Source organism: Streptomyces sp. NPDC058525 (assembly GCF_042719495.1).
GTDB lineage: Bacteria > Actinomycetota > Actinomycetes > Streptomycetales > Streptomycetaceae > Streptomyces.
Genome location: NZ_JBHXNP010000086.1, coordinates 1 through 40,798 on the forward strand (window position 1 = coordinate 1; position 40,798 = coordinate 40,798).

Here is a 40,798-nt window from a genome sequence, read left to right on the forward strand (position 1 = left end):
CGCCTGGGGGTACCCCCGGACGGAGTCTGGGGGAGTTTGAGGCGCTGGGGGTACCCCCAGCGGTGGCTGGGGGAGGGTCCGGGGGCGGAGCCCCCGAAGGGGTCCGGGGCGGAGCCCCGGTTTCGGGAAGGGGCGGGGTGGGGGAGAGCTCCGCAGGGGCCCCGACGGCACGCTCCAGGCGCCGGACCTCGGCCCGCCACCGCGAGGCGTACGCGTCCGACCCCCGCCGGGCGGCACGCCACACGGCCGCCAGGTCGTCGCCATACTCCCGCGGCGGCTCCTCGCTCAGCAGGGCCACCACCTCCGCCGCCCGCCGTGCCCCGACGGCCGCGGCACCGTCCAGCAGCGCCCGCGCCAGCCGAGGATGCAGCCCCAGCCGGGCCATCCGCAGGCCCCGCGGCGTCGGCCGCCCCGCCGCGTCCACGGCGCCGACGGCCACCAGCACCTCCCGCGCCGCGGCCATCGCCCCGGCCGGCGGCGGGTCCAGCAGTGCCAGGCCGGACGCGTCCGGATCGCCCCAGCAGGCCGCCTGCAACGCGAACTGCGCCAGGTCCGCGATGCGGATCTCCGGCGCCGGGAAGGCGGGCAGGCGGCTGTCCTCCGCCTCCGTCCAGCAGCGGTACACCGCACCCGGCGCCTCACGCCCGGCCCGGCCCGCCCGCTGGCGTCCGGCCGCGCGCGAGGCCCGTACGGTCGCCAGCGCGCCCAGCCCGCGCGCATGGTCCACCCGGGGTTCGCGGGCCAGTCCGGAGTCCACCACCACGCGCACCCCGGGCACGGTCAGGCTGGACTCCGCGACCGCCGTCGCCAGGATCACCCGGCGGTGGTCCGACGCCGTCAGCGCCGCGTCCTGGACCGCGGCCGCCGCCCGCCCGTGGACCTGGAGGACCTCCGCGTCCACACCGCCCAGCTGCCCGGCGACCCGGGCGATCTCCCCGACGCCGGGCAGGAAGCACAGGACGTCGCCGGAACGTTCCGCCAGCGCCCGCCGCACCACCGAGGCCACGTGCGCCAGCTGCGCCGGATCCACCCGCATGCCGTGCGGGGGCTTCACCGGCCGGGCCGGCGGCGCCCACACGGTCTCCACCGGGTGGGAGATCCCCGCGGCCTCCACCACCGGCGCGTCCCCCAGCAGCCGGGACCAGCCCGACGCGTCGGTCGTCGCCGAAGCCGCCACCAGCCGCAGCTCCGGGCGCAGGGTTTCCCGTACGTCCAGGAGGAAGGCGGCGACGGTGTCGGCGTCCAGGTGCCGCTCGTGGCACTCGTCCAGGACCACCAGGTCCACGCCGGACAGCTCCTGGTCCCGCTGGAGCCGCTGGAGCAGCACGCCGGTGGTGACCACCTCCACCACCGTCGAGGGGCCCGACACCCGTTCCCCGCGCACCGTGAAGCCCACGGAGCCGCCCACCCGCTCGCCCAGCAGCCATGCCATCCGCCGTGCCGCCGCGCGGGCGGCGATCCGGCGCGGTTCGGCGACCACGACCCGCCGCCGGGGCCCGCCGCCCACCAGCCCCGCCAGCACCAGCGGCACTAGCGTGGTCTTGCCGGTGCCGGGCGGGGCGCAGAGCACGGCCGTGCCGTGGCCGTCCAGCGCCGAGACGAGCGCGGGCACGGCCTCCCGTACGGGAAGGGCGTCGAGGGCGGAGCGGCGGATCAAGGGATCAGTCCCTCTCGCACACGAAGACCGCGGTGCCCGGGATCAGGTTGCCGCGCAGCGGGGACCAGCCGCCCCACTCCTGGCTGTTCCACTCCGGCCACTCCGGCTCGACCAGGTCGACCAGGCGGAAGCCGCCCGCCACCACGTCGCGGACCCGGTCGCCGATCGTGCGGTGGTGCTCGACGTACACGGCGCGGCCCTGCTCGTCCTGCTCCACGTACGGGGTGCGGTCGAAGTAGGACGCGGAGACGGACAGCCCCTCGGGGCCGGGCTCGTCGGGGAAGGCCCAGCGGATGGGGTGGGTGACGGAGAAGACCCAGCGGCCGCCGGGGCGCAGGACGCGGCGCACCTCGCGCATCACGTTCACCGGGTCGGCGACGAAGGGGACGGCGCCGTAGGCGGAGCAGGCCAGGTCGAAGGAGGCGTCGCGGAAGGGCAGCCGTCCCGCGTCGGCCTCCACCAGGGGTACGTCCCCGCCGATGCGCAGGGCGTGCTGGAGCTGGCGGTGGGAGAGGTCGAGGGCGACCGGGCGGGCGCCCCGGGCGGCGAGCCAGCGCGAGCACTGGGCGGCGCCGGCGCCGATCTCCAGGACGTCCTTGCCCTTGAGGGAGGAGGCGGGGCCGAGGAGGGCCGCGTCCGCCTCGTCGAGTCCCTCGGGTCCCCAGACGAAGCGGTCGTCGCCGAGGAAGGCGCCGTGTTCGCTCTGGTACTCGTCGGCGTTGCGGTCCCACCAGCCGCGGCTGGCCCGGCTGCTCTCCGCTTCCCCCGCGTCACGCCGGGTGGCCTCGGCGTCGTCGGAGACGCCGCCGGACCGCGGATCGGCGTCGTACGCGTCTTCGGGGGCGTAGTCCTCTTGGTTCATGGGGCCCGTCGTCGTAGTCTGCGAATGTCTGTGGATGTCCGTGGTTGCCCGCGGCCGTCCGTGGCTCGCCGTGGAAAGTGACGGGGAAGCGTCATCAGCGCCTCTCCGCCCACGAATTGTGCCGCTTGTGAGGCGATCCGCCGGGGGTGTCCGCCTTCGCGCATTGACCGTGTCCGGCTGCCCCCGTATGCTACAAGTTGCGCTGCGAGCCTGTGCTCCTCAGACCTAGCAGGCTGCGCTTGCATCTGTTGATGTCCCCTCGGTTTTCGGGGCCCCGCCGCTCTTCGCGGAATGGGGGTCTCCTTGGCTGTCCGGCTGTCGGCAGATGCCGATAAGGGCTCCCGGCGTAGCAGTACCTACGACTTTCTGTCCGTAACCGGAGCCCTTTCCCACATGACGAGCAGCACCGAGACCACCTCTACCACTCCGCAGGTAGCGGTCAACGACATCGGTAACGAGGAAGCCTTCCTCGCCGCGATCGACGAGACGATCAAGTACTTCAACGACGGCGACATCGTCGACGGCGTCATCGTGAAGGTCGACCGGGACGAGGTCCTGCTCGACATCGGTTACAAGACCGAAGGCGTGATCCCGAGCCGCGAGCTCTCGATCAAGCACGACGTCGACCCGAACGAGGTCGTCAAGGTCGGCGACGAGATCGAGGCCCTGGTTCTCCAGAAGGAGGACAAGGAAGGCCGTCTGATCCTGTCCAAGAAGCGCGCTCAGTACGAGCGTGCCTGGGGCACGATCGAGAAGATCAAGGAAGAAGACGGCATCGTCACCGGTACCGTCATCGAGGTCGTCAAGGGTGGTCTCATCCTCGACATCGGCCTCCGCGGCTTCCTGCCGGCCTCTCTCGTCGAGATGCGTCGTGTCCGCGACCTCCAGCCCTACGTGGGCAAGGAGCTCGAGGCGAAGATCATCGAGCTGGACAAGAACCGCAACAACGTGGTCCTGTCCCGCCGCGCCTGGCTGGAGCAGACCCAGTCCGAGGTCCGCCAGACGTTCCTCACCACCCTGCAGAAGGGTCAGGTCCGCTCCGGCGTCGTTTCCTCGATCGTCAACTTCGGTGCCTTCGTGGACCTGGGCGGCGTCGACGGTCTCGTCCACGTCTCCGAGCTGTCCTGGAAGCACATCGACCACCCGTCCGAGGTTGTCGAGGTCGGCCAGGAAGTCACCGTCGAGGTCCTCGACGTCGACATGGACCGCGAGCGCGTCTCCCTGTCGCTGAAGGCGACGCAGGAAGACCCGTGGCAGCAGTTCGCCCGGACCCACCAGATCGGTCAGGTCGTCCCGGGTAAGGTCACCAAGCTGGTTCCGTTCGGTGCGTTCGTCCGCGTGGACGAGGGCATCGAGGGTCTGGTCCACATCTCCGAGCTGGCCGAGCGCCACGTGGAGATCCCGGAGCAGGTCGTCCAGGTCAACGACGAGATCTTCGTCAAGGTCATCGACATCGACCTCGAGCGTCGCCGGATCTCGCTGTCGCTGAAGCAGGCCAACGAGTCCTTCGGTGCCGACCCGGCGTCGGTCGAGTTCGACCCGACCCTGTACGGCATGGCCGCGTCGTACGACGACCAGGGCAACTACATCTACCCCGAGGGCTTCGACCCCGAGACCAACGACTGGCTCGAGGGCTTCGACAAGCAGCGCGAGGCCTGGGAGACCCAGTACGCCGAGGCGCAGCAGCGCTTCGAGCAGCACCAGGCGCAGGTCATCAAGAGCCGCGAGGCCGACGAGGCCGCCGCTGCCGAGGGTGCTGCCGCCCCGGCCGCCGGTGGCAACGCCGGTGCGGGCATCTCGGGTGGTTCGTACTCCTCGGAGTCGGACGAGACCTCCGGCGCCCTGGCCTCGGACGAGGCCCTGGCCGCGCTCCGCGAGAAGCTGGCCGGCGGCCAGAGCTGATCGCAGCGCGCACCACGCCTCCGGGCGTGAGCCGAGCTGGTTGAGCTGAACGACAAGGCCCGTCCCCTTCGGGGGGGCGGGCCTTGTCGCGTCGGTACCCCGGCACCTTGATCCGTTGCGTTCGCGTGAACCCGGCCAACTGGGGAATGGTGCGGCCTCCTTGGACGTTCTTCCAGGGAACGCAGCGAGGGAGGAGTGGTGACGGTGCTTGATCCACAGGGCTTGTACGAATGGGACGCCAAGGGCCTGGCGGTGGCCGACCTGGCGCTCGCCCAGGACTCGGCCGGGCTGGTCATGCTGTACCACTTCGAGGGGTACATCGACGCGGGTGAGGCCGGGGAGCAGATCGTCGAGCGGCTCCTGGACACCCTGCCCCACCAGGTGGTGGCGCGCTTCGACGCGGACCGGCTGGTGGACTACCGGGCCCGCCGCCCGCTGCTGACCTTCCAGCGCGACCACTGGACGGAGTTCGAGGAGCCCCGGCTGGAGGTCCGGCTGGTCCAGGACGCCACCGGAGCCCCCTTCCTGCTGCTGTCCGGCCCCGAGCCGGACGTGGAGTGGGAGCGCTTCACCGTGGCCGTCCGGCAGATCGTCGAGCGCCTCGGCGTCCGGCTCTCGGTCAACTTCCACGGCATCCCCATGGGCGTCCCGCACACCCGGCCCGTCGGCATCACCCCCCACGGCAACCGGACCGACCTCATGCCGGGCCACCGCAGCCCCTTCGACGAGGCGCAGGTGCCGGGCAGCGCGGAGTCGCTCGTCGAGTTCCGCCTCGCCCAGGCCGGGCACGACGTGCTGGGCGTCGCCGCGCACGTACCGCACTACGTCGCCCGCTCCCCGTATCCGGACGCGGCGCTGACGGTGCTGGAGGCGATCACCGCGGCCACCGGGCTGGTCCTGCCCGCCGTCGCGCACGCCCTGCGTACGGAGGCGCACCGCACGCAGACGGAGATCGACCGGCAGATCCGCGAGGGCGACGAGGAGCTGGTCAGCCTGGTCCAGGGCCTGGAGCACCAGTACGACGCGGCCGCCGGCGCCGAGACCCGGGGGAACATGATCGCCGAGCCCGCGGAGATCCCGTCGGCGGACGAGATCGGGCGCGAGTTCGAGCGATTCCTCGCGGAGCGCGAGGGCGAGAACTGACACCGGGGGGCTGTGGGGGCGGCAGGGGCGCGGTCTAGGCTGAGCACCATGCTGAAGGTGGGGTTGACGGGCGGAATCGGCGCCGGCAAGAGCGAGGTCTCGCGGCTGCTGGCGGGGTACGGGGCGGTCATCGTGGATGCCGACCGGATCGCGCGGGAGGTCGTCGAGCCCGGTACGCCGGGGCTCGCGGCCGTCGTGGCGGCCTTCGGGGAGACGGTGCTGACCCCGGAGGGGGCCCTGGACCGGCCGAAGCTGGGCTCCGTGGTCTTCGCCGACCCGGCGAAGCTCCAGACCCTGAACGCGATCGTGCACCCGCTGGTCGGGGCCCGCTCCGCCGAGCTGGAGGCCGCCGCGGGGGCCGACGCGATCGTGGTGCACGACGTACCGCTGCTCACGGAGAACGGCCTGGCACCGCTGTACGACCTGGTGGTCGTGGTCGACGCGACACCGCAGACGCAGCTGGCGCGGCTGACCGAGCTGCGCGGGATGGCCGAGGAAGAGGCGCGGGCCAGGATGGCCGCGCAGGCCACGCGCGAGCAGCGGCTCGCCGTGGCGAACCTGGTGATCGACAACGACGGGCCGCTGGAGGCGCTGGAGCCGCAGGTGCGCAAGGTGTGGGCGGAGCTCACCGAGCGTGCGGCGCAGGCGGCCGCCGGCGTAATAGCCGGTCCGGCCCGACGGAACAGCGGGGAGCGGCCGGCGGAATAGCGGGAGCGGCGCGGGGCGTTGAACGCGCCCGTAGAGGGAAGGAACCGATCGTGTCCGACACCACACCGCAGTCCTCGTCCTCCTCGCCCTCGTCGGCGAGCCCGGAGACACACGTCATCGACTACCGGGCCGCCGAGCAGCTGCTCGCCGCACGCGACCCGCGGGGCGCGGTGAAACTGCTCGACTCGGTCATAGCCGCCCACCCCGAGAACACGGCGGCCCGGCTGCTGCGCGCCCGTGCCTTCTTCGCCGCCGCCCAACTGCGACCGGCACAGCTGGAGTTCGAGCTGGTGCTGGAGCGGGAGCCGGACAACGCCTTCGCCCACTTCGCGCTGGCCCGCACCCACCAGCGCTCCGGCCGGCCCGAGCAGGCGCGCAAGCACTTCCGGCTGGCCGCCGCCCTCGACCCGCAGCCGGAATACCTGGAGGCGGCCCGCTTCGAGCAGTAGCGGCGGCCGTCACCGTCCGCGCCGCGGGGGCTCGTACGGGGGGACGCCGGGGCCGGGCTGGTAGTGCGGGCCCTGGTGGATGCGGTGCACGACCACCGCCAGGTCCACGGCCGCCAGCAGCGCGACGACCCCGCAGGCCGCCGCCCATCCGGGACGGCCCGCCAGCGAGAACGCGGCCGTCCCGGCGGCGGCCCAGATCAGCCCCCACAGACTCAGCCAGAACCGCAGCCGCAGCGGACTGCGGGCGGTCACCGGCTCGTTCCCGGAACGCATGGTCATCGCCTCATGTCCATGGTCCCACTCCGGACGGCGCGCGGCCCGGTCACGGGCCGCGCGGTGCCGGTCACGGGTTGAGCTTGTTCACGGCCCTGGTGGTCGTCTTCTTGAAGTCGGCGACGGGCGCGTGGGACAGGTTGCCCATCTGGCCCCACTTCACGACGGTCACCGTGGAACCGTCGCGTCCGATGCCGTAGAGGTGCACGCCCGGCTCCGATTCGGGGATCGAGGTGTGCACCCCGTACAGGTGCGCCCCCTCCTCGACGGGCAGCTTGCCGTAGTCCTCCCAGGAGGCCGTGCCGCCCGGGGTCGCCCGCAGCCAGTCGGCGGCGCAGGCGGCGACCTTGCGCTCCAACGTGCCGGCCAGCTTCGCGGCGGCCGTGGCGGAGGCGGCGCGTACGGAGATCTGCACGGCGCCGGTGTCGAACTCCGTGCCGAACGTGCGGTGCCAGCTGCCCTGCGCCGGAAGCACCCCGTCCAGGCAGAACGGGGCGAACTCGGGGAGGCCCTGGGTGACCTGGCCGGCGTACCAGGGCGAGGTGGGGTGCGGCGGCAGGTCGGTGCCGTTGATGAACCCGGGCGCGGTGGCGGCCGTGGCAGTGGTCGATGCGGTCAGGGCGAGCGCGGCGGCTGCCGCGAGGGCTGCGAAGGCGGTGCTGGTGGCGGTGCGTCGGAACATGGTCGGTTCTCCCCGTTTCCTTCGGTGTAGCGGTGCGGTGGTGCGGTGCCGTGCGTGAATGCGGTGCCGTGCGTGAACAGGCTTCCCCCGGGCCGGGGTGTCGGGCGACGGATTGCGGCACATTCGGGACACTGGAATGGCCGTACGTGCTGTCACCTGGGGGAACACCCCCTGCATGGAACGGAGTCACGGGACGGGGGAACGCCGTGGGCGGGGTGGAACGGTCGGGCGAGGCGGAGACGTTCGCGCGGCTGATGCGGGAGCTGAAGGAACGCGCGGGGCTCAGTTACGGGGCGCTGGCGCGCAAGCTGCACACGAGTACGTCGACCCTGCACCGCTACTGCAACGGGGAGGCCGTACCGACGGAGTTCGCGGCGGTGGACCGCTTCGCGCGGGCCTGCGGAGCCTCGCAGGGGGAGGCGGTGGACCTGCACCGCGCCTGGCTCCTGGCGGACGCCCGCAGGCGGGAGGCGGCCCGTGCGCCGGGACGGGAGGCGGGGTCGGCCGGGGGCGGAGCAGGGGCGCAACGGGGGGCGGGGTACGGGGCGGGGTCGGGCGCGGGGTCGGGGTCGGGTTCCGGGACCGGGTCGGGGGGTAGTCCGGGCGCGGGGCCGGAGACGGGCGCGGAGCCGGGCGCGGGCTCGGGTTCGGGGCGTAGGCCGGGCGCGGGGCCGGGGTCGGGTGCGGAGCCGGGCGCGGAGCCGGGCGCGGGCGCGGGGTCAGGCTCGGGTTCGGGGCGAAGTCCGGGCGCGGGCTCGGGGGCGGGCGCGGGGTCGGGTTCCGGGACCGGTTCGGGGGGTAGTCCGGGCGCGGGGTCGGGTGCGGAGCCGGGCGCGGGCGCGGGGTCAGGCTCGGGTTCGGGGCGAAGTCCGGGCGCGGGGCCGGGGGCGGGCGCGGGGTCGGGTTCCGGGACCGGTTCGGGGGGTAGTCCGGGCGCGGGGCCGGGGCCGGGGCCGGTGCCGGGTGCGGGTGCGGGTGCGGGCTCGGTGTCGGGGGTGGAGGTGGGTTCTCGGGCGGGCTCGGCGTCGGGGACTGGTTCGGGGGCGGTGTCGGGTTCGGGGGCGGAGCCGGGTTCAGGTTCGGGTTCCGGTCCGGGATCCGGGGCAGGGCCGGAGTCGCGGGCGGGTGGTGGGCGGCGGCCCTGGTACCGGCGGCGGGCGGTCGCCGTGCTGGCCGGCGGGGTGACGGCGGTGGCCGTGGCGGTGCTGGCGGCGTCGCTGCCGGACCGCGGGGCGCCGGGCGCGGGCGCAGGCCCGGTTCCGGGTCCTGGTCCGGCGAGCGCGGGGAGCAGTGCCCTGTCCCGGTCCGCCGGCCCCTCGACGGCCGCCTCGCCGACGCCCACGCCGACGGCGGTCACCGCGGCGGTGCGGTCGCACGTGTGGGCCCACGGCTGTGACCACGCCTACCTGGCCGAGCCGGGTCCCGGCTCCGTGCCCCCGCCGCCCGTGGAGGCGGACGCTCCGGCCTGGGCCTCGGCGCAGCGGGCCGTGCACGCCGGGACGCAGATCGTGGAGGTCACCCTGCACGGTACGGGCACCGGCAGCGTGGTCCTGGAGGACCTGGAGGTACGGGTGGCGGCCAGGCGCACCCCGCCGGCCTGGAACGTCTACCAGATGTCCCAGGGCTGCGGCGGGGCGCTCACCCCGGCCGCGTTCACGGTGAACCTGGACGCGCCGCGGCCCGTGCTGCGGCCGGTGGCGGGCAACGACAGCGGGGGCGAGACCGGCCGCGTCATCCCGGCCCCGGCCTTCCCGATGCGCGTCTCGGCGGCGGAGCCGGTCGTCCTGCGCGTGGAGGCCGCCACCACGGGGTGCGACTGCGACTGGTCGCTGGACCTGCGCTGGACCGCGCCGTCCGGCACCGGCACCCTGCGCATCGACGACAACGGCCGGCCGCTGCGCACCAGCGCGGCCACGGGCCGTCCCGCGTACGGCTTCGCCACGGAGCAGGGCCGCTGGGCCCGCTGACCGGCGGTCGGGCGGTATCCCCAGGTCAGGGGGTGTTGTCAGCGGCCGCACCTAGACTCGGTGCACAGGACATCCGCAGCGACCGCAGCGACCGGGGGAGGGGGCGGGGGCTTGACAGCCATGACACCGCAGGCACTGCTGCGCCACGCCGCGGTCTTCCTGCCCGCCGCGGTCCCCCGCGAGGGGCGCGTCGTGTTCTGGGCGCCCGACGGGGACGCCCTGCCCGAGGCGGGTGCACCGACGACGCTCACCGTGGTCCGCCCGCACGGCGACGGGGTCCGCAGCCGGACCGTGCCCGCCGTGGCCCTCTCCGTCACCGCCGCCCTGCCCCTGCTCGCCCGGGCGTCCCGCAGCCCCGCCGCACACCCGGCCACCCGTGCCTGGGGCACCGCCGCCGTGCAGGCGCTCACCCTGGTCGCCCGCGGCCGCCTGCTCCCCGGGCTCACCCCCGAGGGCGTCGACGCCTGGCGCGCCGGGCCGCTCGATGCCGACGATGTCGGCCACCTGCGCGCGGTCGCGGCCGCGCTGCCCCACGAGGGGTACGCGACGCCCCTCGCCGGCCGCCGCCCGCTGCACCTGCCCGAACCGGAAGCGCTGGTCCGCGCGTTCCTCGACGCCGTCGCCGACAGCCTGCCCCGCACCCCGGCCGCCGCCGTGGCCGCGGGCCGGCCGTTCGCCGCCCGGGAGCCGCAGCACGTACCCCGGATACGGGACTGGGCCGCGCAGGTCGCCGCCGGAGCGGACACCGGCGTCGGGATCTCGCTGCGCCTCGACCTGTCCTCCTTCCGCCTCTTCGACGAGGCGGAAGCCGAGGACGTACGGCGCGCCGGGGCCGCCGTGGTCCAGGTGCACAGCCTCGCCGACCCGACCCTGGTCACCGATGCCGGACACCTGTGGGCGGGCACGTCCGCCGCCGGATTCGGCCCCCGGGCGCGGATCGACGCCGTGCTCGCGCTGCGCCGGGCCGCGCGGGCGTGGCCGCCCCTGCTGCGCCTGCTCGACCAGCCGGTGCCCGACGCGCTGGCCCTGTCGGACCCGGAGCTCGAAGACCTGCTGGGCACCGCCGCGAACCGGCTGGCGGCCGCGGGAGTCCTGGTCCACTGGCCGCGCGAGCTGGCCCGTACGCTGTCCGCGACCGCCGTCGTACGGTCCACCGCGCCCGGATCCGCGACCGACGGCACCGCTTTCTTCGACGCCGGGCACCTCTTCGCCTTCTCCTGGGAGCTGGCGCTGGGCGGGGACCGGCTCACCCCGGGGGAGATGGACGCCCTCGCGCAGGCCCACCGGCCGGTGGTGCGGCTGCGCGACCAGTGGGTGCGGGTGGATCCCGAGCTGGTGCGCAAGGCACGCAAGCGGGAGCTCGGCCTGCTGGACCCGGTGGACGCGCTCGCGACCGTCCTGTCGGGGACGGCCGAGGTCGACGGGCAGCCCGTGGAGGCCGTTCCGGTGGGGGCGCTGGCCGCCCTGCGGGAGCGGCTGACGGGGGAGCTGCCCGCGCTGCCGCAGCCGGCCGCGCTCAAGGCCACCCTGCGCGACTACCAGGCCCGCGGCCTGGCCTGGCTGGACCTGATGACCTCGCTGGGCCTCGGCGGCTGCCTCGCCGACGACATGGGGCTGGGCAAGACCGTCACCCTGATCGCGCTGCACCTGCACCGCGACCGGCCCGAGCCGACGCTCGTCGTCTGCCCCGCGTCCCTGCTGGGCAACTGGCAGCGGGAGATCGAGAAGTTCGCCCCGGGCACGCCCGTGCGCCGCTTCCACGGCGGCAGTCGCCACCTCGAGGACCTCGCCGGGGGCTTCGTCCTCACCACCTACGGGACGATGCGCGCCAGCGCCCCCCTGCTCGCCGGGCAGAGCTGGGGCATGGTCGTCGCCGATGAGGCCCAGCACGTCAAGAACCCGCATTCGGCGACGGCCAAGGCGCTGCGCACCATCCCGGCGCCCGCCCGGGTGGCGCTGACGGGCACCCCGGTGGAGAACAACCTCTCCGAGCTGTGGGCGCTGCTCGACTGGACGACGCCGGGGCTGCTGGGGCCGCTCACCGCGTTCCGGGCCCGCCATGCCCGTCCGGTGGAGCACCAGCAGGAGGAGGACGGCGGCAACGAGGCGGCCGTGGCCCGGCTCGCGGCGCTCGTCCGCCCGTTCCTGCTGCGCCGCAAGAAGTCCGACCCCGGCATCGCGCCCGAGCTGCCGCCGAAGACGGAGACGGACCATCCGGTCTCCCTGACCCGTGAGCAGGCCTCGCTGTACCAGGCGGCGGTGGATGAGGCGATGGCCGTGATCGAGTCGAGCGAGGGCATCGAGCGGCGCGGCATGATCATGAAGCTGCTGGCCTCGCTCAAGCAGATCTGCAACCACCCGGCCCAGTACCTGAAGGAGGCGGAGCCCCGGATCGCGCACCGCTCGGGCAAACTCGCGCTGCTGGACGAGCTGTTGGACACGATCCTGGCCGAGGGCGGCTCGGTGCTGGTCTTCACCCAGTATGTGACGATGGCCCGGCTCATCGAGCGGCACCTCACGGCCCGCGGGATCTCCCACCAGCTGCTGCACGGCGGGACGCCGGTGCCGCGCCGCGAGGAGCTCGTCGACCGCTTCCAGGCGGGCGAAGTCCCGGTGTTCCTGCTCTCCTTGAAGGCCGCGGGCACCGGGCTCAACCTCACCCGCGCCGGCCATGTCGTCCACTTCGACCGCTGGTGGAACCCGGCCGTCGAGGAGCAGGCCACCGACCGCGCCTACCGGATCGGCCAGACCCAGCCCGTCCAGGTCCACCGGATCATCGCCGAGGGCACCGTGGAGGACCGCATCGCCGAGATGCTGGAGGCCAAGCGGGCCCTGGCCGACGCCGTACTGGGCTCCGGCGAGGCGGCGCTGACCGAGCTGACCGACCGGGAGCTGGCCGACCTCGTGTCCCTGCGGAGGCCCGCATGATCACCGCGCGGGACGACCGCCGCCGCACCTTCGAGACCGTGCCCGCCGGGGCGCAGGCGGTCAGCTGGTGGGGCCGGGCCTGGGTGTCGGCGCTGGAGGAGGTCTCCCGCGACCCGGCCCGGCTGGCCCGGGGCCGTGCGTACGCGGCCGAGGGCCATGTCGACGCGGTCACCATCACACCGGGCCGGATCGTGGCGTACGTACGGGGCAGCCGGCCGCGCCCGTACCGCACCGAGCTGGCGCTGCCCGCCTTCGCGGACGCGGAATGGGACGAACTGCTGGAAGCGGTCGCGGCCGATCCCGCGGCGCTCGCCGCCCTGCTGGAGCGCGAGGTCCCGCAGTCGCTCGCGGGCACCGTGCTGCCCGGCGCGGGCGAGCTCCTGCCCCGCTGCTCCTGCCCCGACGTCGCGCGTCCGCCCTGCAAGCACGCGGCGGCCCTCTGCTACCGGGCGGCCCGGCTGCTCGATGAGGACCCCTTCGTCCTGCTGCTCCTGCGCGGCCGCGGCGAACGGGAACTCCTCGACGAGCTGACCCGGCGCAACGCCGCCCACGCCGCGCGCGAACAGCCCGACGCCGCGCCCGGGTTCCCCGGCGTCCCGGCCAGGGCCGCGCTCGCCCGCACCGGCCTGCCGCTGCTGCCCGCGCCGCTCGCCGCGCCCGCCGCCGCGGGCCTCCCGCCCGCCTACCCGGCCGACCCGGCGGCCCCGGACCCGCTCGCCCTGGACCAGCTCGCCTCCGACGCCGCGGCCCGCGCCCTCGCCATCCTGACCACCGCCGAGGACCCGATCGCCGGGCTCGGGCTGTGGCAGGACGCCGTCCGGCTGGCCTCGGCGCACCCCACGGCCGGGCTCACCGGAGCCGCCCGCACCCTCTACCGCGACCTGGCCCGCGAAACCGGCCGCACCACCACCGACCTCGCCCGGGCCGCCGCGGCCTGGCGGCAGGGCGGCCGCCCCGCCCTCGCCGCCCTCGAAGAGCCCTGGGACCCGCCGGCCGGCCCCTTCGACCGGGCCCGCCCGGCGCTCCTCGCCGCGGGCCAGGGCTCCTTCCGCCCCGACCGCAACCGCCTCACGTCCGGCACCCGGCAGCTCCGCCTCGGCCGCGACGCCCTCTGGTACGCCTACGAGTCCCGCCCGGACGACACCGACTGGTGGCCCACGGGCGGCCCCGCCCCGGACCCGGTCACGGCGCTCACGCGGAGCGGTGCTCCACCTCGCCAGCCCAACGGCTGAGGGTGGTGAAGTCGCGGGCGCGCAGGCCGTGACGGGGGTGGATGCGCAGGAGCAGCGCCGGGGACGGGTGGTGGGCCGCGACCCAGGCCCGGTCGAGCGGGTTGATCATGTCGTCGACCCAGGCGAAGGGACGGCCCGCGGCCCACTCGACGAGGGGGCGGGTCTTCCATGACAGGCCGTCAGGGTCCATGGCGAACAGTTCCGGCCATTCGACGACGGGGAGATCGCCGGGAAGCCCGATGCGCGGGGCGATCATCGTGTTGGCCTGGTGCGTCCAGGCGGTGGCCCACGTCAGCTCGAAGGGCAGGGCCAGCAGCCGGCCGCCGTGGGAGGGGTGGAGGCGGACGCGTGCGCCGCGGCGGGCACTGCGGGATTCCGGATCGCGGTAGGAGAGCCAGACGTCCGGTCGCATCCGGTGGGTCCGGTACCCGCGCAGGCCCGCGAAAGGGGACCGGAAGGGGTTGAGGGGGCCGTCCACGTCGAGGAGGAGGAGCGGGCGATCAGTCATGAAGTAGGCACTACCCAGTACACGATGGAGTGAAATGCCTACCGGCTCTATAACCCGAATGGGTTCAGAGCGTTGTTCCGGTGCGGGACGAAAACCCGCAGACTCCTCCGGAAGGCAGGGAAACTGATGCGTCACAGTCGTCGGAATGGCTTGATCGCGGCGGTCGTTGCGGGAGGTGGGCTGGCGGTAGCGGGCGCGGGCGGCTTCGCCTACGCCGACGCGGACGCCGGCGGTCGCACCGAGCGCTCGCCGGGGCTGCTCTCCGGGAACCTGGTGCAGCTGCCGGTGCACGTTCCGGTGAACGCGTGCGGGAACACCGTGAGCGTGATCGGTGTGCTCAACTCGGCCGCCGGAAACCGCTGTGTCAACGAGGACCATCCGAAGCCGAGGCCCTCGCACCCGTCGAAACAGGGCTCGGGCAACGGTGGCGGAGCCACCGCGGACGGGCGAGGAAAGGATTCGCCAGGGGTGCTGTCCGGCAACGGACTCCAGCTCCCCGTCGACCTGCCCGTCAACCTCAGCGGCAACGCGGTGAGCGTCGTCGGCGTCGGCAACAGCTCCACCGGCAACACCTCGGTCAACGGAGAGGTGCCCGGAGTCAAGCCGCCCGTGCAACCGCCCGTCCAGCCGCCCGCCGTCGAGCGGCCGGTGACCCCGCCCGCGCCGCCGCGGGACACCGACGCCCTGGCCCACACCGGCACCGACGCCGTCGGCTACCTGCTCCCGGGTGGCGGAGCGCTCCTCCTCGGCGGCGTACTGCTGTACCGCCGCTTCGGCCTCACGCGCTAGACCGGCGGGCCGGCGGCACGGGGCGCCAGCCGTCCAGGACGGCGTCGATCCGTGCCGCCAGCCGGGCCCGGGCCGCGAACCGCGGGACGCCCGCCATCAGCAGCGCGTCGTACTCGGTGTCAGTGTGCCGCACGGCCGCGCGCACCGCGTACGAGACGGCGAGCTCGTCCAGCGCCCGGCCGGCGGCACTGCGGCCCACCCGGCCGCTGCCGCGCACCGAGGCGTGCGTGGCGATGGCCACGGCCCGGTCCGCCGGGCAGCCGGGGAACAGGCGGACGATCTCGGCGGCGAAGGCCGCCGTGAACCGGGTGTCCTCGGCGGCGCGACGCAGCCGGTCGCGCTCCCGGCGCCTCGCCCGCGCCTCGGCGTCCGCGAGACACGCACGCTCCGCGCGGGCCAGCGCGGCCTCCTCGACGAGGATCCCCTGGCGTTCGTAGCGCCGGCGGCGCCGGTTGAAGCGGACGACGACGGCGGACAGCGAACTCCCTTCGCGAGAGCGGCGGGTGAGCGCCGCGTCCCCGCGCGGAAGGTAGACCAGGTGCCCGAGATCGGCGCAGTCCAGGCAGCGCGGCACCGCGGCCTCGCGCACGAGATGCCGCAGCGGCCCCTGCCGGCACTCCGCGCAGTGGATCTGCTTACCGGACTCGAACACCACCAGGCTCATACAGGGGTGATACCGCCGCAGGGGCCTCATATCACCTGTCACAGAAGGCCGGTTGGTGTTTCATCAACTCTTCCTCGATGCCGCACCGCCCTTCTACCGTGGGCCCGTGGACGGTGGCCGGTCCACCGAGGAGGGCACATGGGTGGGCAGCAGGCGGCGGTTCGGCAGGCAAGGGCACGCGTTCCCGCGGCCCCGGCAGGCCGGAAGGTCGTCATACCGCCGGGCGGCTGCACCGGCTGGCACTACCACCGGGTGCGGCTCGACGTCGTCGTCCTCGCCGGGACCCTGACCCGGGTCCTGCACGACCGCACCACCGTGGTGCACCGGGCCGGGACCGCCTTTGTGGAGCCCGAGGGCATCCGGCACATCCACCTGGGCCACAACCTCGGCAGCGAACCGGTCGTGCTCCACCTGACCCCCGCGCTCCCCCCGGGAACCCCCTTCTCCATACCCACCCCGCCCCCGCACGGGGTCACACCGGCCGTCTGCCGCGAGCACGCCGGCGCACTCGTACCCCCCGGGTGAGCCTCACACCAGCCGGCGTATCTCCCCGCGCACCCGGTAGAAGCCTCCCGAGGCCGCGTGCAGCCCGTCCACCACGTACCGAGCGCCGGGCTCCCGTATCCCGCGCGGGAACTGCACGTTCCAGGAGGGCTCGAAGCCTCCCGAGACCACCTGCACCCGCACCCGGCCGCCCTGCTGGACGCACTCCACCACCACACCGCCCGCCGGAGCCGCCGCCACCGAGACGGTGGCGACCGCAGACGCCGACGCCGCCGGGGTGAACACGGGCATCGCGGCCGCCGACTTCACGTCCACCGGCGCCGGCACCGAGCCCTGCTGGGCCGCCGCTATCGCCTGCTCGCTCGCGTCCACGCAGACCAGCGAGCCGTCCGTGGTCACCAGGTACAGCCGCCCGTCGTGGTACTGCATCGACAGCGCGGACCCGCTGCCCGTGCCCAGCTTCCACAGCCGCCGCCCGTCGGCGTCGAAGCAGTACACCGAGGAGGCGAGGTCGCCCGCGAAGACGTGCCTGCCGTCCGGGGAGGTGGCGCACGAGTACACCGCCGCGTCGCACCGGTAGGAGGCCTCCACCGCGCCGGTCGCCTTCGACAGCCGCTGCACGGTGTTGCGCCCGGTCCCCGCATACACCGCGTGGTCCTCCTGCCAGCCGAACAGCACCGAGCCGTTCGTGGCCGTGTGCCACAACTGCCGCCCCCCGTCCGGGGCGTACGCGGTGACCCCCTGGCTGTGGCCGTGGTAGACGGCGTCCGCGTCCGCCCGGACCATCCAGGCGTTCGAGCCGTCCGAGCGCCGCGACCACTGGAACTCGTCCTCGTGGTCGATGACCGTCAGCCCGCCGCTCGCGTCGGACACGTTCAGCACGCCCTCGCGGATGTCGAGCCAGAAGATGTCCACATCGGCCGCTATGTCGTAGGCCCCGAACGGCACCTTCGACGACAGGTCGTACACCGTGCCGTCGTCACAGCCCGCGTATATCCAGAACTCGTCCGCCACCAGGCACTTGACCCCGTCCGGCAGGGAGTACCGGGCCAGCACCTCCCCGCCGTGGCTCAGCGTGTAGACGTCACCCGCCTGGTTGCCGACCCAGCAGCGGTCCTCGTCCACATGGATCCCGAACGCCGCGGATCCCGTGCGGAAGCGCCACAGCACCGGAGCCACGGCCCGCGCCGTCGACGGCGCCGAGGTGACCTGCCGGCGGGTCACCGACCGCGCGGCGCGCTGCCCGCGCACGGCCGGGGCGTACCCCTTGCGGATCTTCTCCCCGATCTTCTTCGCGGCCGCCGCCCGGGCCTTGTCCGCCGTCGGGAACGAGGAGCTCTGCACCTGGCCGTCCGCGCCGATCCGGCCGTACCGCACGGAGACGGCGGTGCCGTCCACCGTCACCTCGTAGAACTTGTGCGCAGCGCCGTCATCCTGCGACAGCTCCAGATACGTCGTCTCCCGAGCCATGACAGACCCCTCCCCAAAGGCCGGGCCACCGGCTTCTGTTCTGCCGGTGATCCCTCGTGAAAAACGCTAAGGCCCACCACTGACAATGGGCTCGTGCAGCTGGAAGCGATCACATGGCAGCGAATGGCCGAGCGGCTCGCCGGCCACCTCGACGACCCCGTCGGCACGGCCGAGGCCACCGGCGGGACCACAGCCCAGACCGCCGGAGAAACCGCGCCTGAGCAGGGAAGCCGGCTCCGGGTGGGCATCGACGGTGCCCCGGCCGCCGGGACCGGCGACCTCGCGGGACACCTGGCCGACGCGCTGCGCCTGCGCGGCCGCCCGGTCCTGGTGGTGGCGGCCGAGGGCTTCCTGCGGCCGGCCTCCCTCCGCTTCGAGTTCGGCCGCGAGGACGTGGACTCGTACCTCGGCGGCTGGTACGACACGGCCGCGCTCTGGCGGGAGGTGTTCGGCCCGACCGACCCGGGCGGCACGGGGCGGGTGCTGCCCGACCTCTGGGACCCGGTGAGCGACCGGGCCACGCGCAGCCCGTACGCCGAACTCCCGCCCGGCGGCGTGCTGGTCGTGCACGGCCCGCTGCTGCTCGGCCACTGGTTCCCCTTCGACCTGAGCGTCCACATCAGGCTCTCCCCGGGCGCGCTCGCCCGCCGCACCGAGGAGTCCGCGCGCTGGACGCTGCCGGCCTTCGCCCGCTACGAGGCAGACACCGACCCCGCCTCGGCCGCCGACGCGGTGGTGCGGGCCGACGACCCCCGCCATCCCGCCTGGACGGGCATCCGCGCGCGGTAGCGGCACGGGAGCCCGGCGGCGGCGGTCGAGACCGTCGGCCGCCTCAGGCCCATCTCCCCGAAGCCGGCGGGCCCCTCAAGGCCTCCCGCCCAGCCGGGTCACCGCCAGGGCCGCTGTCCGGCAGCCCGCCCGGGCGGCCTCCGCCGGGTCCGCGCCCGCCAGCCGGGCCGCGAGGAAGCCGCCGGTGAAGGCGTCGCCCGCGCCCGTGGAGTCCACCGCCTCGGCCGGCTCCGCCGTGACCTCGGCGGTGATCCGCCCCCGCTCGGCCACCAGCGCCCCCGCCGCGCCCCGGGTCACCACCACCAGCGGTATGTGCCGGCTCAGCCGCGCCGCCGCCCGGGCCACCCCCGAGGGCTCCGGCAGGCCGGCCAGCAGCCGGGCCTCGTCCTCGTTGGGCAGCAGCACGCACGTCCCCGCCACGGCGTCGAGGAACCGCTGCGGGCCCAGCACGGCCAGGAACCCGGCCGAGGCGGGGTCCACGCTCACCGGCACCCCCCGGGCCCGGGCCGCCCGCAGGGCGAGCAGGGCCAGCTCCCGGCTGCTGTCGGCGAAGAACAGGTACCCGGACAGGTGCAGATGGGCGACCCCGTCCAGCAGGGAAGGCGTCCAGTCGGCGGGGCACAGCCGCAGCGCCGCCCCGCTGTCGGTCAGGAAGGTGCGCTCCGCGTCCTTGCCGACCAGCGCGACCACCGTCCCCGTCGGCTCCTCCCGGTCGACCACCAGCCGCGGCAGCACCCCCGCGTCCAGCAGGGCCCGCTCGTGCCACCGCGCCGACTCGGTGCCCACCCGCGCGAGGAGCCGTACCTCCGGCGCCCCCGTACGGGCCGCCCAGCAGGCCGCGTTGGCCCCGGCGCCGCCCGGCAGGGTGCGGATCCGGGCGGCCGTGTCGGTGGCCGGGGCGAGCGGTTCCGGATGGACCGCGACCACGTCGGTGACCACGTCCCCGATGACCAGCAGCGCCCCTGGAGCAGCCGGTTCCGCCCAGGTCATGCCCGCGCCGCCCAGGCCCCCGCGATCCTGGCCCCGAGCCGCACGTTGCCCCGTACCGCCGCCAGGTTCGCCTCCAGCGAGGCCCCGCCCGTCGCCCGCACCAGGAACCCCAGCAGGAACGGCGTCACCGCCTGCCCTGTGATCCCCCGCTCGCGGCATTCGGCGAGGGCCTCGGCCAGCACCCGGTCGTGCAGCCGCGGATCCAGCTGCTCCGCCTCCGCCACCGGATTGGCCACGAGCAGCGCCGCCTCCGGGCCGCCCAGCGCGTCCTGAGCGGCCATCACCGCCGCGACCTCCTCCGGCCCCTGCACCGTCCAGTCCACCGGCTCCCCGGAATCGGCCAGGTAGAAGCCGGGGAACCGCTGCGTCCGGTAGCCGAGCACGCCCACCCCCAGCGTCTCCAGCCGCTGCAGCGTGGCCGGCACGTCCAGGATCGACTTCACCCCCGCGCACACCACCGTGATCCGCGTCCGCGCCAGCAGCGACAGGTCCGCCGACTCGTCCTGCGTCTGCGCCCATTCGCGGTGTACGCCGCCCAGCCCGCCCGTGGCGAAGACGCGCAGGCCCGCCCGGGCGGCCAGGAAGGCCGTGCCGGACACCGTCGTGGCCCCCGTGGCCCCCGCCGCCAGGGCGGGCGCCAGATCCCGGTGGCCGAGCTTGCGCACGCCGTCACCGCCCGCGATCCGCTCCAGCTGAGCCTTGTCCAGGCCCGCGTGCGCGACCCCGTCGATGACGGCGACCGTCGCCGGAACGGCTCCTTCCGAGCGGACCAGCTCTTCCAGTTCCAGACCCACCGCCAGATTGCGGGGCCGCGGCAGCCCGTGCGCGATGATCGTCGACTCCAGCGCCACGACGGGCCGGTTCCGGGCGAGCGCCTCGCGCACCTCTTCTGACAGGACGGGGCCGCCGGACGGGGATGCAGTTGCTGTGTGCTGTGACATGTCCCCATCCATGGCACCGGATTCACGCCCCCAAACGCGCTCCCGTCCCGCCCGTCACAACCTGTCCGAGTAACGCTCCCGCCCGGACCGCGCCGATCCGCACGCCGGACCGCTGGACAGGGTGCTGCGTCAGCCCCGGCCGCGCTGGACGCTCTGGTCACCGCGCGGGGGCGCCCGGCCGGATTAGGCTCGCGGCTCATGAGCACCAGTGATCACAGCGCCCCCGCCTCCTTCGCCGTCTCCGTCCCGGACGTCCCGGACGCCGAACTGGAGGCCGAGGACCTCGACCCCGGGCAGATCCTCTCCGGCGAACCGGTGGTCACCGGCAAGGTGCTCTGGGAGTCGCCCGACGGCAAGCAGGTGCGCGGCATCTGGCAGATCACCCCGGGCGTGGTCACCGACACCGAGGCCGACGAGCTGTTCGTGGTGGTCAGCGGCCGGGCCACCATCGAGGTCGAGGGCGGCGCGACCCTGGAGGTCGGCCCCGGTTCCGCCTGTGTGCTCCGCGAGGGCGACAAGACCACCTGGACCGTGCACGAGACGCTGCGCAAGGCCTACCACATCAGCTACTGACGGCTACTTCCGTCGGTCGGCGCCGTCCTTCGCGGGCGCCGGGTGGCGGCGCGCGGTGAACAGCGCGAGCGCCGCCATCGGCAGCAGCAGGGCGGCCCCGACGGCGTTCAGCCAGCCGTAGCTCGCCTGGGCCATGACCAGGCCGGCGGCCGCGCCGCCCACGCCCGCGGCCGTGTTCATCGTCAGGTCGCTCAGCCCCTGTACGGCGGCCCGCGCGGGCTGCGGCACCGAGTCGGTCAGCAGCGCGGACCCGGCCACCATCCCGGCCGACCAGCCGAGGCCCAGCAGGAAGAGGCCCGCCGCGCTCTGTCCGTGGTGCGGCCCGGCCGTGCCGGCGAGCAGGGCGGCGACCGACAGCAGCCCGGCGGCCAGGCCGATCACCGACAGCCGGCCGAGCCGGTCCGCGAGCCAGCCCATCACGGGCGAGAAGGCGAACATGCCGGCGATGTGCCCGCTGATCACCAGCCCGATGAGCTCCAGCCCCGCGCCGTGGTGGCCCAGGTCCATCGGGGTCATGACCATGATCGAGACCATGGTGGTGTGCGACACGGCCACGGTGACCAGCGCCAGCCGGGCCCGCGGGGAGGCCTTGACGGCGGCGAACCCGGCGCGCAGGGAGCGGCCCTCGCGGGTCTGCTCCTCGGGCGGGGCCAGGGCGCGGGCCGTCAGCAGCGGGTCCGGGCGGAGCAGGATCGCGATCAGCGTGCCGGTGAGGAGGAAGACGGCGGCGGCCCATACGAAGGGTCCCGCCGTCTCGGGTATGGAGGTCCCGGCGAAGCTGCGGCTGGCGGGGGCGGACAGGTTGGGTCCGAGGACCGCGCCGATCGTGGAGGCCCAGACGACCACGGAGATGGAGCGGGCCCGGCGGTCCGGGGCGGCGAGGTCGGCGGCGGCGAACCGGGACTGGAGGTTGGCCGAGGAGGCGGCGCCGAAGGCGGCCATGCCGGCCATCAGCAGCGGGAAGTTCCCGACCGTCGCGGCGAGGACGACGAGGCCCGCGCCGGCGGCACCGATCAGGTAGGCCAGCACCAGCCCGGGGCGGCGGCCGCGCGCGGTCATCAGGGCGGCGAGCGGCAGGGACATCAGGGCGGTGCCGATCACGGCGGCGGTGGAGGCCAGGCCGGACATGGCCTCGGTGCCGCTGACCTCGGCCGCGAGCACGGGGGCCAGGGCGATGCTGATGGGCACGCCGAGCCCGCCGAGCATCTGGCTCGCTATGAGCACCCCGGTGGTGCGCCGCCGCAGCCGGGCCAGGTCCGGCAGGCCGGCCGGCGCGGCGGGCCGGTCCGTACCGGGGGAGGCGGTCATGCCGGACACCCGCTGCGCGGGCGGAGCGGGTGCGGGGCACGGAGGGACGCGCTGCGGCCGGGTGCGGCGGCTGGAGTAGTCACCGCGGCAGTGTGCCACCCCTTACGCACGGGCGGAACCTGGTATCCGGCGGGCTCAGAACAGCGGCTCCGGCAGGACGCCCTCCAGCGCCAGCAGCCGGCGCTTGGTCTCGACCCCGCCGCCGAAGCCGCCGATGCCCCCGTCGTTCTCCACGACCCGGTGGCAGGCCACCACCAGGGGCAGCGGGTTCGACCCCATGGCGTTGCCGACGGCCTGGGCGGCCCCGGGCTGTCCGACGCGGGCGGCCAGCTCCCCGTACCCGACGACCGCTCCGTACGGCACGGAACGGTCCAGTTCCTGGAGCACCTGCCGGTTGAAGCCGGAGCTGAGCCGCCAGTCCAGCGGCAGCTCGAAGCGCCGCAGCGCACCGGAGAAGTAGGCGGCCAGCTGGCGTATGGGCTCGGCCAGCAGCACTTCCTCGCCCGGCGCGGGCCGCCGGGCGTCGGCGCCGAGCCGGGATACGAGCGGGCCGATCATCGCGTCGACCCGGTCCGGCACGGCATGGAACTCGACCCGGACCAGACCCTCCGGGGTCGCGGCCAGGAGCAGGGGACCGACATCGCTCGCGACGACGGTCCATTCGAGGTGCGGCCCGCGGGGCCGCTCGGTGCTGTCCACGCGTCCACGGTACGGCGCCCCACTGACAGCGCCGACAGAGCTGACAGAGCCGACGACACCCGCAGCGTCGCCGAGGGCCCCGGCTCCGTCAGTAGCCGCCGACCGCCTCCTGGACGACGTCCGGGGCGTTGGTGATGATCCCGTCCACCCCCATGGCCTGGACCTTCCGGGCGGTCGTGGCGTCGTCCACGATCCAGGTGTCCACCTCCATGGCCTTGCCGTGGGCTCCGAGCAGCCCGTGCACCGCCGCGACCCACTCGGCCGAGATCGTGGTGTGCCACGGGTTGATCCGGTCGGTGAACTGCGCGTACCGCGGCAGGTCCGCCACCGTCGGGGTGCCCAGGAAGGCCGTCACGAGGTCCGGGCGCAGCCCGTGCACGAGGCGCACGCAGTCGGCGCTGAAGCTCTGCACCACCAGGCGCTCCGCCACGTGCCGCGTATCGAGCCAGCCCGCCTCGTCCAGCACCTTCAGGGTCTCCTGCTCGATCCCCGGGTAGAGCTCGGGCTTCTTGATCTCCAGGAGCAGCCGCTGCTGGTTGCGCCGCACCCGGTCGAGGTACTGCCGCAGGGTCGGCACCCGGGCGCCCGTGTACTCCTGCCCGAACCAGCTGCCCGCGTCCAGCAGGCCGATCTCGGCCGCCGTGAAGTCCCTGACCCTCCAGGGGCTGCGGTCCGGGAAGAGCTGCTCCACGTCCGTGGTCCGGGACAGGGTGTCGTCGTGGACGACGACCAGCTCGCCGTCCCTGGTGCGCTGCACGTCGTTCTCCACCCACTCGAACCCCAGCCGCATCGCCAGGTCGACCGCCTCGAGGGTGTTCTCCGGGGCGTACGCCGAGGCCCCCCGGTGGGCGTACACGACGGGGTTGCCCAGGAGCCCGGCCGGACCGGGGGCGGAGCCGGGTCCGGTGGCGGCGTACGAGGCCGTCCCGCCCAGCACGGTGAGGGTGAAGCCCAGCAACGCGGCGGCTGCCGCGGCGGCGGGTCGGACGTACATGTGCGTTCTCCTCGGGTCGTGAGCCCTGTTCCTGCGTCAGACGGGTGCGGAGCGGCAGACGTTGTGGCGATGCACTTCACGGCGGGACCTTCACCGCGATCATGGGGTTGAAGATCACCGAGCCGCCACCGAACTACGACAAACGGACCAGAACGTGTGAGGACGGTCCGGCCGGGCGCGCCGCGCGTCCGCGCGCGGATGCGTGAGTGTCAGTGGGGGGTCGTACGGTTGACCCATGCGGCCCGTATCGAAGATCGAACGCACGGTGGCGCCTTTCGAGGTCGTCAGCTCCTACCAGCCCAGCGGCGACCAGCCGGCGGCCATCGCCGAGCTGGAGAAGCGCATCCGCGCAGGTGAGAAGGATGTCGTCCTGCTGGGTGCGACCGGCACCGGCAAGTCGGCGACCACCGCCTGGATGATCGAGAAGCTTCAGCGCCCCACCCTGGTCATGGCGCCGAACAAGACCCTCGCCGCCCAGCTGGCGAACGAGTTCCGCGAGCTCCTGCCGAACAACGCCGTCGAGTACTTCGTCTCGTACTACGACTACTACCAGCCCGAGGCCTACGTTCCGCAGTCGGACACCTACATCGAGAAGGACTCCTCGATCAACGAGGAGGTCGAGCGGCTGCGCCACTCCGCGACCAACTCGCTGCTGACCCGGCGCGACGTGATCGTCGTCGCCTCCGTGTCCTGCATCTACGGCCTCGGTACCCCGCAGGAGTACGTCGACCGCATGGTCTCCCTGAAGGTGGGCGAGGAGACCGACCGGGACCAGCTGCTGCGCCGCTTCGTCGACATCCAGTACACGCGCAACGACGTGGCCTTCACCCGCGGCACCTTCCGGGTGCGCGGCGACACCATCGAGATCTTCCCGGTCTACGAGGAACTGGCCGTCCGCATCGAGATGTTCGGCGACGAGATCGAGGCCCTGTCCACGCTCCACCCGCTGACCGGCGAGGTCATCAGCGAGGACCGCGAGCTGTACGTATTCCCCGCCAGCCACTACGTCGCGGGCCCCGAGCGCATGGAGAAGGCGGTCCGCGGCATCGAGACCGAGCTGGCCGCGCGCCTCGCCGAGCTGGAGAAGCAGGGCAAGATGCTGGAGGCGCAGCGGCTGCGCATGCGCACCACCTACGACCTGGAGATGATGCGCCAGATCGGGTCCTGCTCCGGCATCGAGAACTACTCGCTGCACATGGACGACCGCGAGCCGGGTTCCGCGCCCAACACCCTCATCGACTACTTCCCGGAGGACTTCCTCCTGGTCATCGACGAGTCGCACGTCACCGTGCCGCAGATCGGCGCCATGTACGAGGGCGACGCCTCGCGCAAGCGGACCCTGGTCGACCACGGGTTCCGGCTGCCGTCCGCCCTCGACAACCGGCCGCTGAAGTGGGAGGAGTTCCAGGAGCGGATCGGCCAGACCGTCTACCTGTCGGCCACCCCCGGCAAGTACGAGCTCTCGCGCGGCGACGGCTTCGTCGAGCAGATCATCCGCCCCACCGGCCTCATCGACCCCGAGGTCGTGGTCAAGCCCACCGAGGGCCAGATCGACGACCTGGTGCACGAGATCCGCCGGCGGGTCGAGAAGGACGAGCGGATCCTGGTCACCACCCTCACCAAGAAGATGGCCGAGGACCTCACGGACTACTTCCTGGAGCTCGGCATCCAGGTCCGCTACCTGCACAGCGACGTGGACACCCTGCGCCGCATCGAGCTGCTGCGCGAACTGCGCTCCGGCGAGTTCGACGTCCTGGTCGGCATCAACCTGCTGCGCGAGGGGCTCGACCTGCCCGAGGTGTCGCTGGTGGCGATCCTCGACGCCGACAAGCAGGGCTTCCTGCGCTCCGGCACCTCGCTGATCCAGACCATCGGCCGCGCGGCGCGCAACGTCTCCGGCCAGGTCCACATGTACGCGGACAGCATCACGCCGGCCATGGCGCAGGCGATCGACGAGACGAACCGCCGCCGCGAGAAGCAGGTCGCCTACAACACCGCCAACGGCATCGACCCGCAGCCGCTGCGCAAGAAGATCAACGACATCGTCGCCACCATCGCCCGCGAGGAACTGGACACCGAGGAGCTCCTCGGCACCGGATACCGCCAGGCCAAGGACGGCAAGGCCGCCAAGGCACCGGTCCCCGCGCTGGGCGGCAAGGCGGCCGGGGCCAAGGCGGGGAAGGGCGCGAAGGGCGCCAAGGCGGGCGCGGTGCCCACCGACCGGCCCGCCGCGGAACTGGCCTCGATCATCGAAGAGATGACCGAACGGATGCGCGCGGCGGCCGCGGAGTTGCAGTTCGAGGTCGCGGCCCGGATCAGGGACGAGGTGGGCGAGCTGAAGAAGGAGCTGCGTCAGATGAAGGAAGCGGGCCTCGCCTGACCCGGAGCCTGTCAGTAGGGTTGGGTCTCAGCCGCAGGTACACGCTGCGCTCCCGTTGTAGGGGCGGGCTATGGAGAGGGGACAGCGCGTGACGGTCAACATGACCAAGGGTCAGGCCATCAGTCTGCAGAAGGCGGACGGGGGCAAGCTGACCGCGGTCCGCATGGGCCTCGGCTGGCAGGCGGCCAAGCGCCGCGGGCTGTTCGGCTCGCGGACCCGGGAGATCGACCTGGACGCGTCGGCGGTGCTCTTCGCCGACAAGCAGCCGGTGGACGTCGTCTTCTTCCGGCACCTGCAGAGCGACGACGGCTCGGTCCGGCACACCGGTGACAACCTCGTCGGCGGCGTCGGCCAGGGCGGGGACGACGAGGCCATCCTCGTCGACCTCCAGCGGGTTCCGGTGCACATCGACCAGATCGTCTTCACGGTGAACTCGTTCACCGGCCAGACGTTCCAGGAGGTGCAGAACGCGTTCTGCCGCATCGTCGACGAGACCAACGGCCAGGAGCTGGCCCGCTACACCCTCGACGGCGGCGGCCAGTACACCGCGCAGATCATGGCGAAGGTGTCCCGTGCGGGCTCGGGCTGGCAGATGACGGCCATCGGCAACCCGGCCAATGGCCGGACGTTCCAGGACCTGATGCCGGCGATCCTGCCGCACCTGTAAGCGAAGAAGATCGGGGGGAGACGGGACGATGGCGGCCGAACTGGTCCGGGGGCAGAACCATGCCCTGTCCGAACGCCGGGTGCGGATCACGGTCTCGGCGGGCACACCGGTGCTCGCCCTGGCCTCGCTCGGAGACGAGCGGGGCGCCGTGACCGGCCCGGAAGGGATCGCGCACCCGGGTGCGAGCGAGCTTCCGGGGGTCGAGGTGCCCGGCGGGTCCGCGGACCGGCACCGGTTCGCCGTCGACCTCGACGCGGTCGCCGATGAGGTGCACCGCGTCGGCGTCCTGCTCTCCCTGCCCCCGGGCGGCCCGGGCCGCTTCGGCGCCGTCGCGGCCTCGCACGTCGCCGTCACGGACATGAACGGCACCGGGCTCGCCGAGTACACCCTGACCGGGCTGGAGGGCGAGTCCGCGGTCGTGGCCGTCGAGCTCTACCGCCGCCAGGGAGCCTGGAAGGTCCGCGCCGTCGGCCAGGGGTACGCCGACGGGCTCACCGCCCTCTTCACCGACCAGGGGCTCACCGCCCCCGCCGCCGCCGAGCTGGCCGCGCGGGTGCACGCCTGCGTCGCTGCGCCGGTCGCGCCCGACCCGGTCCCGGTCGCACCCGACCCGGCGCCCCCCGCGACCCCGGTCTCCGGAACCCCGTACGCGGGCACGCCCGGCCCGGCACCCACGTCCGGCTCCGCACCCGCGTCCGGCTCCGCTGCGACGCCCGGCCCCGCACCCACGTCCGGCTCCGCTGCGACGCCCGTGACCTCGGCCGACACCACGATCAGCTACTCCCACCCGCGGCGCCGCCCCGCCGCCACCGAGCCCCCCGAGCCCGCGCCGCGCTCCGCCCCGGCGCCGGAGCCCGGGCAGCCGCCGAGGCCCGTCGCCGGCGACGCCGGCGGCTGGTCCATGGAGGAGCGGCTCTACAACCAGGTCTGGGGCATGTTCGAGGACCTGGCCCGCACGGTCGCCGCCTACCGCAGCGCCGTCGAGTTCGCCGACAACCGCATGGACCGCGAGCTCGACGAAGCCCTGTCCGACCCCCGCCACCGCCTCGGAGGCTCCGGGAACGCCGCCCGCGACACCGCCCGGGCGCGCCGCGAGGAGCTCGTCGCGCAGGCCCGGGCCGTCCTCGACCGGGACCTCGCCCAGCTGGTCGCCGAGTCGGAGGTGGTCGAGCCCGCGCTGCCCGCCGCGTACGCCCGCTGGGACAACCCGGTCTGGCACGGCGGCCGGTCCGCCGCGCTGCCCGAGGAGAACCCGCTGGCCCTGCGCCTGGGCGATCTGTACCTGCCCGAGCGCCCCGACCTGCGCGTCCCCATGCTGATGAAGCTCCCGCTGGAGCGCGGCCTGTGGATCGACAACGGCCGCACCGGTTCCGAGGCCGCGATGGCCATGGACACCGACGGGCTGCGCCGGGCCGCCATGGACATGGCCGTCGCGCACGCGGTACGGCTGCTCGCGGTCCACCCGGCCGACCGGTTCACCGTCCACGTCATCGACGCGGCCGGAGCCGGAGCAGCCTCCCTGGCGCCCCTCGTACGCGCCGGGGTGCTGGCCGGGCCGCCCGCCGCGGGGGCCGTCGGGGTCACCGACACGCTGGCACGGCTGACCAAGCGGGTGGACCTCGTACAGATGGCGCTGCGGGCCGGGGCTCCCGAGGACCTGCCGCCGGACGTGGACACGGCCGACCAGCTGCTCCTCGTGCACGACTTCCCGCACGGCTTCGACGACCGGGCCGTCACCCAGCTGCGCTACCTCGCCGACGAGGGTCCGTCGGTCGGCGTGCACCTGCTGATGGTCGCGGACCGCGACGAGGCCTCGGCCTACGGGCCGCTGCTGGACCCGCTGTGGCGCTCGCTCATGCGCCTGTCGCCGGTGCCGGACAACCACCTCGCCGACCCCTGGGTTCACCACGCCTGGACCTTCGCCCCGGACCTGCCCCCGCAGGGCAGCGCGGTCCTCGACCAGGCGCTGGAGCGGGTGGCGGAGGCCCGGCGGCGCGCCCGCCCGTGAGGCTCGGCGGCAGGTAGATGACCTGCCGCTGACCTCTTCTTGGGACTCCCTTTACCTTGTGTGCCGGAGCCAGGTACCCTGGTGCGTGCGGAGGGGAGTATTCCTGCTTTCCAGCTACGGCGTACCCGTCAATACGGACCACTGCGGTCATCAGTGAGCAGTCGGTCCCGGGGCGTCGGCCCACGGCCTCCAGGCCGCCCGGGTGGAAGAGACCTCCGGCAGCGATGACGCTGACGAAGTGCTGAGCCATCCGCCGGAGGCGTGTTTACGTGGAAGTTTCCTGGACCCTGTGGGCCCTGACCATTCTCGGTCTGACCCTTCTCATCGGCGCCGATTTCTTCATCGGCCGCAAACCCCACGACGTATCGATCAAGGAAGCCGGTACCTGGACGATCGTCTGGATCGTCCTCGCCGCGCTCTTCGGCCTCGGCCTGTGGTTCTTCGGGAACGGCCAGGCCTCGCAGGAGTTCTTCGCGGGCTTCATCACCGAGAAGTCCCTGAGCGTGGACAACCTCTTCGTCTTCGTCCTGATCATGGCGAAGTTCTCGGTGCCCTCGCACCTCCAGCAGCGCGTCCTGCTCGTGGGCGTACTGATCGCCCTGGTGCTCCGCGCGGTCTTCATCGCGGCCGGCGCGGCGATCATCGCCAGCTTCTCCTGGGTCTTCTACATCTTCGGCGCGTTCCTGATCTACACCGCGTGGAAGCTGATCCAGGAGGCCCGCAAGGGTGAGGAGGAGGACGAGTTCGAGGAGAACCGCCTGCTCAAGTCCGTCGAGAAGAAGTTCGGCGTCGCCGACCGGTACCACGGCACCAAGCTCTTCATCCAGAGCAACGGCAAGCGCGTCCTGACCCCGCTGATGGTCGTCATGCTCGCCATCGGCACCACCGACGTGCTGTTCGCGCTGGACTCCATCCCCGCGATCTTCGGCCTCACGCAGGACCCGTACATCGTCTTCACCGCCAACGCCTTCGCCCTGATGGGTCTGCGCCAGCTGTACTTCCTGATCGGCGGCCTGCTCAAGAAGCTGGTCCACCTCAGCTACGGCCTGTCGATCATCCTGGGCTTCATCGGCGTCAAGCTCGTGCTGCACGCCCTCCACGAGTCCGGACTGCACGTCCCGGTCATCTCGATCCCGGTCTCCCTGGGCGTCATCTGCGGTGTCCTGGTCATCACCACGATCACCAGCCTGATCGCCTCGAAGAAGCAGGCGGCGGCCGAGGCCGCCGCCCGCCCGGAGAGCATCGACGCCTGACGGTCCTGAGGGACTACACGGGGGCGGCCGCTTCGGCCGCCCCCGTTTCCGTGCCCGCGGCCGCCCCGGCCTCCGACCGCGGCCGCACGACGGCCGGGCCGGTCTCCGGAAGCAGCGCGAAGCAGGCCAGGCTGACCAGGGCGATCGCGCTCAGGTACACGGCCACACCCCACTGCGGACCGGAGCCGTCCGCGAGCGCCGTCGCCACGATCGGGGTCAGCGCCCCGCCCAGCACCCCGCCCAGGTTGTAGCCCACGGCCGCGCCCGTACAGCGGATCCGCGGGGCGTACAGCTCGGGCAGGTACGCGCCCACCACCGCGAACATCGTCACCATGCCCAGCAGCGCCCCGACGAAGCCCAGCGTCATCAGCAGCGGGTCGGCCGTGCCCAGCAGGGCCACCATCGGGAACATCCACACCACGCAGGCCGCCGACCCGGCCAGGCACAGCGGCCGCCGCCCGTACCGGTCGCCGAGCACCGCCAGCGGCGGAGTCACCACGCCCATCAGCGCGACGGCGCCCATGATGCACGCCAGCACCGTCGTACGGCCCATGCCGAGGTACTCGGTCGCGTACGCCAGGGACCAGGTGGTGACCGCGTAGAAGACCGCGTACCCCACGGCCAGCGCCCCGCCGGTCAGCAGGAGCAGCCGCCAGTGGCCGCGGACCACCTCCGCCAGCGGGGCGTCCGCGCGCCGGCCGCTCTCGGCCAGCTCCCGGAACTGCGGGGTCTCCTCCACCGAGTGGCGCAGCCACAGCCCCGCCAGGGCCAGCACACCGGCCGCCCAGAACGGGACCCGCCAGCCCCACGAGGTGAACTGGGCGTCGGTCAGGGTCGCCGACAGCGCGAGGACGATGCCGTTGGCCAGCAGGAAGCCCACCGGCGGACCGATCTGCGGGAAGCTCGACCACAGGCCGCGCCGCCGCTCGGGAGCGTGCTCGGCGGTCAGCAGGACGGCGCCGCCCCATTCACCGCCGAGCCCGAGGCCCTGCAGGAAGCGCAGCAGGACCAGCAGCGCCGGTGCGGCCACGCCGATGGAGTCGTACGTCGGCACGCAGCCGACGGCGACGGTGGCGAGGCCGGTCAGGAGCAGGGAGGCGAGGAGCACCGGACGCCGCCCGTAGCGGTCGCCGATGTGGCCGAAAATCGCCGAGCCGAGCGGGCGGGCGAGGAAGCCGACGCCGAAGGTGCCGAACGCGGCGAGGGTCCCGGCGAGCGGGGAGAAGGACGGGAAGAAGAGCGGGCCGAGCACGAGGGCGGCGGCCGTGCCGTACACGAAGAAGTCGTAGAACTCGATGGCGGTTCCGGCGAGGGAGGCCGAGGCCAGCCGCAGCATCGAGGGGGCGGGACGGGACGCGGTGGGGGACGGGGAGGGCTCTTGTTGCATGGTGCAGCAGATACCCCCTCCCCGGCCCTCGGGACGTGCGTTCGGCCATCATCGACCGGAAGGGGTGCCCCGCGTCGCGAAGTTGACGGATTGCGGACCTACCAGCCGCGTTCGCGCCACTCGGCCAGGTGCGGGCGCTCGGCGCCCAGGGTGGTGTCGTTGCCGTGGCCCGGGTAGATCCAGGTCTCGTCCGGCAGCCGGTCGAAGATCTTGTGCTGGACGTCGTCGATCAGGCTCGCGAAGGCCTTCGGGTCGTCCCAGGTGTTCCCGACGCCGCCCGGGAAGAGGCAGTCGCCGGTGAAGACGTGCGGGTGACCGTGCGGGTCGTCGTAGATCAGGGCGATCGAGCCGGGGGTGTGCCCGACCAGGTGCCGCGCGGTGAGCTCGACCCGCCCGACGCGCACGGTGTCCCCGTCCGCCACCGGGACGTCGGTGGCCACCGGGATGCCCTCGGCGTCGTAGGCGCCGGCGTAGGTGGTCGCGCCCGTCGCCTCGACCACGGCCTGGAGCGCGCCCCAGTGGTCGCCGTGCTGGTGGGTGGTGACGACGGACTTGATGCCGTCGCCGCCGATCAGGCTCAGCAGCGCGGCCGCGTCCGCGGCCGCGTCGATCAGCAGCTGCTCGTCGGTGGCACGGCAGCGCAGCAGGTAGGCGTTGTTGTTCATGGGGCCCACCGCGACCTTGGAAATCATCAGGTCCGCGAGTTCGTGCACGTCGGCCGGACCGCCGACCTTGACCTCTCCGGTGTACGTCATGTCCTGATCCTAGAGCGGCGGGAGGGCGGGCAGGCCGTCACCGGCCACGACGGACAGACGGGCGCCGCGCGGACCGCGCCCGGCCAGCCAGCCGAGCAGCTCGTCCTCGGGGCCCTCGAGGACCACGGGGGTCCCCTCCGTGCCGCCGGTGTGCCAGACCGCGCCGGCCGCGGTGCGCAGGGTGACCGGCGGGACCTCCGGGCGTCCGGACCAGCGGTCGGCGAGGAAGGCGATCTCGCGGGCGGTGAACTCCGCCGGGAGGTCGGAGAGCTCGTAGCCGATGTTCAGGTCGACGTGGTGCAGGGCGACCTCGACGAGGCGGCGGAACGGCACGTTGGAGGCGAGGTCCGTGACGCCGCCCCGCAGCTCGACGGTGCGGGCCCAGTCCTGGTCGTGCTCGGTGGTGGCGAGGAAGCGGGCCCCGGAATCACGGAGGTCCGCCAGGTGTTCTTCCAAGGGCCGGCCGGCGTCGCGTTCGATGTCCGCGTCGCGCGCCTCGGCGCTCTCGTACATGGGGCGCCCCTCGAAGACGTTGACGAGGGCGTCCGCGTTGCGCGCGAGGTGGGCCAGGATGTGGCCGCGGCTCCAGCCGGGGAGGTGTGACTCCTCGGCGAGCGCGGCGTTGTCCAGCTTCGTGACCGCGGTCAGCAGTCGGTCCGTCGCTTCACGTACAGATCGCAGGTCGTGCACATGATCAGTCATGAGGGCGAGCCTAGTGCTCCGCGGGTCCCGGCCACACGATCGGGTGAAGCGATCTGCGGAGTGCCGTAAATCGAATGTGCGTGCTATACGCTCGGAAGTCAGACTCCAACTCCACCGCAGTGGCGCCCCCCATACCCTGGGACGGGGGCCCGTGCCCCCGCTCTCTCAAGAAAGGTGCGGACCGGCGTGACCGACCGTCTCATCGTTCGTGGCGCTCGCGAGCACAACCTCAAGAACGTCTCGCTCGACCTGCCCCGCGACTCACTCATCGTCTTCACCGGACTCTCCGGGTCGGGCAAGTCCTCCCTGGCCTTCGACACGATCTTCGCCGAGGGCCAGCGCCGCTACGTCGAGTCGCTCTCGTCGTACGCCCGCCAGTTCCTCGGGCAGATGGACAAGCCCGACGTCGACTTCATCGAGGGGCTCTCCCCGGCCGTCTCGATCGACCAGAAGTCGACCTCGCGCAACCCGCGCTCGACCGTGGGCACCATCACCGAGGTCTACGACTACCTCCGCCTCCTCTTCGCCCGCATCGGCAAGCCGCACTGCCCCGAGTGCCGGCGCCCCATCTCGCGCCAGTCCCCGCAGGCCATCGTCGACAAGGTCCTCGCGCTCCCCGAGGGCAGCCGCTTCCAGGTGCTCTCGCCGCTGGTGCGCGAGCGCAAGGGCGAGTTCGTCGACCTCTTCGCCGACCTGCAGACCAAGGGCTACAGTCGGGCCCGGGTGGACGGGGAGACGATCCAGCTCTCCGAGCCGCCCACGCTGAAGAAGCAGGAGAAGCACACCATCGAGGTGGTCATCGACCGCCTCACCGTCAAGGACAGCGCCAAGCGCCGGCTCACCGACTCGGTGGAGACCGCCCTCGGCCTCTCCGGCGGCATGGTCATCCTCGACTTCGTCGACCTCGCCGAGGACGACCCCGAGCGTGAGCGGATGTACTCCGAGCACCTCTACTGCCCGTACGACGACCTCTCCTTCGAGGAGCTGGAACCGCGCTCCTTCTCCTTCAACTCGCCCTTCGGCGCCTGCCCGGAGTGCACGGGCATCGGCACGCGCATGGAGGTGGACCCGGAGCTGATCGTCCCGGACGAGGAGAAGTCCCTGGACGAGGGCGCGGTCTCCCCGTGGTCTCTCGGTCACACCAAGGACTACTTCCAGCGGCTGATCGGCGCCCTGGCCGGGGAGCTGGGCTTCCGTACGGACATCCCGTGGGCCGGGCTGCCGCAGCGCGCGAAGAAGGCCCTGCTGTACGGGCACAAGACGCAGATCGAGGTCCGCTACCGCAACCGGTACGGGCGGGAGCGGGCGTACACCACGGCCTTCGAGGGCGCGGTGCCGTTCGTCAAGCGCCGGCACGCCGAGTCCGAGAGCGACGCCAGCCGCGAGCGCTTCGAGGGCTACATGCGCGAGGTGCCCTGCCCGACCTGTGAGGGCACCCGGCTCAAGCCGATCGTGCTCGCCGTGACGGTGATGGAGAAGTCCATCGCCGAGGTCGCGGCCATGTCGATCAGCGAGTGCGCGGACTTCCTCGGCCGGATGCGGCTCGACACCCGCGACAAGAAGATCGCCGAGCGGGTCCTCAAGGAGGTCAACGAGCGGCTCCGCTTCCTGGTCGACGTCGGCCTGGACTACCTCTCGCTGAACCGCGCCGCCGGCACCCTCTCGGGCGGCGAGGCCCAGCGCATCCGCCTCGCCACGCAGATCGGCTCCGGTCTCGTCGGTGTGCTGTACGTGCTGGACGAGCCCTCCATCGGCCTGCACCAGCGGGACAACCACCGGCTGATCGAGACGCTGGTGCGGCTGCGGGACATGGGCAACACGCTCATCGTCGTCGAGCACGACGAGGACACCATCAAGGTGGCCGACTGGGTCGTCGACATCGGCCCCGGCGCGGGTGAGCACGGCGGCAAGGTGGTGCACAGCGGTTCGCTGAAGGAACTGCTCAACAACACCGAATCGATGACCGGCCAGTATCTGTCGGGCAAGCGCTCCATCGCGATCCCGGACGTACGCCGTCCCGTGAACGGCGAGCGGAAGCTGACCGTCCACGGTGCCAAGGAGAACAACCTCCAGGACATCGACGTCGCCTTCCCGCTGGGCGTGCTCACGGCCGTGACCGGTGTCTCGGGCTCCGGGAAGTCGACGCTGGTCAACGACATCCTCTACACGCACCTGGCCCGCGAGCTGAACGGCGCCCGCTCGGTGCCGGGACGGCACACCCGGGTGGACGGCGACGACCTCGTCGACAAGGTCGTGCACGTCGACCAGTCGCCCATCGGCCGGACCCCGAGGTCGAATCCGGCCACGTACACCGGCGTCTTCGACCACGTGCGCAAGCTGTTCGCGGAGACCATGGAGGCGAAGGTGCGCGGCTACCTGCCGGGCCGCTTCTCCTTCAACGTGAAGGGCGGCCGGTGCGAGAACTGCTCCGGCGACGGCACGATCAAGATCGAGATGAACTTCCTGCCGGACGTGTACGTCCCGTGCGAGGTCTGCCACGGCGACCGGTACAACCGGGAGACGCTGGAGGTCCACTACAAGGGCAAGTCCATCGCCGAGGTCCTCAACATGCCGATCGAGGAGGCGCTGGACTTCTTCGAAGCGGTGCCGACGATCTCGAGGCACCTGCGGACGCTGAACGAGGTGGGGCTGGGGTACGTCCGGCTCGGCCAGTCGGCGCCGACGCTGTCGGGCGGTGAGGCGCAGCGCGTGAAGCTGGCGTCGGAGCTGCAGAAGCGGTCGACGGGCCGGACGGTGTACGTGCTGGACGAGCCGACGACCGGTCTGCACTTCGAGGACATCTCGAAGCTGATCAAGGTGCTGTCGGGGCTGGTGGACAAGGGGAACTCGGTGATCGTCATCGAGCACAACCTGGACGTCATCAAGACCGCCGACTGGGTCATCGACATGGGCCCCGAGGGCGGCTACGGCGGCGGCCTGGTGGTGGCCGAGGGCACGCCGGAGCAGGTCGCGTCGGTGGGGGCGAGCCACACGGGCAAGTTCCTGCGGGACATCCTGGGCGCGGACCGGGTCTCGGACGGGGCGGTGCCGGCGCGGGCCGCGGCCGGGAAGAAGGCGGTGGCGAAGAAGGCCGTCGCCAAGAAGGCCGCCGCGAAGAAGGCTGCCGCCCCGGCCAAAAAGACGACGGCGTCGCGGGCGCGCAAGGCGTAGCGCGGGCTGCGTGCGGCGTGGGGGTCCGGCTGGTGCGGGCCCCTTCGCCGGGTGCGGCGCCGCTGCACGGGGGCTCTGCCCCCGGGCCCTCGCACCTCAAACTCCCCCAGACTTCGTCCGGGGGGACCCCAGGCGGGGGCTGGATTGGGCTGATGTCGGCCACCTCCAGCCCTCGTCGCAGTTTGAGGCGCGGGGGCCCGGCGAAGCTACGGTTTCTGCGCGCCGGGTCCTGGTGGCTGCTCTGGGTTGAGTTCGGAGGCGTACGGGGGTTCCGCGCCCGGGCGGGTGCAGGTCAGGGCTGCCGCGTGGGCCGCGTAGGCCAGGACGTCCGGCCAGTCCACCGGGCCGTCGTCCATGGCCGAAAGCCGGTGCAGCAGGGCCGCGTTGACGGTGTCGCCCGCCCCGATCGTGTCCGCCACCGCGACCGCGCGGGCCGCCACCGCGTGCTCCTCGCCCTCCCGGGTCCACACCGTCAGCCCCGCCGCGCCCCGGGTCAGCACCACCGCCGACGGACCCGCCGCGAGCCAGTCGGAGACCCGCCCGCCCAGCCACGCCGCGTCCTCCTCCGACAGCTTGAGGACGGAGGCGTGGGGCAGCAGCCGCGTCAGGAACCGGGCGCGGTAGGCCGCCGGGTCCGCGATCAGCGCCGGCCGGATGTTGGGGTCCAGCAGGGTCAGCAGCCCCCGCCGCGACTCCCGGCGCAGCAGGGCCTCGTACGCGCTCGCGCCCGGCTCCAGGACCAGCGAGCAGGTCCCGAGCGCGAGGGCCCGTACGGACTCGGGGAGGGCGGGCGGCAGGGTGAACAGGCGGTCCGCGGTGCCCTCGACGTAGAAGCCGTACGAGGCCGAGCCGTCCGGGGCCAGCGAGGGCACGGCGAGGGTGGTCGGCTCCGGCCCGCGCTGCACCAGCGACAGGTCCACCCCGGCCGCGCGGAGCCCGGCCAGCAGGCTCTCGCCGAAGCCGTCCGCCGAGACCCGCGAGCAGAAGGCCACCTCGGCGCCCAGCCGCCCGAGCGCGAGCGCGGTGTTGTACGGTCCGCCGCCCGGCCGCGGCAGCAGGGCGCCCGGCGGCCGCGCGACGGGGACCAGGTCGATGAGGGCTTCTCCGCCGACGACGATCACGCGGGGGAAGCTACCCCATCGGACGGCGGTATCGTCGGGTGCACCGTGCCCGGCCCGTTCCACCAGGAGAGTTCCATGCCCGCGTCGCCGTCTCCCGCCCGCCGTACCGTCCTGCGGGGCGCCGCCGCGCTCGCGGGAGCAGCCGGCGCCGGAGCGGCCCTCGCGGCCTGCTCGACCGAGACCAACAGCGGCGGCAACACCCCTGCGACACCCACCGCCCCCGTGGAGCTGGGGGCGGCGGCCGAGGTTCCGGTGGGCGGGGCGAAGCTGTACCGGGAACGGAAGCTGATCGTCAGCTGCCCGGCGGCGGGCGAGTACAAGGCGTTCAGCGCGCAGTGCACGCACGCCGGCTGCGTACTGGACAAGATCGTCGAGGGCGAGGGCAACTGCCCCTGCCACGGCAGCCGCTTCGACGTGGCCACCGGCAAGGTGCTGAAGGGCCCGGCCACCGACCCGCTGCCCGCCGTCCCCGTCAAGGCGGAGAACGGCAGGCTCATCGCGGGCTGACCCGCGACGGCCCCGGCCCCGGGCTCCGTCCCCGGCCCCCGTCCCCGTCCCCGGGCCCCGTCCCCGTCTCCGTCCCCGGCTCAGTCCCAGTCCCAGGCGATCCCGAGGATCCCGCGCCGCACCGACTGCTCCACCAGGTGCACCGCCCGGTGCCGGCCGCTCGGCGTGAGGTCGGCGAGGCCGGTGCGCGGGGCCTGCGGCCCGGTCCGGGCGAAGCGGCGGCAGCGCACCGGGAGGGCCGCCTCGTCGAAGCGGACCTGGAGCATGTACTGGCCGCCGGCGTAGCTGAACCCGCGCACGTACTCCCCGCTGCGCGCGCCCGTACCGTCCTCGATGCCGTAGCCGAAGACGTACGTGTCCCCGCGCCGCAGCCGGGCGTCGAAGAGCAGCTCCGCGACCACCACCCCGGCCTCCCGCTGGCTGCGGACCCGCCCGGTGCGGCAGTTCTCGTACGCCGTCACCGCCATCCGGGACGTGTCGCAGCCCGGATCGCCGTGGTGGATGGCGAGGTAGCGGTCGACGCCGTCGCGGTGGGCGCGCACGATCTGCTGCGACTCGCGCGTGCGCATCTCGCCCTCCGCCCCGATCCGGACCCGCTCGTGGTGGCCCACCGAGTGCAGTCCGCCGTCGGGCGGCAGCTCCATCGAGGCCAGCAGCTGTTCCACCGCCGCGCCCACGCTCACCAGGGCCCGGTAGGGGCGGGCGGCCGGGCGGGCGGGGCCGCGTCCCGGTTCGGGGGCGGCCAGCAGCCGGATGAGGGCGCCGTCCGGCAGCTCCAGGATCTGCTCCAGGGCGGTGACGGCCCGCAGCGACTCCGCGTGCCGGGGCCGCCGGGCGCCCTGCTGCCAGTAGCTGAGGCTGGTGACGCCGACCTTGATGCCGCGGGCCGCGAGCCGGTGCTGCACCCGGTGCAGGGGCAGTCCGCGGGCGGCGAGGGCGGCGCGCAGGGCGAGGTGGAAGGGGCCGCCGCGCAGCAGCCGCCCGAGCTCCGTCGCGCCTGTGGCGCCTGCGGCGCCCGCCGGGCCCGAGGTGCCCGCGGCCATGCCAGCCATGCCCGCCGCGCCCGCCGTGTCGCCGGTCGGCAGCATGGCGACTCCTCTGTGAACGTTCACTCGCGCCGGCCCGGGGGATCGCGCCGGTGGCTCCGGGGGACCAGGTGACACCGCAGCAACCGTTCACACGGCAGCCCCACCGTTCACACCGCGATGTCACCGCGTATTGAAGCGTGTTGACCTGATCGCGACAACACCCTGATGCTCCTGCACAGCGTCCGGACGCGCTCCTCCACCCCCACATCCCCGCTTCGGGAGGAACGCGATGCGCCACCGAAACCGGCGGCTTTCCCCAGCCGCCTTCGTCTCCGCCCTGCTGTTCGCCCTGGTCCTCGGCGCCGGTACCGCCACCGCCGCCCCAGCCCCCGCCGACACCGACACCGACTCCGCCCTCGCGTACAAGCGCCTGAACATCACCATGCAGGCACAGCAGAAGACCAACTGGTGCTGGGCAGCCGGCGGCAACACCATCGCCACCTGGTTCGGCCGCAACTACACCCAGAACCAGTTCTGCAACGCCGCCTTCAACCGCCAGCAGGGCTACGACTGCCCGAACAACCAGGCCACCCTCGGCAACGTCCAGACGGGCCTGCGCTGGGCGGGCATCAACGCCGGCTCGTACGTGAACGGCTGGCTCCAGTACTCCACCGTCCAGACCGAGATCAACGCCAACCGCCCGATCGAGACCCGGATCCAGTGGTCCAACGGCGGCGGCCACATGCACGTGATCTACGGCTATGACACCGCCGGCAGCTGGGTGTACTGGGGCGACCCGTGGCCCTCCAGCGACCGGTACAACTGGGCCTCGCACGCCTGGTACGTGGACAACAGCACCTTCTCCTGGACCCACTCCCTCTACCGGATCGGGGCGTGACCGCCATGACCCTGCGCGCCTCCGCCGCCGCCGCGGTCCTCGCCGCCGCCTCCGCCGCCCTCCTCGCCCTCGCGCCGCAGGCCGCCGCGGCGCCCGTGCCACAGCCGCAGGCCGCCACGGCCGAGACCCGGGCCGAGGCCGGGCGGGCGGCCGCCGCGCCGGAGACCCTGGCCACGGTCTCCCGGTTCTTCGCCCGCGAGGGGAAGGTCTCGCTCGAGGCCGCGCAGCCCCGCATAGCGGGGGAGGCCGTCGCGGTGCACTACCTCTCCCCGGACTTCGTCGCGGGCAGGGCGGGGGCCCCCGTCGCCCGCCTGGAGTTCCTCGCCAGCGAGGCCGTCTCCTCGGACGGCCAGCGGGCCGCGCTGTGGACGGCGCGGACGGAGGCGGGCTGGCAGGTCGTGAACATCGCCACCGGCGACGACGAGTTCCGCTACGCCAGGCTGGGCGCCGAGAAGCTGCCCGGCGGCACCGTGTTCCGGGAACCGCAGATCGACGCATGGTACGTGGCCCAGGGAGGCCGGGTGCTGCCGCTCGACGAGGACGCGGTGCGGGCCGTGGGGGCGGGCGGTACGAGCCTCGGTGCGTACCGTGCGCGGGTCACGAAGGCCTACGGGGACAAGCTGCCGGGCTCCGCCTATGCCGAGGGCGGGGTGGCCGGGGGGTTCGCGGAAGCCGCCGCCGAGGCTGCCGTGCCGGTGGCGGGGCTGGCCGGCGGCACCGTTGCGCTCGCCGCGCTCGGAGCCGTGGCCGTACGCCGCCGCCGCTCCCCGCAAGCCTGACCAACGCGGGGCCCGGCCCGCCGGCCGGGCCCCGCACCCCCCAGACTCATATAAACAACACCGAGCCCCCATACAATAGCAGATGGAGGATTCCGTGGTGTGCGTGTAAA

At 73.5% G+C, this 40,798-nt stretch carries 37 protein-coding genes and 1 pseudogene; 20 read left to right on the forward strand and 18 right to left on the reverse strand.

Features of this window, described 5'->3' with window-relative positions; translation table 11 throughout:
• Together ACFWP3_RS31245 and ACFWP3_RS31250 are read right to left on the reverse strand one after the other, a co-directional pair.
• A partial coding sequence (locus ACFWP3_RS31245) for a DEAD/DEAH box helicase (RefSeq protein WP_384227701.1) occupies positions 1 to 1,657 on the reverse strand: 1,657 nt, incomplete at its 3' end.
• A 4-nt stretch (positions 1,658 to 1,661) separates the two neighbouring features.
• Positions 1,662 to 2,519, reverse strand: coding sequence for a class I SAM-dependent methyltransferase (locus tag ACFWP3_RS31250; RefSeq protein ID WP_384227703.1), 858 nt, complete (start codon positions 2,517 to 2,519; stop codon positions 1,662 to 1,664).
• A 393-nt stretch (positions 2,520 to 2,912) separates the two neighbouring features.
• Between ACFWP3_RS31250 and rpsA the strand changes: the two genes are divergently transcribed.
• The 4 genes from rpsA (at position 2,913) to ACFWP3_RS31270 (ending at position 6,721) form a co-directional block, all read left to right on the forward strand.
• A complete protein-coding gene (gene rpsA, locus ACFWP3_RS31255; RefSeq protein WP_030010959.1) occupies positions 2,913 to 4,421 on the forward strand; it encodes a 30S ribosomal protein S1 in 1,509 nt (502 codons plus the stop codon).
• A gap of 204 nt (positions 4,422 to 4,625) precedes the next feature.
• Positions 4,626 to 5,564, forward strand: coding sequence for a PAC2 family protein (locus tag ACFWP3_RS31260; protein ID WP_384227707.1), 939 nt, complete (start codon positions 4,626 to 4,628; stop codon positions 5,562 to 5,564).
• 48 nt (positions 5,565 to 5,612) lie between these two features.
• Positions 5,613 to 6,272: a dephospho-CoA kinase gene (coaE, locus tag ACFWP3_RS31265; protein ID WP_384227709.1), complete on the forward strand. Its 660-nt coding sequence runs from the start codon at positions 5,613 to 5,615 to the stop codon at positions 6,270 to 6,272.
• Between the two features lie 50 nt (positions 6,273 to 6,322).
• Positions 6,323 to 6,721: a tetratricopeptide repeat protein gene (locus ACFWP3_RS31270; protein ID WP_384227712.1), complete on the forward strand. Its 399-nt coding sequence runs from the start codon at positions 6,323 to 6,325 to the stop codon at positions 6,719 to 6,721.
• Between the two features lie 9 nt (positions 6,722 to 6,730).
• Here ACFWP3_RS31270 and ACFWP3_RS31275 read toward each other — a convergent pair whose 3' ends face one another.
• Together ACFWP3_RS31275 and ACFWP3_RS31280 are read right to left on the reverse strand one after the other, a co-directional pair.
• Entirely contained in the window at positions 6,731 to 6,994 is a 264-nt protein-coding gene (locus ACFWP3_RS31275; RefSeq protein ID WP_384227772.1) for a DUF6343 family protein, read from the reverse strand.
• A gap of 70 nt (positions 6,995 to 7,064) precedes the next feature.
• Entirely contained in the window at positions 7,065 to 7,676 is a 612-nt protein-coding gene (locus tag ACFWP3_RS31280; RefSeq protein ID WP_384227716.1) for a hypothetical protein, read from the reverse strand.
• 254 nt (positions 7,677 to 7,930) lie between these two features.
• Here ACFWP3_RS31280 and ACFWP3_RS31285 point away from each other — a divergent pair.
• Positions 7,931 to 8,038, forward strand: a pseudogene (locus ACFWP3_RS31285) (helix-turn-helix domain-containing protein); the annotation flags it as partial.
• On the opposite strand, the gene ACFWP3_RS31290 reads toward ACFWP3_RS31285, so the two are convergent.
• Positions 8,014 to 9,033, reverse strand: coding sequence for a hypothetical protein (locus ACFWP3_RS31290; RefSeq protein ID WP_384227784.1), 1,020 nt, complete (start codon positions 9,031 to 9,033; stop codon positions 8,014 to 8,016). The pseudogene ACFWP3_RS31285 and the gene ACFWP3_RS31290 overlap by 25 nt on opposite strands.
• A gap of 7 nt (positions 9,034 to 9,040) precedes the next feature.
• On the opposite strand from ACFWP3_RS31290, the gene ACFWP3_RS31295 reads away from it, so the two are divergent.
• From ACFWP3_RS31295 to ACFWP3_RS31305, 3 genes are all read left to right on the forward strand, one after another.
• Positions 9,041 to 9,643, forward strand: coding sequence for a hypothetical protein (locus ACFWP3_RS31295; RefSeq protein ID WP_384227787.1), 603 nt, complete (start codon positions 9,041 to 9,043; stop codon positions 9,641 to 9,643).
• 120 nt (positions 9,644 to 9,763) lie between these two features.
• Positions 9,764 to 12,571: a DEAD/DEAH box helicase gene (locus ACFWP3_RS31300; RefSeq protein WP_384227774.1), complete on the forward strand. Its 2,808-nt coding sequence runs from the start codon at positions 9,764 to 9,766 to the stop codon at positions 12,569 to 12,571.
• Entirely contained in the window at positions 12,568 to 13,803 is a 1,236-nt protein-coding gene (locus ACFWP3_RS31305) for an SWIM zinc finger family protein (protein WP_384227718.1), read from the forward strand. Before ACFWP3_RS31300 ends, ACFWP3_RS31305 begins: the two co-directional genes overlap by 4 nt.
• Here the strand turns inward: ACFWP3_RS31305 and ACFWP3_RS31310 are convergent.
• The gene (locus tag ACFWP3_RS31310; protein WP_384227721.1) at positions 13,763 to 14,311 is read right to left on the reverse strand and encodes a hypothetical protein; all 549 of its coding nucleotides are present in this window, start codon (positions 14,309 to 14,311) and stop codon (positions 13,763 to 13,765) included. The two genes, ACFWP3_RS31305 and ACFWP3_RS31310, sit on opposite strands and share 41 nt — an antisense overlap.
• 150 nt (positions 14,312 to 14,461) lie before the next feature.
• Between ACFWP3_RS31310 and ACFWP3_RS31315 the strand changes: the two genes are divergently transcribed.
• Positions 14,462 to 15,100, forward strand: coding sequence for a chaplin (locus ACFWP3_RS31315; RefSeq protein ID WP_384227723.1), 639 nt, complete (start codon positions 14,462 to 14,464; stop codon positions 15,098 to 15,100).
• On the opposite strand, the gene ACFWP3_RS31320 is transcribed toward ACFWP3_RS31315, so the two are convergent.
• Positions 15,090 to 15,764: a DUF2293 domain-containing protein gene (locus tag ACFWP3_RS31320; RefSeq protein WP_384227725.1), complete on the reverse strand. Its 675-nt coding sequence runs from the start codon at positions 15,762 to 15,764 to the stop codon at positions 15,090 to 15,092. The two genes, ACFWP3_RS31315 and ACFWP3_RS31320, sit on opposite strands and share 11 nt — an antisense overlap.
• Before the next feature lie 138 nt (positions 15,765 to 15,902).
• On the opposite strand from ACFWP3_RS31320, the gene ACFWP3_RS31325 reads away from it, so the two are divergent.
• On the forward strand, positions 15,903 to 16,289 hold the full coding sequence (locus ACFWP3_RS31325; RefSeq protein ID WP_384227727.1) for a cupin domain-containing protein: 387 nt from the start codon (positions 15,903 to 15,905) through the stop codon (positions 16,287 to 16,289).
• Positions 16,290 to 16,292: 3 nt separating this feature from the next.
• Here the strand turns inward: ACFWP3_RS31325 and ACFWP3_RS31330 are convergent, their stop codons facing one another.
• Positions 16,293 to 17,738, reverse strand: coding sequence for a WGR domain-containing protein (locus tag ACFWP3_RS31330; RefSeq protein WP_384227729.1), 1,446 nt, complete (start codon positions 17,736 to 17,738; stop codon positions 16,293 to 16,295).
• 93 nt (positions 17,739 to 17,831) lie between these two features.
• Between ACFWP3_RS31330 and ACFWP3_RS31335 the strand changes: the two genes are divergently transcribed.
• The gene (locus ACFWP3_RS31335) at positions 17,832 to 18,527 is read left to right on the forward strand and encodes a uridine kinase (protein ID WP_384227731.1); all 696 of its coding nucleotides are present in this window, start codon (positions 17,832 to 17,834) and stop codon (positions 18,525 to 18,527) included.
• Positions 18,528 to 18,602: 75 nt separating this feature from the next.
• Here ACFWP3_RS31335 and ACFWP3_RS31340 read toward each other — a convergent pair whose 3' ends face one another.
• Both ACFWP3_RS31340 and ACFWP3_RS31345 read right to left on the reverse strand, forming a co-directional pair.
• Complete coding sequence (locus tag ACFWP3_RS31340) at positions 18,603 to 19,517, reverse strand: carbohydrate kinase family protein (RefSeq protein WP_384227734.1); 915 nt, start codon at positions 19,515 to 19,517, stop codon at positions 18,603 to 18,605.
• Complete coding sequence (locus tag ACFWP3_RS31345; RefSeq protein WP_384227737.1) at positions 19,514 to 20,458, reverse strand: pseudouridine-5'-phosphate glycosidase; 945 nt, start codon at positions 20,456 to 20,458, stop codon at positions 19,514 to 19,516. The genes ACFWP3_RS31340 and ACFWP3_RS31345 overlap by 4 nt, the downstream gene beginning before the upstream one ends.
• Positions 20,459 to 20,656: 198 nt before the next feature.
• On the opposite strand from ACFWP3_RS31345, the gene ACFWP3_RS31350 reads away from it, so the two are divergent.
• A complete protein-coding gene (locus ACFWP3_RS31350) occupies positions 20,657 to 21,031 on the forward strand; it encodes a cupin domain-containing protein (protein ID WP_384227739.1) in 375 nt (124 codons plus the stop codon).
• 3 nt (positions 21,032 to 21,034) lie between these two features.
• On the opposite strand, the gene ACFWP3_RS31355 is transcribed toward ACFWP3_RS31350, so the two are convergent.
• The 3 genes from ACFWP3_RS31355 to ACFWP3_RS31365 form a co-directional block, all read right to left on the reverse strand.
• Positions 21,035 to 22,339: an MFS transporter gene (locus ACFWP3_RS31355; RefSeq protein ID WP_384227741.1), complete on the reverse strand. Its 1,305-nt coding sequence runs from the start codon at positions 22,337 to 22,339 to the stop codon at positions 21,035 to 21,037.
• Between the two features lie 135 nt (positions 22,340 to 22,474).
• Positions 22,475 to 23,038 carry a methylated-DNA--[protein]-cysteine S-methyltransferase gene (locus tag ACFWP3_RS31360; RefSeq protein WP_384227743.1) on the reverse strand — a complete coding sequence of 188 codons (564 nt, stop codon included), beginning with the start codon at positions 23,036 to 23,038 and terminating at the stop codon, positions 22,475 to 22,477.
• Between the two features lie 88 nt (positions 23,039 to 23,126).
• A complete protein-coding gene (locus ACFWP3_RS31365) occupies positions 23,127 to 24,032 on the reverse strand; it encodes a glycerophosphodiester phosphodiesterase (RefSeq protein ID WP_384227745.1) in 906 nt (301 codons plus the stop codon).
• A gap of 235 nt (positions 24,033 to 24,267) precedes the next feature.
• Between ACFWP3_RS31365 and uvrB the strand changes: the two genes are divergently transcribed.
• The 4 genes from uvrB to ACFWP3_RS31385 all read left to right on the forward strand — a co-directional run bounded on the left by uvrB (position 24,268) and on the right by ACFWP3_RS31385 (position 30,340).
• Positions 24,268 to 26,412 carry an excinuclease ABC subunit UvrB gene (uvrB, locus tag ACFWP3_RS31370; RefSeq protein ID WP_384227747.1) on the forward strand — a complete coding sequence of 715 codons (2,145 nt, stop codon included), beginning with the start codon at positions 24,268 to 24,270 and terminating at the stop codon, positions 26,410 to 26,412.
• 88 nt (positions 26,413 to 26,500) lie between these two features.
• Positions 26,501 to 27,079 (forward strand): TerD family protein, encoded by a 579-nt coding sequence (locus tag ACFWP3_RS31375; RefSeq protein ID WP_384227749.1) that lies wholly within the window; start codon positions 26,501 to 26,503, stop codon positions 27,077 to 27,079.
• Positions 27,080 to 27,107: 28 nt separating this feature from the next.
• Positions 27,108 to 29,087 (forward strand): TerD family protein, encoded by a 1,980-nt coding sequence (locus ACFWP3_RS31380; protein WP_384227752.1) that lies wholly within the window; start codon positions 27,108 to 27,110, stop codon positions 29,085 to 29,087.
• A gap of 269 nt (positions 29,088 to 29,356) precedes the next feature.
• The gene (locus tag ACFWP3_RS31385; protein ID WP_384227754.1) at positions 29,357 to 30,340 is read left to right on the forward strand and encodes a TerC family protein; all 984 of its coding nucleotides are present in this window, start codon (positions 29,357 to 29,359) and stop codon (positions 30,338 to 30,340) included.
• Positions 30,341 to 30,353: 13 nt separating this feature from the next.
• Here ACFWP3_RS31385 and ACFWP3_RS31390 read toward each other — a convergent pair whose 3' ends face one another.
• From ACFWP3_RS31390 to ACFWP3_RS31400, 3 genes are all read right to left on the reverse strand, one after another.
• On the reverse strand, positions 30,354 to 31,676 hold the full coding sequence (locus ACFWP3_RS31390) for an MFS transporter (RefSeq protein ID WP_384227777.1): 1,323 nt from the start codon (positions 31,674 to 31,676) through the stop codon (positions 30,354 to 30,356).
• Between the two features lie 149 nt (positions 31,677 to 31,825).
• The gene (locus ACFWP3_RS31395; RefSeq protein ID WP_384227757.1) at positions 31,826 to 32,482 is read right to left on the reverse strand and encodes an MBL fold metallo-hydrolase; all 657 of its coding nucleotides are present in this window, start codon (positions 32,480 to 32,482) and stop codon (positions 31,826 to 31,828) included.
• A gap of 9 nt (positions 32,483 to 32,491) precedes the next feature.
• Positions 32,492 to 33,184, reverse strand: a complete 693-nt coding sequence (locus tag ACFWP3_RS31400) for a maleylpyruvate isomerase family mycothiol-dependent enzyme (RefSeq protein WP_384227759.1) — start codon at positions 33,182 to 33,184, stop codon at positions 32,492 to 32,494.
• A gap of 186 nt (positions 33,185 to 33,370) precedes the next feature.
• Between ACFWP3_RS31400 and uvrA the strand changes: the two genes are divergently transcribed.
• Positions 33,371 to 36,355, forward strand: a complete 2,985-nt coding sequence (gene uvrA, locus ACFWP3_RS31405) for an excinuclease ABC subunit UvrA (RefSeq protein ID WP_384227762.1) — start codon at positions 33,371 to 33,373, stop codon at positions 36,353 to 36,355.
• Between the two features lie 206 nt (positions 36,356 to 36,561).
• Here uvrA and ACFWP3_RS31410 read toward each other — a convergent pair whose 3' ends face one another.
• Positions 36,562 to 37,476, reverse strand: a complete 915-nt coding sequence (locus ACFWP3_RS31410; protein ID WP_384227764.1) for a carbohydrate kinase — start codon at positions 37,474 to 37,476, stop codon at positions 36,562 to 36,564.
• A 75-nt stretch (positions 37,477 to 37,551) separates the two neighbouring features.
• On the opposite strand from ACFWP3_RS31410, the gene ACFWP3_RS31415 reads away from it, so the two are divergent.
• A complete protein-coding gene (locus ACFWP3_RS31415) occupies positions 37,552 to 37,983 on the forward strand; it encodes a Rieske (2Fe-2S) protein (RefSeq protein ID WP_384227767.1) in 432 nt (143 codons plus the stop codon).
• Between the two features lie 80 nt (positions 37,984 to 38,063).
• Here ACFWP3_RS31415 and ACFWP3_RS31420 read toward each other — a convergent pair whose 3' ends face one another.
• On the reverse strand, positions 38,064 to 39,026 hold the full coding sequence (locus tag ACFWP3_RS31420; protein WP_384227779.1) for a hypothetical protein: 963 nt from the start codon (positions 39,024 to 39,026) through the stop codon (positions 38,064 to 38,066).
• A 274-nt stretch (positions 39,027 to 39,300) separates the two neighbouring features.
• Here ACFWP3_RS31420 and ACFWP3_RS31425 point away from each other — a divergent pair, with 274 nt between their 5' ends.
• Together ACFWP3_RS31425 and ACFWP3_RS31430 are read left to right on the forward strand one after the other, a co-directional pair.
• Entirely contained in the window at positions 39,301 to 39,909 is a 609-nt protein-coding gene (locus ACFWP3_RS31425) for a papain-like cysteine protease family protein (RefSeq protein ID WP_384227769.1), read from the forward strand.
• 5 nt (positions 39,910 to 39,914) lie between these two features.
• Complete coding sequence (locus ACFWP3_RS31430; RefSeq protein WP_384227782.1) at positions 39,915 to 40,688, forward strand: hypothetical protein; 774 nt, start codon at positions 39,915 to 39,917, stop codon at positions 40,686 to 40,688.
• Positions 40,689 to 40,798: the final 110 nt, after the last annotated feature.

Excerpts from the sequence above, each read along its gene's own strand:
- ACFWP3_RS31415 (WP_384227767.1), top strand. The coding sequence starts at position 37,552 with ATGCCCGCGTCGCCGTCTCCCGCCCGCCGTACCGTCCTGCGGGGCGCC.
- ACFWP3_RS31390 (WP_384227777.1), bottom strand. The coding sequence starts at position 31,676 with ATGCTGCGGCTGGCCTCGGCCTCCCTCGCCGGAACCGCCATCGAGTTC.
- coaE (WP_384227709.1), top strand. The coding sequence starts at position 5,613 with ATGCTGAAGGTGGGGTTGACGGGCGGAATCGGCGCCGGCAAGAGCGAG.
- ACFWP3_RS31305 (WP_384227718.1), top strand. The coding sequence starts at position 12,568 with ATGATCACCGCGCGGGACGACCGCCGCCGCACCTTCGAGACCGTGCCC.
- ACFWP3_RS31430 (WP_384227782.1), top strand. The coding sequence starts at position 39,915 with ATGACCCTGCGCGCCTCCGCCGCCGCCGCGGTCCTCGCCGCCGCCTCC.
- ACFWP3_RS31395 (WP_384227757.1), bottom strand. The coding sequence starts at position 32,482 with ATGACGTACACCGGAGAGGTCAAGGTCGGCGGTCCGGCCGACGTGCAC.
- ACFWP3_RS31320 (WP_384227725.1), bottom strand. The coding sequence starts at position 15,764 with ATGAGCCTGGTGGTGTTCGAGTCCGGTAAGCAGATCCACTGCGCGGAG.
- ACFWP3_RS31250 (WP_384227703.1), bottom strand. The coding sequence starts at position 2,519 with ATGAACCAAGAGGACTACGCCCCCGAAGACGCGTACGACGCCGATCCG.
- ACFWP3_RS31380 (WP_384227752.1), top strand. The coding sequence starts at position 27,108 with ATGGCGGCCGAACTGGTCCGGGGGCAGAACCATGCCCTGTCCGAACGC.
- ACFWP3_RS31420 (WP_384227779.1), bottom strand. The coding sequence starts at position 39,026 with ATGGCCGCGGGCACCTCGGGCCCGGCGGGCGCCGCAGGCGCCACAGGC.
- ACFWP3_RS31400 (WP_384227759.1), bottom strand. The coding sequence starts at position 33,184 with ATGACTGATCATGTGCACGACCTGCGATCTGTACGTGAAGCGACGGAC.
- ACFWP3_RS31280 (WP_384227716.1), bottom strand. The coding sequence starts at position 7,676 with ATGTTCCGACGCACCGCCACCAGCACCGCCTTCGCAGCCCTCGCGGCA.
- ACFWP3_RS31355 (WP_384227741.1), bottom strand. The coding sequence starts at position 22,339 with ATGACCGCCTCCCCCGGTACGGACCGGCCCGCCGCGCCGGCCGGCCTG.
- ACFWP3_RS31300 (WP_384227774.1), top strand. The coding sequence starts at position 9,764 with ATGACACCGCAGGCACTGCTGCGCCACGCCGCGGTCTTCCTGCCCGCC.
- ACFWP3_RS31275 (WP_384227772.1), bottom strand. The coding sequence starts at position 6,994 with ATGCGTTCCGGGAACGAGCCGGTGACCGCCCGCAGTCCGCTGCGGCTG.
- uvrB (WP_384227747.1), top strand. The coding sequence starts at position 24,268 with ATGCGGCCCGTATCGAAGATCGAACGCACGGTGGCGCCTTTCGAGGTC.
- ACFWP3_RS31345 (WP_384227737.1), bottom strand. The coding sequence starts at position 20,458 with ATGTCACAGCACACAGCAACTGCATCCCCGTCCGGCGGCCCCGTCCTG.
- ACFWP3_RS31365 (WP_384227745.1), bottom strand. The coding sequence starts at position 24,032 with ATGTACGTCCGACCCGCCGCCGCGGCAGCCGCCGCGTTGCTGGGCTTC.
- ACFWP3_RS31340 (WP_384227734.1), bottom strand. The coding sequence starts at position 19,517 with ATGACCTGGGCGGAACCGGCTGCTCCAGGGGCGCTGCTGGTCATCGGG.
- ACFWP3_RS31310 (WP_384227721.1), bottom strand. The coding sequence starts at position 14,311 with ATGACTGATCGCCCGCTCCTCCTCCTCGACGTGGACGGCCCCCTCAAC.
- ACFWP3_RS31330 (WP_384227729.1), bottom strand. The coding sequence starts at position 17,738 with ATGGCTCGGGAGACGACGTATCTGGAGCTGTCGCAGGATGACGGCGCT.
- ACFWP3_RS31350 (WP_384227739.1), top strand. The coding sequence starts at position 20,657 with ATGAGCACCAGTGATCACAGCGCCCCCGCCTCCTTCGCCGTCTCCGTC.
- rpsA (WP_030010959.1), top strand. The coding sequence starts at position 2,913 with ATGACGAGCAGCACCGAGACCACCTCTACCACTCCGCAGGTAGCGGTC.
- ACFWP3_RS31325 (WP_384227727.1), top strand. The coding sequence starts at position 15,903 with ATGGGTGGGCAGCAGGCGGCGGTTCGGCAGGCAAGGGCACGCGTTCCC.
- ACFWP3_RS31425 (WP_384227769.1), top strand. The coding sequence starts at position 39,301 with ATGCGCCACCGAAACCGGCGGCTTTCCCCAGCCGCCTTCGTCTCCGCC.